The organism is Enterobacter cloacae complex sp. P38RS (assembly GCF_014930775.1).
GTDB lineage: Bacteria > Pseudomonadota > Gammaproteobacteria > Enterobacterales > Enterobacteriaceae > Enterobacter > Enterobacter bugandensis.
On the sequence record NZ_JADBRS010000016.1, the window covers coordinates 1 to 56486 of the forward strand.

The following is a 56486-nucleotide window of genomic DNA, read 5'->3' on the forward strand; positions in this document are numbered from 1 at the left end:
GGTTCTTATGCCTCAGTTGTAAGTGTCTACCATGTCCCCGAACAAGTGTTCACTATGTCCCCGGACCGTACACCCACAGGGAGAGGGAGAAAAACGGGCTACTTTTTGCGTGAGAGCTTAAACGCGATAAACAGGAACACCACCCATACCGGCAGCAGCATTGCTGAAAGTCGCATCTCATCCATGGTGCACATCAGCACCAGAATCAACGCCAGGAACGCGATACAGAGGTAGTTCCCCGCCGGATAGAGCAGCGCTTTGAACTGCGTCTCGCGCCCCTTGCGGCGCATCGCCGCGCGGAAACGCAGGTGCGCCAGGCAGATCATGATCCAGTTCAGCAGCAGCGTGGCGACAACCAGCGCCATCAGCAGGCCGAAGGCCTGTTTCGGCAGCAGGTAGTTAATTAGCACTACCAGAGACGTAATCGCGCCGGAAAGGAACAGCGAATTGACCGGCACGCCGCGGCGGCTGACGCGGGTAAGGAACTTCGGTGCGTTGCCCTGTACGGAGAGGCCAAACAGCATACGGCTGTTGGAGTAGACCCCGCTGTTGTACACCGACAAAGAGGCCACCAGAATGACGAAGTTCAGTGCCGAAGCGACCACGTTGCTGTTGAGATCGTGGAAAATCATCACGAACGGGCTGCTGTTGGACTTCACTTCCACCCACGGGTAAAGCGCCAGCAGCACCACCAGCGAGCCGATATAGAACAGCAGAATACGGTACACCACCTGGTTGACCGCTTTCGGAATGCTTTTGTGCGGATCGCGCGCTTCGGCCGCGGTAATGCCAATCAGCTCCAGACCGCCGAAGGAGAACATAATCACCGCCAGCGAGAGGATGAGCCCTTTCCAGCCGGTCGCCAGGAAGCCGCCGTGCTGCCAAAGGTTGTCCATAGTGGCACGCTCGCCGCCGTGGCCGGAGAACAGCAGCCACAGGCCAAAGCCGATCATGCCGATAATTGCCAGCACCTTAATCAGCGCAAACCAGAACTCGGTTTCACCATACAGACGCACGTTGACGAGGTTAACGGCGTTAATAATGATGAAGAAGGCCGCCGCCCAGATCCACGTGGGCACGTCCGGCAGCCAGTACTGCATGTAGATGCCTGCAGCGGTCAGCTCCGCCATCCCCACCAGCACGAACATCACCCAGTAGTTCCAGCCGGAGAGGAAGCCTGCGAACGGGCCCCAGTATTTATAGGCAAAGTGCGCGAAGGAGCCTGACACCGGCTCTTCAACGACCATCTCGCCGAGCTGGCGCATGATCAGGAAGGCAATAATCCCGGCGATAGCGTAACCCAGCAGAACCGCCGGGCCGGCCATCTGAATGGCGGGGCCGATGCCGAGAAACAGCCCGGTACCGATTGCGCCGCCGAGGGCAATTAACTGAATATGTCGATTTTGCAAACCACGTTGCAGCGTCGGATTCTGATCCGACGAGGCTTCAGCGCGACCATGGCCTGAAGCGGATGACGCGTCTTTCACGCCCTACCCCTGTCTCTTTTTTAGAAGGGGCACGTTTTAACACTTCATGCTGGTGGTAGCAAGCTTAACGCCGGGCCAGCGCGTGCGCCCGGCGGATAAACGTCACGACCCGATAATTCCGCCGTCCGCTTTCACGATCACCACCGTGGACGATCGCGGGCGTCCGTTCGGGCTGGCGTCCGGCCAGTTAGAGACGGCGCGCGGATTGGCCGGGTCGGTAATATCATCCCCGCCCTCCCCTGGGTGCTGAATGTTTATAAACAGCGTGCGGTTGTCCGGCGTAAACGCAATGCCGGTGATCTCACACCCGCGCGGCCCGGTCAGGAAACGGCGATACTCGTTGGTGCCCGGAATGGTCGCCACCATCTGGTTATTGCCCATTCCCTCGTACGCTTTCTTATTGATGGTGCTGGAGGAGACGTCGGTCTGGATCCACAGGACGCCCTGATGATCGAAAGAGAGTCCGTCCGGACTGCCGAATGCCGCGCCCTGCATGGAGCCTTTGGCCTTCGGATCGTCGCCGTCGGTGCGTCCGGCCATGACCAGAATATCCCACTTAAAGCGCGCGGCAGCAGGATCGGCCCCGTCTTCGTGCCAGTGCATAATATGCCCAAACACGTTGTTGGCGCGCGGGTTGGCGGCATCCACCGGCGCTTTCCCCTCTTTCCCGCGATCGCTGTTGTTGGTGAGCGTACAGTAGACGCTGCCGCTGGCGTGCGGATCGACGGCTATCCATTCGGGGCGATCCATTTTGGTCGCCCCCACCGCGTCGGCCGCCAGGCGAGTTTTAATCAGCAGATCCCCCTGGCTTTCAAACCCTTTACTCTTATCCAGGCCGTTTTGCCCGTAGATCAGCGGCAGCCAGTCGCCGCTACCGTCCTCGTTGAACCTGGCGACGTACAGCGTGCCGGAGGTCAGCAGCTGCATATTGGCTTCACGGTTCGCGGGATCGTATTTTTTGTCCGAGACAAACTTATAGATGTACTCAAACTTCTGATCGTCCCCCATGTAGACCACCACGCGGTTATCGGCGGCGAGCGTGACGGCAGCCCCCTCATGCTTGAAGCGGCCCAGGGCGGTGTGCTTGCGCGGTGTGGAGGTGGGGTCGTAGGGATCGATCTCCACGACCCAGCCGAAACGGTTGGGTTCGTTAGGGGTTTTATCGACGCTGAACCGCTCGTCCACCTCGTTCCAGCGGTAGGATTCATCGCTGTCGCTGATGCCGTAGCGTTTTTCCAGCGGATTGAGATCAGCTTTTTTGACAAAAATATCCGACCAGTTTTCCTCGCAGGTGAGATAGGTGCCCCACGGCGTGTGGCCGTTAGCGCAGTTTTGCATGGTACCCAGCACGCGCTCCCCCTGCGGGTCGGCGGCGGTTTTCATTAAGTCCTGATGCCGCGCCGGGCCGGTAAGCTGCATCGGCGTATTGACGGTGATGCGGCGGGCATATGAAGACGGGCGTACCACCTGCCAGTCGCTGCCCGCTTTTTTCACTTCCACCACCGAGACGCCCATCGCGTTCTGCCCCTTGCGGGCCTTGTCGAGGCTCCAGTTCGCCGTACCGTCGGTAAACAGCATCCCGTTGTCGATGTATTCATGGTTCATCGCCAGCAGGCCATGCTCCGGGTTTTGCTCCCCCTGCGGCAGGCTAAACCACGCCATGCCGTCGTGGTGCATGCCCGCCTGCACGGCCTGTTCGTCCGTGGTGTTGCTGGCGTCCGGCTTAAAGGCCGGCATGTTGTTTTTGATCCCCGTCGGGTCACCCCAGCGATAGAACGGGCGGGCAATATAGCCTTCCGGCACCCTGACCGTATCTTCGGTGGAGACGTCGATGCTGGTAAAGCCCAGGGAAACCGCTTTTGCCAGCGCGGAAGGCTTCGATACCGCGGCAATGGCGATCTCAGGTTTGATCAGAAACGGGAATGATACGGCGGCCCCCGCAACGGCCCCCATCTGGAGAAAACGGCGGCGGGAGAGGAACACCTCTGCCACCTCGGAGAATACCGGGTTTGCGCTGCGGTTAGCGATGTCGTCGCGATGATCTTTTTTAAAAACGGATTTGAGGGGTCTGCCCATAGCGGCTTCCTGTCATTGGCCAAGAGGTAAAGAGTTGGCGACCAGTGTAAGAAGCTTTTATTACAATTTTATAACACGATGACGGAAGGATGGGGGCATCCGTGCCCCGGATAACGAGGTGGAACGCTTAGAACTCGTAGCCAACCGAGACCTTAAAGGTACGCGGTTCGCCCTGAGTGATGTAGGTACCGGAATCGTCCACGCTGGACCAGTAGTTCTCATTGGTCACGTTGTCGATGCCCGCGCGCACGGTCATCTGGTTTGCGTTGTGGTTCACCGAGAAGCGATAGCGCATGCCCAGATCCAGCGTGGTGTAGCTATCCAGCTTTTTGCTGTTCGCGAGGTCGGCATACTGCGTGCCGGAGTGGTTCACGCGCGCGGTCGCTGTCAGGCCGTCAACCGGCTTGATGTCGTACTCCGCGCCCAGCACGGCGTAGAAGTTCGGAATACCAATTGCATCGTTGCCCTGGTTCACGCCGTTTTTGGTTTTGGTTAGCTCCGCCTGCAGCCAGGTGGCGCTGGCGTTCAGACGCATCCCGAGCATCGGCTCGCCGAAGACGTTCAGCTCCACGCCACGGTTGCGCTGTTCAGCGTCCAGGCCGTAGTGATTGTTAGCATCGAGGATCGCCGAGGGCATTTTAATCTCAAACAGCGCCAGAGAGCCGCCCACGCGCCCGAAGTCCGCCTTCACGCCCACTTCGTTCTGCTTAGAGTGAACGATGCCGGTGCTCTGGCCGTAGTTGGTGGCGGTGTTAGGTGCGGTTTTGCCCGGCTGCAGCGCTTCGGTGTGGTTGGCGTAGAGGGAAATTTCTTCCCACGGTTTGTAAACCACGCCGTAGGTTGGCATCCAGCGGCTGCCGTCGAAGCCGTCCGCGTCGTTCTCTGCGCCGGTAATTTTGTTATACCCGCGAACGACCACTTTCTGATGGCGCGCGCCTGCGGTGAACAGCAGCTTGTCATCAAGCACGCCCAGGGTATCGCTCAGCAGCCAGCCCTGGGTGCGGGTGCGCCCGCTGGTCAGCGGATCGCTGTATTTACCGCCGGAGCCGTTGAAGTTGGTGCTGTCCGGCATATCCACGCCGGTGTTGTGGTAGATGTTGGTGGTCGGGTTATCCGCCGTCGCCGACATTTTCCACGCGATTTTTTCGTTTTTGGTCATTGCGGAATACCCGACGTTGACCTTGTGCGAGACGAAGCCGGTGTTGAAGTTGCCGCGAATGCCCGCCATGCCGCTGACGGAATCGCTGATGCGGTTGGTATCCAGTCGGCTGGCCGTCGCCTTGCCGCTCTTGTCCACCAGCTTCGGTGCGCTGTAGATCCCTTCTTCATGCGCGTGCTGCGCGCCCAGGCCGGTATAGGCCGTCCAGGTGTCGGTGATGTCGTACTCGCTGCGCCACATCCCGAACTCGTTTTCGATATCGCTGTAGGCCCACTTCTGCGAGAAGTTGCGATCGTTTTTCGGCGGTTCAGGCACGAAGTCCACCGCTGAGATGTTGACGCTGGTCGGGCTGCCGTGGAAGGTTTTTTTCTGATAGCCCAGATCCAGCGAGGTGCGGAAGCGGTCGCCTTTGTAGTCCAGGCCGGTGGAGAGCAGCGTGGTGCGGCGGCGGTCGTTCGGTACGCCGGTTTCCCCTTCACGATGCACGAGGTTCACGCGCGCGCCGAACTGGTCGTTATCGCCAAAGCGACGCCCCGCATCCAGCGTGGTGCCAATCTGGGAATCCGAGGTGTAGTCCACGCCCACTTTCGCCTGCGGCGTTTCCCCGGCATGCTTTGGCTCAAGGTTAATCATCCCGCCCACGCCCGAGCTTGCCGCGCCGTTCATCAGGGAGTTGGCCCCTTTGAAGATCTCAATGCGGTCAACCATCTGGGCATCCACCACCTGACGCGGCAGCACGCCGGAGAGGCCACCGAAGGTCATGTCGTCGCCGTCAAACTTCAGGCCGCGAATGCGGAAGGTTTCCGCGCTGTTGCCGTAACCCTGCACAAACTGCACGCCCGCGTCGTTCGCGACTACGTCAGCAATGGTTTTTGCCTGCTGATCTTCCACCAGCTTCGAGGTGTAGCTGATGATGTTGAACGGCACGTCCATGGCGTTCTGCTGGCCGAGCATCCCCATACGTCCGCCGTTGGCCACCTGCCCGTCAAGGAAGGCCGGCACCAGCTGGTCGCCACCGGGTTTAAAGTCGCCGGCAGGTGCAGACTGCACAACGATGGTGTCTTCTTTTTTATCCTCTGCCGCCCAGGCGGAATGTGTAACCGCGCCAATGGCGAGCGCCAGCAGCGTTTTGTGCATTTTGGTGTTGTTCATCGTTAACTCGTTTGAAAGTGCGCGCAAAAATAGCCCGTGGACGGGCCTTAGAATATATTGGTTGCAATGCAAATGAGAACTATACGCATTATCTATGCTTTGGCAAGCGCAAATCTCTGCAGGATCCTGCTCAAATTAATGCGTGATAAAAGGGGATGCTCACCTTGCGCTGAACCCTTTGAGCTCACACGCACGGAAAATTGAGGCCATTTTGGCAACCATGACGCAAATACGACACAGGGAGAAAATCAGGCTGGTTTGAAACTGGCGTAAGTGCCTGTTTCTAAATGGCACGCCCTGTAGGATTCGAACCTACGACCTACGGCTTAGAAGGCCGTTGCTCTATCCAACTGAGCTAAGGGCGCACTGAGAAGAGTGAACTTCGCGGTGGTGAAACGCGAAGAATTATACGGTCAATGTCAGGTGAGTCAATGCCTTTTCCGTTTTCGGGGGCAATTACCGCTAGCCGATTGTAAATACGGCTATTTTCTCAACATTTCTCGCTGTTTCACCGTAAAATTTAGCGCTGCGAAAAGGCTTAGTTGCATTTAAGTAACGCCTGCTGTTTTCCTGCTCGTCGGCTCGTCACACTAGAGCGAGGTTTCCCGGCCGCCTGGAGGCTGACAGACAACAGGACAATGGAGTGACAGCGCACAACCCGTTCGATACGCCCCCCCGGTTACAGTTTATTTCTCAGGACATCGTCGGCATCAAACTGGAGCCTGTCGTCGCCCTCACCTCTCAGCGTCAGGTTGGCGTGGAGGTGCTTAGCATTCTGTCCGAAACGCAGCTCAGCGAGGATTTTTTTCGCCATCAGTCGGCAGGCTGGTCAATGACGCTGCTTGAAGCGCAGCTTGCCGCACTAAAAAAGACGCCGCACGGTAATAACCTTTTTATTAATCTGCCGATAACCGTTCTGACAGAGCCAGCGTCCTTTCAGCGGCTCATCAATCTGAAAAACACGCCGCTGAATATCGAGATTGTTGACCTCTCTGCCTTTCTGGCGTTCTCTGCCGCACAGAAGCAGCGCGTCATTCAAAACCTGTCGAAACTCCGGGAACAGGGGCACAGTATATGGCTGGATGACATCGACGAAACGGTCATTCAGCCGTTTTTATTTTGTCGATTACCGTTGAACGGCATCAAAATTGATAAGGGCGCATTCTGGCGTTTACGCGCCACACCCGCGCTGAGGCAGCTGGTTTCACGTTGCTTTCAGCTGGCCGGGAGCGTGCTCATCGAAGGTATTGAGACTGAACGCGATCGCACCTGGGCACTGCAGGCAGGCGCAGATCTCGGCCAGGGATATTACTGGCCGTCCTGGACATGGCCGGAGGATTAAAGAGCCATTTCCAGGAGGGAGACCATGCGAATGACAGTGCGCCGTTACCGGCGGCGGCGTACAGGAAGTGATGCACTGGGATTTACGCACTCACCTTTTGCACCCCCCTTTTTCGACCGGCTCGAGTTTTTGAGCCAGTCCATCAGCCAGCCCCGAAAAACCGACGCTCCGTTTATCATTCTGGTCACGGAGGATCATTTTCTGCGCACCGGTTTTCTCAATGGACAGTTTCCCCTGAGCAGCTGTTGCGACTATATCTCACTGGATGATGCGCTCGGCGCTCAGGCACAATGGCCTTCAGCGCGTCTGGTGGTGGATGTAGAAAGCCGTTCCACCGGGCTGATTGATCAACTGGATCAGTTAAGAAGGCATAGCCTGTATCCCCCCTTCCTGACGCCGTGGCTACTGGTCCGGGCAGATAATTATGATACCCGCCTCTTCTGCAAAGCGGCGGGGCCTTTTCACGTGCTGGAACGTCAGATGAACGCGGCAGGGCTTCAACACAGCCTGATGGATGCCCGCCCGCCGCAGGGGTCCGATAAAGACTGGTTTTCCCGCAATGAATGGCCCATTTTGCAGGAGCTTGCCCGCGGTAAGACGCTGCGTCAGATTGCCCTTCTGCAGAATCGCCCCTATAGCCGCATTATCTATCGTCTCAGCTGCATCCTGCTTAAGCTGGGGCTGAGCCATCGCCAGGAATTGTTACACCTTCTTAATAACCTCTCTGACTGCACGTTTTAACTTACGCACTAACTTCTTATTTCCTAAAGCGCTTTAGGAATTTACTTACCACGCATGTTATGAAATGGTTAAATTTTAACAATGTATTCGATTTTATAACTATTCCTAATTTATGGTTCGGAACCATGTGAAATGTCACAGAATGAACCAAAGGCAGCACTTTCCTCCATCCGTTAAGTGAATGCAGAAGGCGTTAATAAGATGATAATGATGTAAAAACAAGCAGCTTCGCTTCACTCTCCAGGAGCGGAAAGCAAAGTGAATAGCATGTTCTCCTGCGCGATGATGGCGTGACGTTGATGCGCCTTAAGCACTTTCAGATGAAGGTTTGACACCTTGCGAGGGCACTTTTTCGCCTCTTTGACCCTGGGTCGCCCGCCGAATCGACGGTCTTTTTTATTAACAATTACGCAACATAAAGTGACATCTGTTATTTTTTGTTATTACATAAAGATGAAAAGATGCGGTAAATGGGATAACAGGATATTTCCGCTAAATTTAAAAACATAGCCATTAAGATCCAGAAGATAATACAAACCAATAAGCGGAGACTAATTTACAGGGTTTTCGGAAAAAACTTACTCTGTATAATAAGATGCGTACCAAATCTGAATAAGAAAAATCTTTTTGCCAACACCAGCCAAATGAGATGACCGCGCTGAGGCACTGTTCTTTTCATTACGTAAACAAGGATGCTTTCGCTCTTTCCAGGGAAATACTACGGTATAGGGATCTGCACTTTATATCCTTCCGGCATTTCGAGAGTTTTACAAAACTCTGCATAACGCTTTTAACAATCTGAGGCATTAAAAATGAAACCGGCATCCGTTATCATTATGGACGAACATCCTATCGTCAGAATGTCGATAGAGGTCCTGCTACAGAAAAATAAAAATATCACAGTCAAGCTTAAGTCTGGCGATAGCCATGAAGTTCTTGACTGTATTCGCAATCATCCTATCGATTTGGTGATCCTTGACATCGAACTTACGGGCACAGACGCCTTCGCTTTACTGAAGAGAATCAGAAACTTAAACAAAGACATCAAGATTCTGTTCCTCTCCTCTAAATCAGAGTTATTTTACGCGGGTCGTGCGATTCGCGCCGGGGCCAACGGCTTCGTCAGTAAACGAAAAGATTTGGGTGAGATCTACAACGCCGTAGAGATGATTTTGATGGGCTATTCTTTTTTCCCGTCGGAAACGCTGAATTTTATAAACCATATGGGTTCGGGAAAAGGGATGGCAGCGGATATGCCATTATCGAATCGCGAGGTCACGGTATTACGTTATCTGGCGAATGGATTATCCAATAAGGAGATTGCTGAACAGTTACTGTTGAGCAATAAGACCATCAGTGCGCACAAATCCAATATTTATTCCAAGCTTGGCGTACAAAGCATCGTGGAATTAATAGATTACGCCAAAGCGCACGAGCTGCTATAACCTGAATTCACTCCCTGCAGTTTATCCGAGCTGCAGGGAGTGCGGTCAGTGCTAATTATAATTAATCATGAAGGTAGCATCCGCATCAGCCCGTCCGGGCTGAGGGTTATCGGCCGTAGCAATATAATTGGCATAAAATGACAGGGTCGCATTCCCCTGTGCATCAACCGTGACCGGCTGGCTGGCCTGCTGAAGCGCCAGACGCGTTTTATCCGCATCCCTGATCTCGACGGCGACGTGGCTCGCTGTACTGGCATCATTCAGCGCCAGCAACCCGCTATTGCTCCCGTCGGCCTTGCCCGAGAACGTAATGGACGCCGCCCCGGGCGGACAGCCGGTCAGCTTCAGCGTGAAGGGCATAGGCTGCGTGCGGCTCCCCGTGGTGTTGAGCTGCTTCGTGGGCCAGGTGCCCAGCGTGACCGTTTTGTCGCTATCGTTACCCTCTGCCACGCAGGTGAAATCGACAATATTGCCGTAGAGCCGAATATTAATTTCGCCCAATGCGGTTTCCGCCTGAGCTTGGGTGCAAAGCGCAAAGAGCGCCACGGTGATAAAACGGATCCCGTTTCGCATGTCTGCTCCTTAGTCGTAATCCACACGCAAATATCCGCGCGAGGTAAAGCGCCCTTCCGCTGGCTTGTTGCCCGTCACGCTCACCGGCCAGACCCGGATCCCCACCTGCGCCTGCGCGCTGTCGTCCAGGCGGAACGGAATTTTGCTCGTCAGGTTGTTAGGCGTGAGCGGCGCACCGCTCTCGTTGGCAATGATAAACCCCACATCCGGGTTATCCGACACCACCACATTATTGGAGACCTTTTCAGCCTCGACGCGCATCGTCAGCATAGCGTTTGCCTCCACGTTGGTGCATTTAATCGCGATGGTTTTGCTTTGCGATGAGACGCCCTCCGGCTTGTTACCCACGCCCGCCTTGCTGAACAGGGAGGCGCCAATGTCGCCGAAATCAAATTCAACCACATTGCCGGCGTTGATGGCGCAGCTCTGCGGCACCTGAATGGTTCCGCTGTAGCTGATGGTGTAGACCGGCGTGGTCAACGGATCGGAGGAGGTGGTAGTGACGTAAACGCGGAACATGGTGGCACGCGGGATCACCACCATATTGATAAAGCGTCGGGTCACCTTAAGACGGAAAATAAGGCTGGAATCCTGCACGCCAAACGGTTTGTTTTTTGAAACGTTCGGATGGCTCCCCATCTGGATATAGCTTTTGGGTGGATAAAACGCGCCAGCATAGCTGTCCGTGATCTTCATCGCCCCGTCCAGATAGTCGTTAAGCTTCAGATACTGATAGCCATCGCTGGTCCCGGTGATCGGGTAATCCGTCACGTAGCTGCGCTTGGTGGTATTCCCGACGGTGCCCTTCGGGCAGACGGCGTTTACCCCCACCCACTGCGATTTCTCGCTGAGGGTGACAACCTGCCCAACCTGGTTATTCGAGCTGTTGAATTTATCCGTCAGGTCGTAATGCACCTCCGTCGGCACGCCCTTTTCATTGACGCACACGGTGGCTAACGCGTTTGTCGCGGGCAGGAGTGCCAGAAGCGACAAGGCAAAGATATGGATTTTAATCACAGCGGATCCCCTTAAGTGTGATCGCCTGTTGCAGGCTCTTTTCAGGCAAGCTGTAAGGCGCACGGCACTGGGACTGCGCCCCGTTACCCCACTGGACCAGCAGTTCGCCTTCCAGCGGCAGCCCACTCAGGTAAATTTGCCCGTCATCCCCCACCATGCTGGTCACGCCGCTCTGGGTTTCGCGCACCACGGCGCCGAACGGCACCGGCTGGTTGCCGCGCGTTACCGTCAGCAGGGCGCGCACGCCAATGCGGGTATCAAAGCTGGCGCGGACCAGCGCGCCTTTGGTCGGCACCACGCTGCTCACGTTGTTTTCGATGTCGGTATTGTTGCTCATGGTATTGGTATCCAGCGCCACGCGGTTATAGCGGTAGACGGTGGCATACGGCATGACCGCGTAGCCTCGCCAGTCGGTCTTCACGCCGGTCTGGTTTTCCACGCTGACGCCTGATGCCCCCGGCGCCTTAATCAGCACGTTGGTATCGCCCAGCGGCTGGCTGAAGGTCACGCCGTCTGAATGGCCAACCACCCCGCCGGAGAGCTGCCAGTTGAGATCGTGCTGATCGCGGGAATAGTTGTAGCCCACGCCCAGCGTGCCGTAGGTTGCCTGCCAGTTGGCGCTGGCGCTTCCGCTTGAGCCGTTGGTGCTGGCGTGTCCCTGGGTCACGCTGTAGTTCAGGTTGCGGTCCTCAAGCAGCGTGCCGCTGACGCCGGTTTGCCAGCTCGTGTCGCCATCGCTGTTTCGGCTGGCGGATGCGGTGGCATAGGCGCGATCGATCGCGCTGTCCCGGCGATAGCCCTGGCGGGTAAAGAGGCTAAACGGCACGGAGACGTTAAACGACGCGATCCGGTCGGTACCGTCGATCCCGACGGATTTGTTCCACGACCATGACAGGGAGTAGTTGATCCCCTTCACGCCCCCCGCGTAGCCCAGCTGATACCAGAGGTTCGTTTCGTCCGTCCCCCAGTAGGTTTGCTCGCTCCCGGAGATATAGACCGAGCCGTAATCCCCCAGCGACTGGGAAATGTTGAGCTGGAAGCGGCCTTTTTTATTCCACGTCAGGTTGTGATAGCTCTGCACGTCCGGCACATCGTTATCGTCCTGGCTATCGGCATACTGGTAGCCCTCCATTGAGCGCCAGGCCACGTCGTCCAGGGTGTAAAACCCCTTCGTTGAGTAGCGGTAGCCCAGCAGCTGGAAGTTGGTGCCAAACCCGTTCAGCGATTTTGCATACAGAAAACGCAGCGATTGCCCTTCATGTTTGCTGTCGTCCGCGAGCTGGCTGCGGGCGTGGGTGATATCGACGGAGACTGCGCCCCAGTCACCGAGGTTTTTCCCGGCACCGACGGCCACTGCGGTATAGCGTGACGCCAGCTGGGTGCCGCCATAGAGCGTAAAGCCGTTGGCAAGGCCGGTAATCAGGGTGCCCTGGGCGAAGAACGGTGTATCCTGGTCGCTGTTACCGCTGCGGTAATCCCCCGCCACGAGGTCATATTTCCAGCGCCCTTCACGCTGCAGGAGCGGCACGGTGGAGTACGGCACGGTGTAGCGCTGCTGGCTGCCGTCTTTCTCTTCCACCGTGACGTCAAGGTCACCGCTGGAGGAGGTCGGGTTAAGATCGGTAATGGCGAACGCGCCGGGCTGGACGTAGCTTTGATAGATAACGTAGCCGTTCTGGCGAACCACCACTTTGGCAGGCGTACGGGCAATACCGCGCACGGTCGGCGCGTAACCCTGCAGGCTGTCGGGGTACATGCTGTCAGACGAATAGAGCCGCCCGCCGCGAAAACCGACGCTGTCGAAAACGTCATTCCCGGTGTTGCTGTCGCCCAGCACCAGCTCACTTTTCAGTGGGATAACGGTGCGCTGCGCCCAGGTGCCAATATTCTGCCACTCGCTGCGCCGCTTCCCGTTATTTTGCGTGTAGCGCCATGCGCCGTTGTTGCGTAAACGCCAGGCACCATAGTTCAGCCCGCTCTGCAGGTTCAGGTAATAGCTGTCGTCTTCGCTTCCCCGGTTGCCCGTAAAGCTGTAGTTCACCAGCGCGGCGGGAATGCCTTCATCCCACTGTTCAGGCGGAATATAGCCGCGCGCGCTGTTTTGCATTGCCACCTGCGGCAGGCTGACGTTCAGGCGCTGTGAAGCAAAGTTAAATACCGTTTCGCTGCCGGGAATGGCCGTGGTCAATGGAACGCACGTTTCACCCTGCACCTTCGCCAGCTCGGGAAATGCGGCAACGTTGACGCCAAAGCGATCGAGCATCGCGCGCGTAATGCACGGCGACAGGCCGCCCGCCACCGGCGGCGTGTTCTCGGCCTGTTCAAAACGCACGTCCTGGGTGCCGATAAACTCATCGTTACGCCAGATATCCACGCGATAGATGCCGGGTGCCTGCTGGTGCCCCTGTTCAAAACGTGACAAATCCGCCACGCTGGCGGTGTCGTCGGATAAGAAGGCCGGGTTGAAGTAGCTTTCGCTCCAGCCAGCCTGCGGCCAGAGCGCGGCCATCAGCGCCAGTGCAACCGGGCAGTAACGTCCCTGGTGGTTTTTCATCGCCCTGACTCTGCTCACAGGTTGACGCTGCGCGCCGGTGTAATGGCACCGTAGTCATTCACGCTCTGCCAGGAGAGCGTACCGCCAGCCCCGGCAGGCAGCACCTGCTGAGCCGAGTTTTTCGGCGCGACCATCAGGTTTTCCAGCGTCTGACCGCCCAGCTTCAGGTTGACCAGAGTGATGTAATACGGCGAGGCGTTGCTGACTTTGAGATGGTTCCCCACGCGCTCAAAGCGCAGCTGGGAAAGCGCCTCATCCGGCTGCATCGCCAGGTTATTCGGGCGCACAAACAGCTTGATGCGCGAAAGGATCGCCAGCTGCAGCACGTTATTGTTTTCCGTTTTCGCTTTGTTCACTGACGGGATCGCCTTCACGTTCATGTAAAAGAGCGATTCGCGATCGGCGGGCAGTGCGGGCCCGGCGTAAATAATACGCAGCGTGTTTTCGCTGTCCGGCTCGCTAACGAACAGCGGCGGCGTGACGGCAAAGGTTTTTTCCTTTTGCCCGCTGGCATTTTCGATCCACGCGTTAATTAAGTAGCGTTCTTGTTTATTGCTGTTGGTGATCGCCAGCGACGTTTGCTTCGCATCCGCCGGATAAATAACGCGCGTGGCCCCCAGCGCAATACCGCCGGAAGCATTCGCGCAAGCAGAAACCATCATTAAAATAAACGATAAAAGCAGTCCTGGTTTAATTAGCATATTCATCAAAACCGTACCTTTAATAATGTGTTCGCAGGTGTTATGGATAAATCAACGTAAACCAGACATCCGACTGAATATTGCCTGGCACGAGGTGTTCGGAAATAGCGCGATAGCGGGCGCTAAAATGAAATGCGAGCTCGCTGGTATTCACGGGCAACCAGCTGACGGCCGTCGCATTCGGGATAATCTGACGCTGCTGCTCATCAAAAAGCGCCAGCCCTACGCCGCTGCTGACAGGCGTTTCACCTGGCCGCGATGTCGCCAGAAAAACCTGCGGATCTTCCGCGGGCGTCACGCCCTGAAACTGGATCCCCACGATGCGGGAGACATCCACGCTGCAGTCCAGCAGCCGCACGGTGAACGGCACATTAACCGTTGAAAAGCTGCCCACACCGGAAAATGAATTGGTTCGGTACTGCCCCATGTCGATGCGCATATTCTGGCTGTCGGGCGCCACGGCGCAGCCGCCGTTTACCAGCTCCCCACGAAGATGCACCTTGCCGCCTTCGATCACCACGGTATGCGCCGATGCCGGGCAGGCCATCGCAAGGGTTAACAGCAGTAGTGTTCCAGTCCTTGTCATCCTTCGTTCCTGGCAGTAGCGTATGACGGGCCTCGTCCCTGAGGCCTGAACATCCCTGTGCGAGGGTATTATTCGTATTTCATTACGAAGGTGGCGTCAGCGTTCGCCTGGCCTGGCTCGGTGGTTGCAGCCGTTGATTTGTAGCGCGCGGTGAATTGCAGGGTGTTAGTCCCTTTAATCAGGTCTTTCGCGGCAGAGAAGGTGGCACCGTCTGGGGTCAGCACGCTGGATTTGCTGTCGAGGATCTCGATACCCACGCCTTTCGCGGTGTTGTCGTTGTTACCGGACGTCACGGCCAGCAGGGTTTTGTCGGTCGCGTCAATCTGGCCGGTGAAAGCAACGGCAGCGGTTTTCGCAACCAGCGGATCGCAGTCATTCAGTTCAATGTTGAACGGAATATTAGAGGTGGTGTCGCCCACTTTGGTGAATTTCGCGGTACGATACTGACCGAGATTAACCGTCTGCTCGGAAGAATCGGTATTTACTGAACAAGCAGCATTAACCAGTTCACCTTTAAAATGCACGGTACCGCCATTTACGGTAACCGGCGTAACGGGATCGGCTGCATTAGCGGCACCCGCGACCAGGGCCAGTGTTGCAATAACAGAAGAAGCAATGTTGCTGAGTTTCATGTCTATTCCTTTAAAATGTAAATAACCCTTCCCGCGAAAAATCGGGAATAAGAAATACGTTCAATTGCATAATTGAAAACTTATTTCGGAGGAGACAAAGTAGCTCAGGATGTAATTTTTAAATATGTCAAAACACTGCCATTTCGCCAGGTCACATCCTAATCCCGTCTAAGAAATTGACCATCCCTTAAGAAGGGTTTTTGCGCCTCACGGATGAAAACTCGTAAAGGGTGACTGACAGCGGCGCTCGCTTCTGACAAAATACAGGCAATCCCCCCCTTTCAAACGTTACAGACGGAATCTTCTCTCTGATGGCAGCAAAGATTATTGACGGTAAAACGATTGCGCAGCAGGTGCGCTCTGAGGTCGCGGAAAAAGTGAAGGCGCGTAAAGCCGCCGGAAAACGCGCTCCCGGGCTGGCCGTTGTGCTGGTTGGCAGCAACCCGGCATCACAGATTTATGTCGGCAGCAAACGCAAAGCGTGTGAAGAGGTGGGGTTCGTCTCCCGCTCTTACGATTTGCCGGAAACCACCAGCGAAGCGGAACTGCTGGAACTTATTGACACCCTGAATGCCGATAAAGAGATCGACGGCATTCTGGTTCAGCTGCCGCTGCCTGCGGGCATCGACAACGTGAAGGTGCTGGAGCGTATCGCGCCAGATAAAGACGTCGACGGTTTCCATCCGTACAACGTAGGCCGCCTGTGCCAGCGCGCGCCGCGTCTGCGCCCGTGCACCCCGCGCGGCATCGTGACGCTGCTGGAGCGTTATAACATCGACACCTACGGCCTGAACGCCGTGGTCATCGGCGCATCCAATATCGTGGGCCGTCCGATGAGCATGGAGCTGCTGCTGGCCGGCTGCACCACCACCGTGACCCACCGCTTTACCAAAAACCTGCGTCACCACGTTGAAAACGCCGATCTGCTGATCGTCGCGGTCGGCAAGCCGGGCTTTATTCCGGGCGAGTGGATCAAAGAGGGCGCGATTGTCGTGGACGTCGGGATTAACCGTCTGGAAAACGGCAAAGTGGTCGGCGACGTGGTGTACGAAGATGCGGCGGCTCGCGCCTCTTACATTACGCCAGTGCCGGGCGGCGTTGGCCCGATGACTGTAGCAACGCTGATTCAGAATACTTTGCAGGCATGCGAAGAGTACCACGATGTAGAGGAAGCATAAGATGGCCACATTTTCATTAGGCAAACACCCGCACGTTGAGCTGTGCGATCTGCTCAAGCTGGAAGGCTGGAGCGAAAGCGGCGCGCAGGCGAAAATCGTTATCGCCGACGGGCGGGTTTTAGTCGACGGCGTGGTGGAAACCCGCAAGCGCTGCAAGATTGTCGCCGGCCAGACCGTGAGCTTTGAAGGGCAGAGCGTGACCGTGACGGCCTGAGTCCTCCTCACCCTCTCCCCAAAGGGGAGAGGGGATCAAAAATCCCCCCATATCCATCACGGTTAATTATCGATCAACTTCAAATAATCACTATTTCATCTGTTGAAAGGTGAGATTTCAGTTGCGCGTTTTTCACTCTTTCCCCACGATAAGTAGAACGTTCTACTAAAACGTTCTACTTACAATAACAGCGCTTAAAAAGCGCTACTCGGGGGAAATCAGCATGAGTCTGATATCAGGGTTTGTTAAATCGCTGTCTAAGTTATCGATGATTGGTCGCGCCTTAATGCTGCCAATTTCACTGCTTCCCGCTGCGGGCCTCCTGCTGGCCTTCGGCGATAAGTTCCACCTGCCGCTGATGATGAACGCCGGCGGGGTTATCTTTGATAACCTGCCGATGCTGTTTGCCATCGGCTCTGCTGTCGGTCTGGCCTCGGAATCCGGCATTGCAGCACTCTCGGCGGCGGTGTCGGTGTTTGTCACCAACATCACCATCAGTACCGTATTAAGCATTACGCCGGAAATGGCCTCGCAGGGCGGAAAATATGCCATGGTGGTCGGCATCCCGACGCTGCAGATGGGCGTCTTCGGCGGGCTTATCTGCGGCATTCTCGCAGCCTGGTGCTACAACCGCTTCCACACCATGCAGCTGCCGGAGTTCCTCGGCTTCTTCTCCGGGAAGCGCTTTGTGGCGATCGCCACGGCGTTCCTCTCTTTCCTGATGGGGCTGCTGCTGCCGTACGTCTGGCAGCATATTCAGGCCGGTATCGACGCGCTCTCCGTGATCGTAAACGGCGATAACCAGGCGGCATCGACCTTTATCTTCGGGCTGGTGGAGCGCGCGCTGATCCCGCTCGGCCTGCACCATATCTGGTATCCGTCCTTTTGGTATTCGTTCGGGGATTACACCACCCAGGCGGGCCAGGTGATCCATGGCGACCAGACCATCTGGTTCAAGATGCTCGAAGAGGGGGTGAAATCCTTCAGCAGCGACACCTACCAGAACGCCGGTAAGTTCATGCAGGGCGAGTTCCCGCTGATGCTGTTCGCGCTGCCTGCTGCATGCCTGGCGATGTACCACGAAGCGCATACGAAGAATAAGAAAATCGCGGCCGGTATTCTCTTCTCCGCTGCCCTCACCTGCTTCCTGACGGGGATCACCGAGCCGGTAGAGTTCACCTTTATCTTCGTGGCGCCGATTCTGTACGTCTTCAACGCCATCATGGCGGGCCTGGCGTACATGACTATGTACCTGCTGCACGCGCATATCGCCAAATCGTTCTCGGCGGGCTTTATCGACTACCTGTCGTTCGGGATCCTGCCGTCGTTTAACGGCTATCAGACCAACTTCCTGAGTGCCATTATCATCGGCATTCCGATGGCGCTGATTTACTACTTCACGTTCCGCTTCGTGATCCGTCGTTTCGACGTGAAAACGCCGGGCCGTACGGAGGTGACCGCCAGCGCGAATGACAAGTCCGATTCCGAACTTGCCACCGAAATCATCGGCCTGCTGGGCGGCGCGCAGAACATTGACTCCGTCGGCTCCTGCATCACCCGCCTGCGTCTGGAAGTGGCGAAGAGCGATGCGGTGGACAGGGACGGACTGAACGGGCTTGGCGCGCGCGGCGTGGTCTTCGTCGGCGACAACGGGATCCAGGTGATTTTCGGTGCCAGAGCACAGTTTATCGCCCAGACCATGTCCACCATGATCGGCAAATAATAAGATGCCTGAACGACACGTCTCCTGTACGCTGGGAGACGTGTCTTATCCGGCTGATAATCGGTAAATTTCAGGGAGCGGTTTTGAAGAAAGTCAGCATCATTGATGTCGCAAAGCACGCGGGCGTCTCGGTCTCTACCGTGTCGCTGGTGCTACGTCAGAAAGGGAAAATCTCAGAGGCGACGATCGAGAAGGTCAATGCCGCCATCACGACGCTGGGCTATGTTCATAACGTTGCCGCTGCCAACCTCCGCGCCAACACCTCCAATCTTATCGGCCTGATCCTGCGCGACTTCAGCGACAGCTTTTCCATCAAGGTGATGGCGAGCATCGTTCAGGAGCTGGAGAAGCAGGGTTATATGGTGTTTCTCGGCCAGCCGCTGAACGACCAGGAACATCTGGAACGGACCCTGCTGTCCTTTAAGCAGCAGGGCGTCGCGGGCGTTATTTATCTGGCGTCTGACACCCGTAACGCCGCTTTACCGGAGCAGATCCGCCAGTGCCCGCTGCCGCTGGTGGCGGTCTCGCAGTCTCTGCTGGACGAAAAATGCAATCTGGTCATGCGCGATAATCGCCAGGCGGCGAACCTGGCCGCACGCTATCTTATCGAACGCGGACACCGCACGATCGCCTACATTGGGGGGCGCGAGGGCTGTCTTATCCGCGAGCAGCGCCTGCTCGGCTTTCGCAGCGCGATGACGCAAAACGGGCTGGTCTGGCGCGATGATTATTCACCGGCCTGCAGCGACGACACCCAGGCCGCCGCGATGGCAACGCGCCAGCTGCTGGAGAAAAACAGCTCTATCACCGCCCTGCTTTGCCACTCCCCGGATGCGATGATCGGCTCCATTTCCGGCATTCATCAGGTGGGCCGCACCGTGGGGAAAGACGTGTTCCTGACCCAGCAGGTGGCGCTGATCGGTTTTGAAGATATGCTCCACGTCAACCTCACCTCCCCTTCCTTCACCTACGTCTCCTCGGCCAGCGATGAAACCGGACGACAGGCGGCGGGGCTGATTATCCGCAAGCTGAAGGAGCCGGATCTGCAAACCCAGCGCATTACGCTGTCCGGGCAGCTTATCGCCCGCGAGTCGGCGTAAAATCAGAATTTGACACAGGTTTGCTGCAGCGAATTCGCTGCTATATTGCTGTGATTTGCCATGGATAATTGCAATGCCTACCGTTATCACTCACGCTGCTGTTCCCCTTTGCCTGGGCTTAGGTCTGGGAACGAAAGTCATCCCTCCCCGCCTGCTGTTTGCCGGGATCGTGCTCGCCATGCTGCCGGACGCCGACGTGCTGGCGTTCAAATTCGGCGTCGCCTACGGGAATATTTTCGGCCACCGCGGCTTTACCCATTCGCTGCTGTTTGCCTTTGCGGTACCGATACTCTGCGTGCTGATTGGCCGACGATGGTTCCGGGCCAGCCTGACGCGCTGCTGGCTGTTCTTAACCGTTTCACTGCTGTCGCACAGCCTGCTGGATTCCGTTACCACCGGCGGAAAAGGCGTCGGCTGGCTGTGGCCGTGGTCAGACGAGCGCTTCTTTGCGCCGTGGCAGGTGATCAAGGTCGCGCCGTTTGCGCTGTCGCGCTACGCCACGCCGTACGGGCATGAGGTCATTATCTCGGAACTGCTGTGGGTGTGGCTACCGGGGGTGGTGCTGATGGGGATGTTGTGGTGGAAAAGAAGGTAAAAGTAGGCCCGGTAAGCGTTAGCGCCACCGGGCGTTACAGACTTACTTACGACGCCAGGTCGTCCCCTGCGGGCCGTCTTCCAGAATGATGCCCATCTCGGTCAGACGGTTACGCGCCGCATCTGCCGCCGCCCAGTCTTTGGCCTGACGCGCTTCCAGACGCGCTTTAATCAGCGCTTCAATTTCCGCCACTTCACCGTCGTCCGCCTGCGCACCGCTCTGCAGGAACGCGTCCGGCTCCTGCTCCAGCAGGCCAAGCACGGAAGAGAGCTTGCGCAGATGGGACGCCAGCGCATTCGCCGCCGCCATATCTTCTGACTTCAGGCGGTTGACCTCACGCGCCATGTCGAACAGCACGGAGTAGGCTTCCGGCGTGTTGAAGTCGTCGTTCATCACCTCAACGAAGCGCGCTTCGAATGCCTCGCCGCCCGCCGCAGGCACAGATTTGTCGGTGCCGCGCAGCGCGGTGTACAGACGCTCCAGCGCCGAGCGCGCCTGCTTCAGGTTCTCTTCGCTGTAGTTCAGCTGGCTACGATAGTGGCCAGACATCAGGAAGTAGCGCACGGTTTCCGCATCGTAATACTTCAGCACGTCGCGCACGGTGAAGAAATTGCCCAGCGATTTCGACATCTTCTCGCGGTCAACCATCACCATCCCGGAGTGCATCCAGTAGTTAACGTACTCGCCGCCGTGGGCGCAGGTGGACTGCGCAATTTCGTTTTCGTGGTGCGGGAACATCAGATCCGAACCGCCGCCGTGAATGTCGAAGTGATTGCCCAGCTGCTTGCAGTTCATCGCGGAACATTCAATGTGCCAGCCCGGACGGCCTTCGCCCCACGGGGATGGCCAGCTCGGCTCGCCCTCTTTGGACATCTTCCATAGCACGAAGTCCATCGGGTTACGCTTCACGTCAACCACGTCCACGCGCGCGCCGGCCTGCAGCTGGTCCAGGTCCTGACGGGAAAGCGCGCCGTAGGTTGGGTCCGTCGGGACGGAGAACATCACGTCGCCGTTTTCCGCTACGTACGCATGACCGCGTTCGATCAGCTTTTCGGTGATCTCAATAATTTCGTGGATATGGTGGGTCGCACGCGGCTCGCTGTCCGGACGCAGAATATTGAGGGCATCAAAATCTTTGTGCATCTCAACAATCATGCGATCCACCAGCGCAACAAAGCTTTCGCCGTTTTCATTAGCGCGCTTGATGATTTTGTCGTCGATGTCGGTGATGTTACGCACGTACTTCAGGTTATAGCCCAGGAAGCGCAGGTAGCGAGAGACCACGTCGAACGCGACAAAGGTACGGCCATGGCCGATATGACAGAGATCGTAAACCGTAATACCACACACGTACATGCCGACTTCCCCGGCATGGATAGGTTTAAATTCCTCTTTCTGGCGCGTCATTGTATTAAAGATTTTTAACATCGAAGATTCCATGTAAACACGTGTGTGAGTTGTTTGTTCCATATAATACCCATAATTCGGAATAGGATCAGCACACAATGCAAGGTGATCGCGTCCTGTGGTTATGCTATAACAAGCCCCTATATATGACCCGAAGGCGGGTCGACGTACCACAATAACGGAACAGGATGCAAAAATGGTTACTTTCCACACTAATCATGGCGATATCGTAATCAAGACCTTTGATGACAAAGCGCCTGAAACAGTTAAAAACTTCCTGGACTACTGCCGCGAAGGTTTCTACAACAACACTATTTTCCACCGCGTGATCAACGGCTTTATGATCCAGGGCGGCGGTTTCGAGCCTGGCATGCGCCAGAAAGAGACCAAAGAGGCGATCAAAAACGAAGCGAACAACGGCCTGAAAAACACCCGCGGTACGCTGGCAATGGCCCGTACTCAGGCGCCTCACTCTGCCACCGCGCAGTTCTTCATCAACGTAGCGGACAACGACTTCCTGAACTTCTCCGGCGAAAGCCTGCAGGGTTGGGGCTACTGCGTGTTCGCAGAAGTGGTTGAAGGTATGGACGTGGTCGATAAGATCAAAGCCGTCTCTACCGGCCGCAGCGGCATGCACCAGGACGTTCCTAAAGAAGACGTTGTGATTACAAGCGTGACCGTCAGCGAGTAATTCGTGGCGACACTCTTTATTGCGGATCTGCATCTGCAAACAGAAGAACCGGCGATAACCGCCGGTTTTCTGCGTTTTTTACGCGGTGAAGCGAAAGGCGCCGACGCGCTGTACATCCTGGGCGATCTCTTTGAAGCCTGGATTGGCGACGACGATCCTAACCCGCTGCACCGTGAAATGGCTGCAGCCATTAAAACGCTGGTAGATTCCGGCGTCCCCTGCTACTTCATTCACGGCAACCGTGATTTCCTGCTCGGCAAGCGCTATGCCCGCGAAAGCGGTATGACGCTGCTGCCGGAAGAACAGGTGCTCGATCTCTATGGCCGCAAGGTGCTGATCATGCACGGCGACACGCTCTGCACCGACGATACCGGCTACCTGGCGTTTCGCGCCAAGGTCCACACCCCGTGGATCCAGAAGGTGTTCCTTGCCCTGCCGCTGTTTATCCGCAACCGCATCGCCGCCAGAATGCGTGCGGGCAGCAAAGCCGCCAACAGCAGCAAATCCCTGACCATCATGGACGTCAACCCGCAAGCTGTGGTGAGCGTGATGGAAAAGCATGGCGTTCAGTGGCTGATCCACGGTCATACCCATCGCCCTGACGTGCATTCTCTGAGCGCCAACGGTGAACCGGCCCATCGCGTGGTATTGGGCGCATGGCATACTGAGGGTTCGATGGTCAAAGTCACTCCCGACGGTGTCGAACTGATCGCTTTTCCGTTTTAACGTTTTCTCGTCGTTTCGCTTGTTTCTCAGCCACGCAACCGTTTTCCTTGCCCGTATAACATGCTATTCTCTGTGCCCTCGAAAGCAGTGTGTTTCGCACCACAGGAGTTTTAAGACGCATGTCTTCCCGCAATAATCCGGCGCGTGTCGCCATCGTGATGGGGTCCAAAAGCGACTGGGCTACCATGCAGTTCGCCGCCGAAATCTTTGAAATCCTGAATGTTCCGCACCACGTTGAAGTGGTTTCCGCACACCGTACGCCGGACAAACTGTTCAGCTTCGCCGAAAGCGCCGAAGAGAACGGGTATGAGGTGATTATTGCCGGTGCGGGCGGCGCAGCACATCTGCCGGGCATGATTGCCGCCAAAACGCTGGTGCCGGTTCTGGGCGTCCCTGTTCAAAGCGCCGCGTTAAGCGGTGTCGATAGCCTCTACTCCATCGTCCAGATGCCGCGCGGTATTCCTGTCGGTACGCTGGCAATTGGCAAAGCGGGCGCGGCGAACGCCGCCCTGCTGGCCGCGCAAATTCTTGCAACGCACGACAAAGATTTACACCAGCGCCTGGCGGAGTGGCGTAAAGCCCAGACCGACGAGGTGCTGGATAACCCGGACCCGCGGGGTGCGGCATGAAGCAGGTTTGCGTCCTCGGCAACGGCCAGCTGGGCCGCATGCTGCATCAGGCCGGCGAACCGTTGGGGATTGCCGTCTGGCCCGTCGGGCTGGACGCCGAGCCGGAAGCGGTGCCGTTCCATCAGAGCGTAATCACCGCCGAAATTGAACGCTGGCCGGAAACCGCCCTGACCCGCGAGCTGGCGCGCCATAACGCCTTTGTGAACCGCGACGTGTTCCCGATCATTGCCGACCGTCTGACGCAGAAGCAGCTGTTCGACAAGCTGGGCCTCGCAACCGCCCCGTGGCAGCTGTTGTCTGATAAAAGCGAGTGGAATGACGTCTTCGCCATGCTGGGCGAGCTGGCGATTGTGAAGCGCCGCGTGGGTGGCTACGACGGTCGCGGCCAGTGGCGCCTGCGCGCAGGCGACACCGCCGAGCTGCCGGACGACTGCTACGGCGAGTGCATCGTTGAGCAGGGCATCAACTTCAGCGGCGAAGTGTCGCTGGTTGGCGCACGCGGGCACGATGGCCGCACGGTGTTTTACCCGCTGACGCATAACCTGCATCAGGACGGCATTCTGCGCACCAGCGTCGCCTTCCCGCAGGCCAATGCCGACCAGCAGGCGCAGGCGGAAGAGATGCTTTCTGCCATCATGCACGAGCTGGGCTACGTGGGCGTGATGGCGATGGAGTGCTTCGTCACGCCGTCGGGCCTGCTGATCAACGAGCTGGCGCCGCGCGTGCACAACAGCGGCCACTGGACGCAAAACGGCGCCTCTATCAGCCAGTTCGAACTGCACCTGCGTGCCATCACCGACCTGCCGCTGCCACAGCCCGTCGTTAACAGCCCGTCGGTGATGATCAACCTGATCGGGACCGATCTGAACTACGACTGGCTGAAGCTGCCGCTGGTGCATCTGCACTGGTATGACAAAGAGGTTCGCGCGGGTCGTAAAGTGGGTCATCTCAACCTGAACGACAGCGATACCGACCGCCTTAGCGCCACCCTGGAGGCGATCGTTCCTCTCCTGCCGCCAGAATACGCGAGCGGAATTGTCTGGGCACAGTCAAAGCTCAAGTAAGACATCTGCGCCGGGGAGTTGACCTTCCCCTTCCCCGGCGTACAATCCCCGCCCATTGCTGCTGAGTTTTCTTCTGGAATCACCATGAACGATGGAACGGACTATCGCGCGATCCTCGCGTCTGATACCCCTTTAATCGACGTTCGCGCGCCGATCGAATTTGCCCAGGGTGCGATGCCCGCCGCACTCAACCTGCCCTTAATGAACGACGACGAGCGTGCCGCCGTCGGTACCTGCTATAAGCGCCAGGGACCCGACGCCGCGCTGGCGCTCGGCCATAGCCTGGTGAGCGGCGAGACGCGGGAGGCGCGCATTAACGCCTGGCGCGAAGCCAGCCTTGCGCACCCCGAAGGCTATCTCTGCTGTGCGCGCGGCGGTCAGCGTTCACATATCTCTCAGGCCTGGCTGAAAGAGGCTGGCATCGACTACCCGCTGATCCGCGGCGGCTATAAGGCCCTGCGCCAGACGGCGATTCAGGTCACCATTGAGCAGTCGCAAAAGCCGATGGTGCTTATCGGCGGCTGTACCGGCAACGGTAAAACGCTGCTGGTGAAGCAGCACGCGCAGGGCATCGATCTGGAAGGGCTGGCGCACCATCGCGGCTCGTCGTTTGGCCGTACGCTTACGCCGCAGCTTTCCCAGGCGAGCTTCGAGAACCACCTTGCGGTTGAGCTATTGAAAAAAGACGCCGCGCGCTGGGTGCTGGAGGACGAGGGCCGGATGATTGGCTCCAACCACCTGCCGGAGTGCCTGCGCGACCGCATGGTTGACGCCCCTATCGTTGTCGTCGAAGACCCGTTTGAAACCCGACTTGAGCGCCTGCGCGAAGAGTATTTTGACCACATGTGGGCGGATTTTTCTGCCGCGTACGGTGAGGAGGCGGGCTGGAAGGAGTACAGCGAGTACCTGCACCACGGCCTGTTTGCCATTCGCCGTCGGCTTGGGCTACAGCGTTTTGCGGAATTTACGGCGCTGCTGGACGCGGCTCTTGCCGAACAACAGCGAACGGGCAGCACCGACGCGCACTTCAGCTGGCTTGTACCGCTGCTGAAGGACTATTACGACCCGATGTACGGCTATCAGCTGGAGAAGAAAGCGGAGAAGATTGTCTATCGCGGGACGTTCGCAGAAATTGCCGAGTGGCTTAATCGCTAAAAAAAGCCGGGTGGCGAGGTAAAAGCAAAACGGCAACCTGGGTTGCCGTTTATAATGTTTTTTCCCTCTCCCCGTGGGAGAGGGTCAGGGTGAGGGCATCAGGCCGCACCCTACATGACACCTTAGAAGTCGTAACGCAGACGCACCAGGTTCATGTCGCCCAGGTTGTCGGTGCTGGAGGTGAACACGTGTTCGTAATCCACGCGGAAACCGTAATCCAGCTGGAAGCTGATACCCACGCCGTTGTCGATGCGCTGGTAGTTACGGCCGTTCACGTACTCGATGCGGTCACCCATGAAGTAAGGCTGGATGGATTTCACCGCGTACTGACCGATTGGGAATTTGTACCCTGCGAAGTATTCAATACCCCACGCGTCGCCCGCAAAGTAGTCGTTAACAGACACTTTTTTGGTGGTCAGGAAGTTCTGGTACCAGCCGCCGCCAGCGGAGAAGGTCCAGTTGTCCGGCGTCCAGCTCAGCGCGGTACCAACAATATTCTGGTCGTAGGATTTGCTGTCGCCGTTGTCCGGGTTACGCATGTCGGCGCGTGTGTAGTTCCACGCAGCGCCCCAGGTCAGATCGGTGGTCAGGTGGTAATCGATACCCAGTGAGCCGCCGCCTTTACGCTTGTAGCGCAGGCCGTTGCCCGGCAGGTATTCGCTGTCTTCAAACAGGTAGGATGCATAGATGTCCGCATCGCCCACGGTTTTCTTATATTTCAGCATCTGGCGTGAACGGTAAGAGCCGTCGTAGTCGCCGTTGATCCCGTTACCCGGCGCCTGGCCGATCATGTCGTAGTCCCAGATATCGGTTTTCGCGCCCACCACATCATAGTACACGCTGTTCTGCTGGCCGAAGGTCAGCGTACCCCAGGTATCGCTCTTCAGGCCGGTGTAGAGCATACGGCGTGAGGTGTCGTGCGCGCCGTCGGCGTAGTGGTTATCCCAGTTAAACTGCGCCGGAACGTTCACCCCCAGCTCGTAGTAGCTGATCCAGCTGATGTCATCGAACAGGTAGTAGTCTGCCGCGAAACGGAAGCGGGTACCGCCGTCAAAGCCGTTACGCTTGTAGCCGTTTTTGCCGTCATCGCCGGTCATGTTCTGGAACTGAGGACGAATGCTGCCGCCAACGGTGAAGTTCAGGCGGCTCAGCGGGTTACCCGCCTGAGGATCCTGCTTAAGTACGGTGATTTCTGCCTGAGATGCAAAAGTAGTCAATGCCACTGCCGCGCCGATCGTTGCCGCCAGCGCTGATTTTTTTATAGTCATTATTTTTCCTTAATAGACACGCTGCTAAATATTTAGCTGGTGAATATTAACCGGAAATTTTCGGGCTGTGTGGGCGGGTTTTTAATGTTTTGTGCTACTAAATGCGTTGGCATTATCACTTTGTGCTATTTAAGCATTACGCACCGGCATAAAAACCGGTGCGTAATTATTACCATGCCAAATCAATTCACAAACTGCCGGAACAGGGCCTTGCCCTTTAACAATCGCGCCCCGAGCCAGCCCCCGCAGAGGGAGAGCAGCACCGCGCCGCAGAGAGGGAGTACTAGCCAGAGACGCCAGTCAGGCTCCCACGGGAAGTCGAAGACCTTTGTCTGCAGCACCGCCAGCGCCGTCTCCGCGCCAATCGCCGCGACCAGACCCGCCACCAGCCCAAGCAGCGCAAACTCGCTCCAGAGCGTCGCCCGCAGCAGCCGCTTACCCGCACCGAGCGTGCGGTAGACTATCAGTTCCTGATGACGCTGGCGCATGCCCACCTGCACCTGCGCCAGCAGCAGCAATATGCCGCAGATTGTTACCAGCACCACCATCACCTCCAGCGCGCGGCTCACCTGCTCCAGCACCTGCCCGACCTGTTTGAGGATCGCGCCAATATCCAGCAGGCTCACCGTCGGGAACTCCCGGTTAAGCTGCGTCAGCATGCCGTTGCCGTTTTCCCAGCGGAAGCTGGTCAGCCAGCTCTGCGGCTGCCCGTCCAGCGCGCCCGGCGGGAAGATGAAGAAGAAGTTTGGCCGCAGGCTTTCCCAGTCCACTTTACGGAGGCTGGTGACTTTGGCGGTAAAATCCTGGGTATCACCGGTGAAGGTCACGCTGTCCCCGAGCTTCACGTTCAGGCGCGTCGCCAGCCCCTCTTCCATCGACACCTCTCCCGCTTTCGGCGGCCAGGTACCGGCGGTAATCGGGTTATGGTCGGGACGTTTCTCCTGCCAGGTCAGGTTGAGTTCGCGGTTAAGCGACTCGTCCTTGTTCCCCTCGGTTGACTGGCCGTTGATCTGCGTCAGACGCGCGCGGACGATGGGATAGAACGACTCGGGGATAATGTGATGCTCCGACAGGAAACCCTTCAGCGGCGTCACCTGTTCCGGTGCGATGTTGATCAGGAAATAGTTCGGGCTTTCCGGCGGAAGCTGCTGCTGCCAGCGATCCAGCAGATCCCCGCGAAGCACGAGAAGCAGCGCCAGCAGCATAAACGACAGCGAAAAGGCTGACAGCTGGCTGAGCGTTGACCAGGGCTGATGCAGCAGGCGGTTGACCGCCAGCCGCACCGGCAGGGATTTTACCGTCAGCCTTTTCAGGACGTTGAGCAGTATCCAGCCCAGCACGCCGCACAGCAGCGCCAGTACCACCGCGCCGGCCAGCACGGCCCACAGCAGGGTGCTGCCGCCCATCAGCCAGGCCAGCAGCCCGACCGCAACAGCAATAATCGCCGGAAGATAGAACTTCAGCGGCCAGACGTTCGCCACCACATCATTGCGCAGCACCCGCAGCGGCTGCGTCGCGAGCAGCAGGCGGTACGGGCGCAGCCCCACCAGCACCGAGATCACCGTCATCGCGCCCATCGCCCACAGCCACGGCCAGAGGCTTGCCGGGGGCAAAGCGGCCGGCAGCACCGGTTTCAGCATCACCATCAGCAGTTTTTCAAACAGCAGGCCTATTATTCCGCCGGTGAGCGCAGAGAGGGCCAGCAGCATCAGCCACTGGCCGACGATCAGCTTGCGCAGCTGCGCCCGCCCCGCGCCGAGGGTTTTAAGGATCGCCACCAGGTCGTAGCGGCTGCGGCAGTAGTGCCCCATCGCCACGGCAACCGCCGCCACCGCCAGCAGCAGGGTTAACAGCGCCGACAGCAGCAGGAACTGTTGGGAACGTTCGAGGGATTTGCCGAGCGCCCCTTCGTCCTGCTCCAGCCCGTACCAGCGGTGTTCCGGCTTGAGCTGCGGCAGAAGCCATTTTTCATACGCCTCCAGCTGCGTGGGCGTGCCGCCAAACTTGTAGCGCCAGGTGACGCGGCTTCCCGGCTGGACGGCGTTGGTTTTCGAGACATCGGCGGTGTTCATCAGCAGGCGCGGCGCGAGCTGGAACGGGTTAAAGCCGGAGTCGGGCTCCTGCACCACTTCCCCGGCGATTTTCAGCGTGGCATCGCCAACGTCAATACTGTCGCCGGGTTTCAGGTTGAGAAGTGCCATCAGGCGCGATGCCAGCAGCACCGTGCCGGGCGTCGGCTTTAGCCCCGGCGGGCTGGTTTGTAATTCCCCGTACATCGGGTAAATGTCGTCCACGGCCTTCACGCTGGCGAGCTGCGGGGTGTCCCCCGCGAAGGTCATGGTCTGGAAGGTGAGCTGCTCCCCCACCTTTAGCCCTTCCTTGCGCGCTTCCTCAATCCAGCCAGGCGGCACAGGACGCGAGCTTTGCAGCGCCCGGTCCCCGGCCATAAATTCGCGGCTCTGCTGGCTGAGCCCTTTTTCCATACGGTCGCTGACGCTGCCGAGCGCCAGCACGCAGGCCACCGCCAGGCTTAATGCCAGCCAGACAATCAGCAGCGAGGGCGAGCGCCATTCGCGCCAGAACCAGCGGGCGATCATGCTTCCTCCTGAAGAATACCGTTCACCAGCCGCAGGCGGCGGTCGCAGCGGGCGGCCAGCTGCGGATCGTGGGTCACGAGGATCAGCGTGGTGCCATGTTCGCGGTTAAGCGAAAACAGCAGATCAGCAATTTTATCCCCGGTTTTACGGTCAAGGTTGCCGGTGGGTTCATCGGCAAACAGCACTTCCGGGCGGCCGTTAAACGCCCGCGCCAGCGCCACGCGCTGCTGCTCGCCGCCGGAAAGCTGTGCCGGAAGATGGTCGAGGCGCTTGCCCAGGCCGAGCTGTTCCAGCAGCGCCTTCGCATGCGTGCGGCTTTCGCGGCTCTTTTCGCCGCGCAGCAGCGACGGGAGCTCGACGTTTTCCAGCGCGTTCAGGGTCGGGATCAGCATAAAAGACTGAAAGACAAAACCGATATGCCGCGCGCGCAGCGCGGCTCGCGCCTCTTCATCAAGCTGGTGCAGCGGTTGCCCGACCAGGTGGACTTCGCCGCTGCTGCCGTCGTCCAGACCGGCCAGAATCGCCAGCAGCGTAGACTTGCCGGAACCGGATTCGCCAATCAGCGCGATGGTTTCGGCGCGTTTGACAACGAGTTCAACTCCGGTAAGGATTGAAAGCTCCTGCTCCCCCTGACCGACGGACTTCTTAAGACGATGAACTTCAACACTGTTTTCCGCTGGCATTTGCCCTTCCTGTTTTTGATGCTGATGACCTTCCGCGCGGCGGCAACGGACACGTTACTGATTCTTGGCGACAGCCTGAGCGCGGGCTACCGCATGGCGGCCAGCGCGGCCTGGCCGGCTCTGCTCAATGACAAATGGCAAAGCAAGACGACCGTTATCAACGGCAGCATCAGCGGCGATACCTCGCAGCAGGGTCTGTCGCGCCTGCCTGCGCTGCTCAAGCAGCATCAGCCGCGCTGGGTGCTGGTTGAGCTTGGCGGTAATGACGGCCTGCGTGGCTTCCAGCCTCAGCAAACCGAGCAAACGCTGCGCACCATTTTACGGGACATCAAGGCGGCAAACGCCCAGCCGCTGCTGATGCAAATTCGCCTGCCCGCCAACTACGGTCGTCGGTATAATGAGGCCTTTAGCGCGATCTACCCTAAGCTTGCCAAAGAGTTTGATATTCCGCTCCTGCCATTTTTCATGGAAGAGGTCTATCTCAAACCCCAGTGGATGCAGGACGACGGTATCCACCCCAATCGCGATGCGCAGCCGTTTATTGCCGACTGGATGGCAACGCGGCTGGCTCCTTTAGTTAAACATGACTCGTAATTCAGCGGAGTTCCTGACAGGTAAAGTTATGCAAAAATCGGTCTTAATTACAGGATGTTCCAGCGGAATCGGCCTTGAAAGCGCGCTTGAACTAAAGCGCCAGGGATTCAGGGTGCTGGCAGCGTGCCGCAAGCCTGACGATGTCGAGCGCATGAACGGGCTGGGCTTTACCGGCATACAGCTGGATATGGACTCGCCGGAGAGCGTTGAACGCGCCGCCGACGAGGTGATAGCCCTGACCGAAGGCCGTCTGTACGGTCTCTTTAATAATGCCGGTTACGGCGTGTATGGCCCGCTGGATACGCTCTCGCGCAAAACGCTGGAGAAGCAGTTTTCAACCAATTTCTTTGGCGTCCATCAGCTCACCATGCGTCTGCTCCCGGCCATGCTGCCGCACGGCGAAGGGCGCATCGTGATGACATCGTCAGTGATGGGGCTGATTTCCACCCCGGGCCGCGGCGCCTACGCCGCCAGCAAATATGCGCTGGAAGCCTGGTCCGATGCCCTGCGCATGGAGCTGCGCCACAGCGGCATCAAGGTCAGCCTGATTGAACCCGGCCCGATCCGCACCCGCTTTACCGAAAACGTGAACCAGACCCAGGCGGACAAGCCGGTCGAAAACCCCGGCATCGCCGCACGTTTTACCCTCGGGCCAGAGGCGGTGGTTGCCAAAGTGCGCCATGCTTTTGAGAGCGAGCATCCCAAAATGCGCTATCCGGTGACGCTGGTCACCCATGCCGTCGGCTGGTTAAAGCGCCTGCTGCCGGGCAGGATAATGGACAAAATTTTGCACGGCTGAGTTGAAGCGACGACGCTCATCCCCATGTAAAGAGTAAACCGACAAAAGAGAAAGCCGCATGTCCGTACAGAATATCGTCAATATTACAGAAGCAAACCTGCAACAGGTCCTCGAACAGTCGATGGCTAAACCAGTGCTGTTCTACTTCTGGTCTGAGCGCAGCCAGCACTGTCTGCAGCTGACGCCGGTGCTGGAAAGCCTTGCCGCGCAGTACAACGGTCAGTTCACTCTGGCGAAACTGGACTGTGACGCCGAGCCGATGGTGGCGTCGCAGTTTGGTCTGCGCGCCATTCCAACCGTTTATCTGTTCCAGAACGGCCAGCCTGTCGATGGCTTCCAGGGCCCCCAGCCGGAAGAGGCGATTCGCGCCTTGCTGGATAAAGTGCTGCCGCGCGAAGAAGAGCTGAAAGCGCAGGAAGCGATGGCGCTGATGCAGGAAGGCAAATACGACGAGGCGCTGCCGCTGCTGAAAGAGGCGTGGCAGCTGTCGAACCAGAACAGCCAGATCGGCCTGCTGCTGGCGGAAACGCAGATCGCCCTGCACCGTTCAGAAGACGCGGAAGCCGTGCTCAAGACGGTTCCAATGCAGGATCAGGACACCCGCTATCAGGGGCTGGTGGCGCAGATTGAGCTGCTGAAGCAGGCGGCGGACACTCCGGAAATTCAGCAGCTGCAGCAGCAGGTGGCCGACAACCCGGCGGATGCCGCGCTGGCAAGCCAGCTGGCGCTCCAGCTGCATCAGGTGGGACGTAACGAAGAGGCGCTGGAGCTGCTGTTCAGCCACCTGCAGAAAGATCTGGCTGCCGCAGACGGTCAGGCGCGCAAGATGTTCCAGGAGATCCTGGCCGCGCTGGGCACCGGAGACGCGCTGGCGTCGAAGTATCGTCGTCAGTTGTACGCGCTGCTCTACTAACAAAAAATGCCCGGTGGCGCTAACGCTTACCGGGCCTACAAAAACCGATATTACCCCGTCTTTTTCAACTGCGTCACCACCAGCTGGTGGCGCGGGTTGTAGAACTTCCGATAGGTCAGGTAGCAGGCAATGATAGTGGACAGGCTCGCCGTGGAAAGCAGCATAAACGTCACCATGATCTGATACTTAATCGCTTTTACCGGATCGATACCGGCAAAGATCAGCCCCGACATCATGCCCGGCAGGCTCACCAGCCCCACCGTTTTGGCAGAATCCACGGTCGGGATCAGCGATGAGCGAATGCTCTCACGAATCAGCCGCGCTGAAGCCACTTTTGGCGTCGCCCCCAGGCTTAACTTCTCCTGCAGCTGCTGCTGTTCACTGCTGAAACGCTGGCCGAGGTTGTTGTAGCACAGGCCAACGGCCACCATGGCGTTTCCCGCAATCATCCCGGAGATAGGGATCACCTGCATCGGCGTAAACTCAATCGAGCCAGAGAGCACCAGCACCGCCAGGGTGAGCGCCGTCCCGGTGGTAATCGCGATAAATGACGAGATAAACGCCTTATCAATATATTTACTGCGTTTCTGCGCGTTCCACGCCGCGTTAAAGCAGATGAAGAGCACCATCAGCAGCGTCAGCACCGCGTGGTTGACGTTGAAAATATACTTCAGCACATAGCCGACGATGATGAGCTGAACCACCGCGCGGCAGATACTCCAGACAATATCTTTTTCCAGGCCCAGCTTTTCCCGGTAGCTGACGACGATAGCAATCAGCACCAGCACCATCGAAAACGCCAGAGATTCATTGGTAATGTTATGCTCACCCACGGTTGGCCTCCTGCATTTTCCCGCCGTGCGGCTGGAGCGTAATCACGTCATCCGCATGGGTAATTTCGTTTGAGTCGTGCGTCACCCACAGCACGGCAATATTCTGCTCGCGGGCGTAACGATGAATAATCTCGTTGACGTTGCGTTTGTTGGCATCATCGAGCGCGCTGGTGATCTCATCCAGCAGCAATACCTTCGGTAAGAACTGCAGATTACGGATCAGCGAGACGCGCTGCTTTTCGCCGCCCGAGAGCTCACTGATGGATTTGGTCAGCGTCTCCTTCGCCAGGCCAAAACGGGCCAGATCGTCGATGAATTTTTCCGGCTCCGGCGTTTTATTGCGGATTTGCCACGGAAAAATCAGGTTATCAAAAACCGTGTCGCCAAAAAGCACGGGCGTTTGGACGCAATAAGAGACCTGCTGGCGATAGCTTTCCGGGGAAAGTGACGCAATATCCTGCCCTTCAAACAGAATGGTTCCCTCCGTTGGGCTCAGCAGTGAGGCCACAATCTTCAGTAAGGTGCTTTTACCGCAGCCTGACGGTCCCGTTATCAGCTTGAACTCACCGGGAGAAAGGTTAAACCCGACATGCTGAAGGATCGTGTTATTTGCGACACGAAAGCCGACGTCCTTTATCTGCAAAACTGCATTTTCGTTGTTCATATTTTTTCCAGTAACTCCTGAGCGTAATTAGCATAATCCGTGCCGCACGTTCGTCACAACGCGTTTTAGCGCCCCCTTTCGCCACCAAGACTTCCGATTGTGTTTACCGTGCATTCATTAGACATGCTTTACACTTTCGCTTTACAGTTTACGCCGTGACCTTAGCGACACTTCCGTATCCCTGGTTTAGAACATTCGTTAAAGTGGTGTTAAGCTCTGCCCGCAACACAATAAGGAAGTACAAGAATGTCTAATATTCACACTTTTTATGAGTTTTCTGAACTTGAACCCGGCGTGAAAACCATCGATCAGCTTCTTGCTGCCATTGCTTCAGAATCCGTTACGGCTTATGTGTTCGGGGGAGAGCTTGTCCGGTTCGTTAAGGGCCTGCTGAAGATGAAGCCGGTCATTCAGCTGAAGAATTGCCGCTTTGCGTTTGATAACGGCACTCGCTTCGTTGAAATCGACGGCAGAGGGAATGTCAAAGAGTTCGAGCCGGGCAAGGTTCCGGCCTGGTTCCAGTCTCCCGGTGAGTTTGCCCGCGGCCAGTGGCTGGTCAACCATGATTTTGCGGACCTGATGACGCCGGAATTTATCCGCGCGTTTATTGAGCGTTTCCCGGACGTAAGCAAACGACGCGAACACGCGAACCTGCTGTTCGATCTGCAGCTCAATAAGCTGGCGCCCGCGCAGCCCGCGGCGAAAAAGACAGGCAACGTTCAGGGCAAAACGACCAAACCCAAAGTCACCGATCTGCAGTCTTTCGAACTCTTCAGCCAGTTTTATGCGCGTATGAAAACGGCAGTCTGTGCAGACCAGTTCCCGACGCTGCAAATTCTGACGGGACACGACGCCGTCAACGACGCGCCCACCTCTCTGAAGGGCGCGGTTCGCACCTGGTTCAAAGGGATCACCGGTCAGCTTCCGCCGAACAACAAGCGCGTGGGCGCGGGCAATGCGGAACTGTTCTGCGCGCCGATCCGCGAGCAGCTGCGCCAGGTCGAAGAGATTGGGCTGGAGACCTTCTATCACGGCCTGTCGAAAGCCATCGCCGATGCGGGTGACGATGCGCTGATCGCTGACTTTACCTACAGCTACCACTAACGCTCTGCCCCGCCCGTCGGACGGGGCGAATTTTAGCCCATTAGCCGATATACTTACGAATAGCAAACACGCGCTTTTTCTCATCAAAGCATGCAAAACAGGAGGTTTTTATGCTCATCGTTGTTCCCGTCCTTATATTCGTCGCGCTGGTTATCGTGGGCGCAGGTGTCAAAATTGTCCCTCAGGGTTACCAGTGGACCGTCGAGCGCTTCGGCCGCTATACCAACACGCTGCAGCCCGGCCTGAGCCTGATTGTTCCGTTCATGGACCGGATCGGCCGCAAGATCAACATGATGGAGCAGGTGCTGGATATCCCCTCTCAGGAAGTGATCTCCAAAGATAACGCCAACGTTACCATTGATGCCGTCTGCTTTATTCAGGTGATTGATGCGCCGAAAGCGGCCTATGAGGTGAGCAACCTGGAGCTGGCGATCGTCAACCTGACGATGACCAACATCCGTACCGTGCTCGGCTCGATGGAGCTGGACGAAATGCTCTCCCAGCGCGACAGCATCAATACCCGCCTGCTGCACATTGTTGACGAGGCAACGAACCCGTGGGGGATCAAAGTCACCCGTATTGAGATCCGCGACGTGCGCCCACCGGCAGAGCTGATCGCCTCCATGAACGCGCAGATGAAGGCCGAGCGTACCAAGCGTGCCTATATTCTGGAAGCCGAAGGGGTCCGTCAGGCGGAGATCCTCAAAGCGGAAGGGGAAAAACAGTCGCAGATTCTGAAAGCCGAAGGCGACCGTCAGTCCGCGTTCTTACAGGCGGAAGCGCGTGAACGTTCCGCAGAAGCGGAAGCCCGTGCGACACAGATGGTCTCCGAGGCGATTGCCGCCGGAGATATCCAGGCCGTGAACTACTTCGTGGCGCAAAAATATACCGATGCGCTGAAAGAGATCGGCTCCGCGAACAACAGCAAAGTGGTGATGATGCCCCTGGACGCCAGCAGCCTGATGGGCTCTATCGCGGGGATCGCCGAACTGATCAAAGACAACGGAAACGAGCGTAAAAAATGATTGAGCTCATCGTTGCACATCCTCATGCCTTCTGGCTAAGCCTCGGTGGCTTATTGCTGGCGGCGGAGATGCTTGGCGGCAACGGCTACCTGCTCTGGAGCGGTGTTGCCGCAGTCATTACGGGCCTGCTGGTCTGGATCCTTCCTCTGGGCTGGGCGTGGCAGGGCGCGCTGTTTGCCGTGTTGACGCTGGTTGCCGCCTGGCTGTGGTGGCGCTGGCTTAACCGTCAGGTCAAAGAGCAGAAACCGCTGGACGCGCATCTTAACCAGCGCGGACAGCAAATTGTCGGCAAGCGCTTTACGCTCGACGCCGCGCTGGTGAACGGGCGCGGGCACATGCGCGTGGGCGACAGCTCGTGGCCGGTGGTGGCCGACGACGACCTCAGTGCCGGAACGCAGGTTGAGGTCATTGCGGTGGAAGGGATTACGCTGCGGGTAAAAGCCTGCTAGACGTGGGTTTTGCGATGGCAGCAGCCGGCAAGATTATCAATAATCGGGCAGTCGGCGCTGTCATCACCCGGACAGGATTCCGCCAGCTGCAGCAGCTGTTCGCGCATCGCCTGTAGCTCGATAATGTGGCGCTCGATCTCCGCCACTTTTTCCAGCGTGCGTTTTTTCACGTCCGCGCTGTGGCGCTTCGGATCGTTAAACAGGTTAACCAGCTCGCCGCACTCTTCCAGGTTAAACCCCACCTGTCTTGCCTGGCGCAGCAGCGTCAGTTCATCGAGATGCAGCTGCGTGTAGCTGCGGTAGCCGTTTTCACTGCGCAGCGGTGGCGTTACCAGCCCCTTCTCTTCATAAAAGCGGATCGCCTTGCTGGTTAAGCCGGTTTTTTTTGCCACGTCACTGATATTCACATTTCCCCCTTGACCTTCCCCTTGATGGAAGGTTTAACCTTCATAACAGTTAGCGAAAAGCGTTACTCCGGTCAACAACTGACCAATATATTATACGGGAGTTTTGTTATGTCTCACACTATCGACCTGACGCTGGACGGCCTCTCCTGCGGCCACTGCGTCAAACGCGTTAAAGAAAGCCTGGAACAGCGTCCTGACGTTGAAAGCGCTGAAGTGACTATCGACCATGCCGCCGTGACCGGCAGCGCCAGCGCGGACGCGCTGATTGATACCATTAAACAGGCCGGTTATGGGGCGGAGTTAAGCCACCCAAAGGCTAACCCGCTGGCAGAGTCATCATCCCCGTCGGAAGCACTGACAGCGGCCACTCCTGAGCTTCCGGCAGCGGATGATATTGATGACAGCCAACAGCTGCTGATCAACGGCATGAGCTGCGCCAGCTGCGTCTCCCGCGTGCAGAACGCCCTGCAGGCGGTACCGGGCGTCGCACAGGCACGGGTCAACCTTGCGGAGCGTACTGCGCTGGTGATGGGCAGTGCCTCCGCCGCAGATTTAGTGCAGGCCGTGGAAAAAGCGGGCTACGGGGCGGAGGCCATCGAAGATGATGCCGAGCGCCGCGAGCGCCAACAGGAAACGGCTATTGCCACCATGAAGCGCTTCCGCTGGCAGGCGATCGTCGCCCTGCTGGTCGGTATTCCGGTGATGGTGTGGGGCATGATGGGTGACAACATGATGGTCACCGCAGACAACCGCACGCTGTGGCTGGTGATTGGTTTAATTACCCTTGCGGTCATGGTCTTTGCAGGTGGGCATTTTTATACCAGCGCCTGGAAGAGCCTGAAAAACCGCACGGCGACGATGGATACGCTGGTTGCGCTCGGTACCGGCGCGGCGTGGCTTTACTCCATGAGCGTGAACGTCTGGCCCCAGTGGTTCCCAATGGAAGCCCGCCATCTCTATTATGAAGCCAGCGCCATGATTATCGGCCTGATTAACCTGGGCCACATGCTGGAAGCGCGCGCCCGTCAGCGCTCCTCGAAAGCGCTGGAACGCTTGCTCGATTTAACCCCGCCGACGGCCCGCGTGGTCACGGACGATGGGGAAAAAAGCGTCCCGCTGGCGGAGGTACAGCCGGGCATGACGCTGCGCCTGACCACCGGCGACCGGGTGCCCGTCGACGGTGAAATCACCCAGGGCGACGCCTGGCTGGATGAAGCGATGTTGACCGGGGAGCCCATCCCCCAGCAAAAATCACAGGGCGATGCGGTTCATGCCGGTACGGTAGTGCAGGACGGCAGCGTGCTGTTCCGCGCCAGTGCCGTCGGTAGCCACACCACGCTGTCGCGTATTATCCGCATGGTCCGCCAGGCCCAGAGCAGCAAGCCGGAGATTGGCCAGCTTGCTGACAAAATCTCAGCCATTTTTGTGCCGGTAGTGGTCGGCATTGCTCTGCTGAGCGCGGCGATCTGGTATGTCTTCGGCCCGGCACCGCAGATTGTCTACACCCTGGTCATCGCCACCACGGTGTTGATCATCGCCTGTCCGTGCGCTCTTGGTCTGGCGACGCCGATGTCAATTATCTCCGGCGTGGGCCGTGCCGCCGAGTTTGGCGTGCTGGTCCGTGATGCGGATGCCCTGCAGCGGGCGAGCACCCTGGATACGATTGTCTTTGATAAAACCGGCACGCTGACCGAGGGCAAACCGCAGGTAGTGGCCGTGAGCACCGCTGGCATTGCGCAAGAGGACGCGCTGCGCCTTGCCGCCGCGCTGGAGCAGGGCTCCAGCCACCCGCTGGCCCGTGCCATTCTCGATAAGGCGAATGCTTCTGCCCTGCCGCAGGTCAGCAATTTCCGTACCCTACGCGGGCTTGGCGTCAGCGGTGAAGCCGACGGCCACGCGCTGTTGCTGGGTAACCAGGCATTGCTGAATGAAAACGGTGTTGATACGTCCGCGCTGGAAGAAGAGCTGAAAGCACAGGCGTCTCGGGGCACCACCCCGGTTCTGCTGGCGGTGGATGGCAAAGCCGCCGCGCTGCTGGCCGTGCGCGATCCGCTTCGCCAGGACAGCGTGGATGCCTTACAGCGCCTGCACCGCGCGGGCTATCGCCTGGTGATGCTGACCGGGGATAACCCGACCACCGCCAACGCCATCGCGAAAGAGGCCGGTATTGATGAGGTGATTGCGGGCGTGCTGCCGGACGGCAAAGCGGACGCCATCAAGAACCTGCAAAGTCAGGGTCGCCAGGTGGCGATGGTGGGCGACGGCATCAACGACGCCCCGGCGCTGGCCCAGGCGGACGTAGGGATAGCCATGGGTGGCGGGAGCGATGTCGCCATCGAAACCGCGGCCATCACGCTGATGCGCCACAGCCTGATGGGCGTTGCCGACGCCCTGGCCATTTCGAAAGCCACGTTGCGCAACATGAAGCAGAACCTGCTGGGGGCGTTCGTCTATAACTCGCTCGGTATTCCGGTTGCTGCCGGCATTTTGTGGCCGCTGACCGGCACCCTGCTGAACCCAGTGGTTGCGGGTGCGGCGATGGCACTTTCTTCCATTACCGTGGTGAGCAACGCCAACCGTCTGCTGCGGTTTAAACCGAAGGATTGAACCTTGTTCTCGTACGCGCTAGCATGACCCTTTCCGGTCATGGAGCGCGTATGAGTCTGTTTAATCGTATAAAAGCATCGTTTCGCGCCCTCTTTCCCCGCCGCTATGCCTGGCCCGGCCTGGATATCTCGCTTCCCGGCGGGCAACACCTGCACCTGGTCGGCAGCATCCATATGGGCACGCAGGGAATGTCTCCTCTGCCATCCGGTCTGATAAAACGCCTGAAGCGCGCCGACGCGCTGGTCGTCGAGGCGGACATTTCCGGCCACGAGTCGCCGTTTGCCGGGCTTGAAAGCGATCTCCCGCTGGCGGAGCGCCTGAACGACGACCAGCTCGCGGAGCTGAGGCGCGTGGCGGCAGAAACCGGCGTGTCGCTCTCCATGATTGACAACCTGCCGCTGTGGCAAATTGCGATGGTGCTGCAGGCCACGCAGGCGCAGCGTCTGGGCCTGCGCGGTGACTACGGCATTGATTACCAGCTGCTGAACGTGGCGCGGGCGCGCCGTATGCCCATCATCGAGCTGGAAGGGACGGACAGCCAGATTGCGCTCCTGCGCCAGCTTCCTGACGACGGTCTGATGCTGCTGGATGATACCCTGACCCACTGGCACACCAACGCGCGTCTGCTGCAAACCATGATTGGCTGGTGGCTGGATGCGCCGCCCGCGGACGGTAAGCTGGCGCTACCGTCGACGTTCAGTGAATCGCTTTATGATGTGCTGATGAATGCGCGCAACAAAGCCTGGCGAGAGACGCTGCATGCTTTACCTGCGGGGGAGTACGTGGTCGCGGTCGGGGCGCTGCATTTATACGGCGAAGGGAATTTGCCGTCGCTGTTGAAATAAAAAAATGGCCAATATCTCTATTGGCCCGTCAAAGAGGAATTTCATCGTTTTTATTATACCGAAGTGACCTTCGGCTGAGCCGATTGTCGCTCAAAGTGACCATCACTGCCAACACTATTGCGCAAGATGGTGCTATTTTTTAGACAAACGTCAGGCGTATGCTGGCTGCATGAATTGTCTGACGTAAGAAGGATAGCTATGACTCCCGCCGTTAAATTACTCGAAAAAAACAATATTTCTTTCCGGATCCATACTTACGATCACGATCCGAACGAAACCAACTTTGGTGATGAAGTGGTGCGCAAGCTGGGGCTGAACGCTGATCAGGTCTATAAAACGCTGCTGGTGGCGGTGAATGGCGATATGAAGCACCTCGCCGTGGCGGTAACGCCCGTTGCCGGACAGCTCGATCTCAAAAAGGTAGCGAAAGCGCTGGGGGCGAAAAAGGTGGATATGGCGGACCCGATGGTTGCGCAACGCACCACGGGCTATCTGGTGGGCGGGATCAGCCCGCTCGGACAGAAAAAGCGCCTGCCGACGCTGATCGATGCGCCTTCGCAGGAATTTGAGACGATCTATATTTCGGGCGGTAAACGCGGGCTGGATATTGAACTGGCCGCGGGCGATCTGGCGAAAATGCTGGACGCGAAGTTTGCGGATATTGCCCGCCGGGAGTAAAAAAAGCCGGGTGGCGGCTACGAGGTAAAAGCAAAACGGTAACAGGCGTTACCGTTTTTTGTGTTCGCGCCCTCTCCCTGTGGGAGAGGGTTGGAATGAGGGCATCAGGCCGCACAACACTACTGCCAGCTCACTTCACCTTTCGGCTCATAGGCATTCACGTCAATCGGCGAGTTCTGCTCGATGTACTGCTTCAGCACTTCCGCATCAATAAAACCGGTGTTTACGTAGCCCGGTTTATTATCGATGTGCGGATAGCCGTCGCCGCCGGTGGCGTTAAAGCTTAACGTCGCCAGACGGTAGGTTTTCGCAGGGTCTACCGGCTCGCCTTTGATTTTGAGATCGTTGAGCTTGCCGTCCTTCGCCACAAAGCTGACGTTGGCAAACTGCGGATAGGCACCCGAGTCCGGCTTCATCTGCGCCACGGCGGTCAGGTAGTCAACGACCTCTTTCCCGCTCATATCCGCATACACCACCACGTTGCCGAACGGCTGCACCTTCAGCACGTCTTTATAGGTGATGTTTCCGCCTTCGATGGAGTCACGAATGCCGCCGCCGCTCATCACGCCGAAGTCCGCATTCGTGCGCGCCATCTGCGCCGCCAGCACCAGATGGCCCATGTTGGTCTGCACGAAGCGGACTTTACTGCGGTCCCCTTCCAGACGACCGTTCAGCGTGCCGATTTTCACGTCCAGCTGCGCCTTGCCTTTGTTCTGGAACGGCGTCAGCAGGGAGAGCATCTGCTGGTTTTCAGCAATCTCTGGCGTGTAAAGTACGCGCTCGCTTTTCCCGTCCGGGTAGGTGACTTTCTTCTTCAGGTTCACCGGGATAAGCTGATAGCGCACCAGCTTCATCTCACCGTTACGAAACTCAAAGTCCGCCCGACCCACGTATTTACCCCACTCGTGGGCCTGCACAATCCAGATCCCGTTCTGACGATCTGGCGCACACGGCGTGCCCGGCACGTAGTCCACCTGCTTTTTGTTCTCCGACGCCATGCACACCGGATCCTGCGAGTGACCGCCCACAATCATCGCCAGCGAGCCCGCTGGCAGGCTGCGCGCCATCTCCACGTCGCCGGGCGCATTGGAGCCGTGCTCGCCGTTATCGTAGTGTCCCATGTGGGTAGTGGCGATAATCACGTCCGGCTTTTCGTTCTGCTGCAGCTCCTGAATCACCAGCTTCGCTTCGTCTGCCGGTTTGCGGAATTCGATATCGGTGAAGAACTCAGGGTTACCGATTTTTGCCGTATCGTCGGTGGTTAAGCCGATGACCGCGATTTTGAGATCCTGACGCTTAAACAGCGCCCACGGTTTAAACAGACGTTCGCCGGTGCTTTTCTGGTAAATATTGGCGGAGAGGAACGGGAATTTGGACCATTTCTCCTGCTGGCGCAGCACGCTCAGCGGATTGTCAAACTCGTGGTTGCCAACGGCCATCGCGTCGTAACCGATTAAATTCATGCCGCGGAAATCGGGTTCAGCATCCTGTAAATCCGATTCCGGCACGCCGGTATTAATATCCCCGCCTGAGAGCAACAGCACGCTGCCGCCCTGGGCCGCCACCTCTTTGCGAATGCCGTCCACCAGTGTTTTTTGCGCCGACAGACCATACTCGCCGTATTCACTGCGCCAGAAATGACCGTGATGATCGTTGGTATGCAGAATGGTGATTTTATAGGTTTTATCTTTTTCATACGCCTGCGCGGGCAGGCTTGCCAGGCCCCATGCGGCAATAAGCGCCAGCGCGACGCCCCGCTTCATTAACTTCATCTTCTCTCTCCCTGACCAATAGACAAAGGCAAAAATTACAGTGACTAACAAGAATAGACAAATAAGTTTTCAGAATTGCGACTTTCTTCAAATGTCACGGACGAGTATGTTAGTCGGATAATAATTACTCCCTGCATCTCTAATAACAAATTGACGTGGTATTTATGGCAATCAGTGAATCAACCCAGCCCGCTCCGGGCGCGCCGGCGTCGCGCACCTCTTTTAAAGTTTTAGGCGCAATCAGCCTCTCGCACCTGCTCAACGACATGATCCAGTCGTTAATTCTGGCGATCTACCCGCTGCTGCAGTCCGAATTTTCGTTAACCTTCGTACAGATCGGGATGATCACCCTGACCTTCCAGCTGGCCTCGTCGCTGCTGCAGCCGGTGGTGGGTTACTGGACGGATAAATACCCGATGCCGTGGTCGCTGCCGATAGGCATGTGCTTTACCTTAAGCGGGCTGGTGCTGCTGGCTATGGCAGGCAGTTTTGAAGCGGTTCTGCTCGCCGCCGCGCTGGTGGGGACCGGCTCGTCCGTCTTCCATCCGGAGTCCTCACGCGTGGCGCGTATGGCCTCCGGTGGCCGTCACGGGCTGGCGCAGTCACTCTTCCAGGTAGGGGGCAACTTCGGTAGCTCCCTCGGCCCGCTGCTGGCGGCGGTGATTATCGCCCCGTATGGCAAAGGCAATGTGGCCTGGTTTGTGCTGGCCGCCCTGCTCGCCATTGTCGTGCTGGCACAGATCAGCCGCTGGTACGCCGCCCAGCATCGCGTGAACAAAGGGAAACCTAAAGCGAAGGTTATCAATCCCCTGCCTCGTAATAAGGTCATTCTTGCGGTCTCCGTGCTGCTGGTGCTGATTTTCTCGAAATACTTCTATATGGCGAGCATTAGCAGCTATTACACCTTTTATCTGATGCAAAAATTCGGATTATCGGTACAAAACGCGCAGTTTCACCTGTTTGCTTTCCTCTTCGCGGTGGCCGCAGGAACGGTCATTGGCGGGCCGGTGGGGGATAAAATTGGCCGTAAATATGTCATTTGGGGCTCTATCCTCGGGGTGGCGCCGTTTACCCTTATTTTGCCGTACGCAAGCCTGGAATGGACCGGGATTTTAACCGTGATAATCGGTTTTATCCTCGCCTCCGCGTTTTCCGCTATCCTGGTCTATGCTCAGGAGCTGCTGCCGGGCCGTATTGGTATGGTTTCCGGGCTCTTTTTCGGTTTCGCCTTTGGGATGGGCGGCCTTGGCGCAGCCGTATTAGGGATGGTTGCGGATCACACCAGCATCTTCCTGGTTTACAAAATCTGCGCTTTCCTGCCGCTTCTTGGGATGTTGACCATATTTCTGCCTGATAATCGCCACAAAGCGTAAATTACGGGCAGCCAAAGTTTGACTTTGGCTGCCTGACAGCCTGATGCCATAAGGGTTTCTTCTTTCTCCTCTTGCGTAATTTATCAAAATGCGCTTTTTTACGCGCATATTGCTGTTTTATTCAAACTTCAACAATTATTCATAAACATAAGGGTAAAAATTGTCATAAACTATTACCTGGCTTTTTGGTATTCACGCCAAAAATGGAACACTCACCACGAAAGGAGACGGAATGCACCACGCCACACCGCTTATTACCACCATTGTTGGTGGACTTGTGCTCGCTTTTATCCTTGGCATGATTGCCAATAAGCTGCGTATTTCTCCTCTTGTCGGCTATCTGCTGGCAGGTGTGCTGGCGGGACCGTTTACGCCAGGTTTTGTTGCGGATACCAAACTGGCTCCTGAACTGGCGGAATTGGGCGTGATTCTGCTGATGTTTGGCGTCGGTCTGCATTTTTCGCTGAAGGACCTGATGGCGGTAAAGTCGATCGCCATACCCGGAGCGATCGCCCAGATAGGGGTGGCGACGCTGCTGGGCATGGCGCTTTCGGCAGTGCTGGGCTGGTCGCTGATGACCGGCATCGTCTTTGGGCTGTGCCTCTCCACCGCCAGTACCGTGGTGCTGCTGCGCGCGCTTGAAGAGAGGCAGTTGATAGACAGCCAGCGCGGGCAAATCGCGATTGGCTGGCTGATTGTGGAAGATCTGGTGATGGTGTTGACGCTGGTGCTGCTCCCCGCCGTCGCCGGGATGATGGAAAAAGAGAACATCGGTTTCGCCTCGCTGGCGCTGGATATGAGCATCACCATCGGTAAGGTGGTGGCCTTTATCGCCATCATGATGCTGGTGGGTCGCCGTCTGGTGCCGTGGATCATGTCCCGCAGCGCGGCAACCGGCTCCCGCGAGCTGTTTACCCTCTCCGTGCTGGCGCTGGCGCTGGGCATCGCCTTCGGTGCCGTTGAGCTGTTTGATGTCTCCTTTGCCCTGGGGGCGTTCTTCGCCGGGATGGTGCTGAACGAATCCGAGCTGAGCCACCGTGCGGCGCACGACACGCTGCCGCTGCGCGATGCGTTTGCCGTGCTGTTCTTCGTCTCCGTCGGGATGCTGTTCGACCCGCTGGTGCTGATCCAGCAGCCGCTGGCCGTGCTGGGCACGCTGGCGATCATTATTTTTGGTAAGTCGCTCGCGGCTTTCTTCCTGGTGCGAATGTTCGGCCACTCCCCGCGCACGGCGCTGACCATTGCCGCCAGCCTGGCGCAGATCGGTGAGTTCGCCTTTATTCTGGCCGGTCTGGGCATGGCATTGAACCTGCTGCCACAGGCGGGGCAAAATCTGGTGCTGGCAGGGGCAATCCTCTCCATCATGCTAAACCCGGTATTGTTTGCCCTGCTGGAAAAATACCTCGAGAAGACCGAAACCCTCGAAGAGCAGACGCTGGAAGAGGCAACGGAAGAAGAGAAGCAGATCCCGGTGGATATTTGTAATCACGCCCTGCTGGTGGGCTTTGGCCGCGTCGGCAGCCTGCTCGGCGAGAAGCTGATGGCGCAGGGGATCCCGCTGGTGGTGATTGAGACGTCACGCACCCGCGTGGATGAGCTTCGCGAGCGCGGGATTCGTGCGGTGCTGGGCAATGCGGCGAACGAAGAGATCATGGAGCTGGCACATCTGGACTGTGCCCGCTGGCTGCTGCTGACCATTCCAAACGGTTATGAAGCGGGTGAGATTGTGGCCTCCGCGCGTGAGAAGTGCCCCGGTATTGAGATCATTGCCCGAGCGCACTATGACGACGAGGTGGAATACATTACCGAGCGCGGCGCGAATCAGGTGGTGATGGGCGAGCGTGAGATTGCGAACACCATGCTGACGCTGCTGACGAAGCCGCCAGTTGAAGAGGCGGTTACGGGGTAAGTTTGCTGCGGCCTGATGCCCTCACCCTGGCCCTCTCCCACAGGGAGAGGGAACAAATACTAAAAACGGCAACCACAGGTTGCCGTTTTGCTTTTACCTATCCCAGTACGCCTCTTCGAGGCTGTCTTCTCGTTCCGGCAGACCGCGCGTTAAGCGCGGTGAATGCTGGTTCAGCACCTGATAGCTCACGCGGTTGGCATACTTGCACACCTGCGCCAGCGACGAATAGGTCAGCCAGCTGAACTTGTGCTTGCTGGAGTTCGGCACATTAGTTTTGTGATAGGCGTTCGCGGTAATGTCATGCAGCAGCGCGGCCAGCGCGCCGTCGCCCGCGCCGTTAGTGTTCATGATCTTCTCCGGCCCGCCCATATACGGCGCAATGTGGGAGTAGATACGCAGCGGATTCACGCAGTCTTTGTGGCGCATGCCGCGGCTGAACTCGTACTGGTTGAACTCCGCAATCGCCCCCGGCAGCAGCGGGTGCTGGGTTTTGCGCTTGCTCTCTTCTTCCGTGAACCCCGCCATATACAGCCCAACCGGACCCGCGGTGCAGAGCACCAGATCCACCCAGTCCAGCGCTTTGTCGGACGCCAGCAGCGGATCGCTTTCACCGGTCAGCGCCTCGGCCTCTTCTTCGTTCATCGCCAGAATCGAGACGTGCTCTTTCAGGAAGGTCTGCCACCACTCCGGGTTATCGGCAATCACGAATTTGGTGCCCAGCGTCAGAACGACGGGCACGTCGTACTTTTTGGCGTACTCAATCGCCTTCATGGTCGCTTCCGGCATCGGCTCGCCCGGCTTGCAGCGCACCAGGTAGGAGGTCAGCACCAGCGCAGACGCGCCCGCGATCACCTCTTCGGGAATGCTTTCCGCGCGCAGCTTGTTCATGTGGCCCGGGCTGATGGCAAAGGTACGCTCGCCGGATTCGCCGATCAGCGTAAAGCAGCGGCCAATCGGCCCGTCTACGCCCTGGAGATAGTTCAGATCGGTGCGGCTGGAGGTGTTGCACAGGTAGCGGTAGGCGTAGCCACCGATTTCGATATTGCTGCACATCACGCCGAGCAGCACCGAGCGGTCATCTGCCAGCACCGAGTAATTATGCATGGTGTTGCCGATGGTGCCGCCAGCGAACTGATGGGTAATCAGATTTTCGCGCACCAGCTCCTGATACAGCGCTTCGGCAACGTCGTCCTCAATCACCAGCGAGTGACCGGCGCTCAGACCGTAACGGGCGACAAACTCATCATCCACTTTCGCTTCAATGTCCACCAGCGTCTGGTCGATACCGACAACCCAGGCCGCGCTGGTTTCATTTTCAGGCTGGATTTGCTGCAGGAGCGGATCGCGGGCATCGACGGGAAAGTAGTGTTTGGATTTGCGTTTACCGGGAAATTTCATGGTCTGAACTGTACGAAGAATATGGGCCGGGAATGGTAGCACAAACCCGGCCCGGAGTGCGATCAGCGGCTGTTCGTCACCAGCGAGACCATCATGTCGATATGCTCAGGTGAGTCGTTAAGCGCCGGAATGTACTCATACTTTTCGCCGCCGGCCTCAAGGAAAAATTCCCGGTTTTGCACCGCGACCTCCTCCAGCGTTTCAAGGCAGTCCGCCGAGAAGCCCGGCGACATCACCTGAATGTGCTTCACGCCCTTCTCGCCAAGCATTTTGAGGGTTTCATCGGTGTACGGCGTCAGCCACGGCTCGCGGCCAAAGCGCGACTGGAAGGTCATCATCACCTTCTCCGGCGGCAGGCCAAGGGCGGAGACCAGCTCGCGGGTGGTATCGCGGCAGCGCTGGGGGTAATCATCCCCTTCATTGGCGAAACGCTGCGGAATACCGTGATAGGAGAGCAGCAGCAGATCCGGTTCGCCGTGCTTTTCAAACGACGCACGAGCGCTGTTGGCAAGGGCCTTGATGTAGAGGTCGTTATCGGCGTAATCGCGAATAAAGGTCACGCCTGGAATGCGGCGACGCGTCTTCAGAATACGCGCCAGCTCGTCCCAGACGGCGGCCACCGTCGAGCAGGAGTACTGCGGATACAAGGCCAGCACGACGATATGATCCACGCCCTGTGCCAGCAGCGCGTCGACGGCGCTTTCCAGCGAAGGTTTACCGTAGCTCATGCCGAGTGCGACGGGCATATCCGGCAGACGGGCGGCCAGCGCTTTTTCCTGACGACGGCTGTACACCATCAGCGGCGAGCCCTCTTCCATCCAGACGGACTGATAAAGTTTGGCGACGCGCGGAGAGCGAATCGGCAGAATGACGCCACGCAGCAGCGGCCACCACAGCAGTCTCGGAAAATCCACGACGCGCGTGTCGCTTAAAAATTGTCGCAGGTAGCGTTTTACCGCCGCTGGAGTGGGTGCTTCTGGGGTGCCCAGATTGGCAAGCAGGATGCCGGTTTTCGCCTGACTCATTCACGCCTCTTAACCATTTGATAGGTTGTCAATTGTAGCGGAAATGCGTTTAAACGAAACCCATTGCTGTAATAGGTAAGATGAGAATATTTCTCACCCGGGAGCCCGGGTGAGAGGCGCGCGATTAGCCGAGGATTTTTTCCAGCTCTGCACGTACGTCAGCCACGGCTTTGGTGCCGTCAACTTTGGCGTATTTGGTGTTACCCGCCTGCGCTTCTTTGGTGTAGTAGCCAATCAGCGGCGCGGTCATCTGATGGTATTCAACCAGGCGTTTACGCACGGTCTCTTCCTGATCGTCTTTACGGGTGGTCAGCTCTTCGCCGGTCACGTCGTCTTTGCCTTCAACCTTAGGCGGGTTGAATTTGATGTGGTAAACGCGGCCAGAGGCAGCGTGCACGCGACGGCCAACGATACGGTCAACGATCAGCTCGTCCGGTACGTCGAACTCCAGAACGTAGTCCACGTTGATGCCCGCTTCTTTCATGGCGTCAGCCTGAGGAATGGTGCGCGGGAAGCCGTCCAGCAGGAAACCGTTACGGCAGTCTTCCTGCGCAATGCGCTCTTTAACCAGCGCGATAACCAGCTCGTCGGTTACCAGCTTGCCTGCGTCCATGATGTCTTTCGCTTGTTTACCCAGCTCGGAGCCAGATTTTACAGCGGCGCGCAGCATGTCACCGGTGGAGATTTGCGGAATACCGTATTTCTCCATGATGAACTGAGCCTGAGTTCCTTTACCCGCGCCCGGAGCGCCAAGCAGAATAATACGCATTGCGAAAATCCCCTCAAATGTCGTTTCAATTTTTCAAAAGCGCTAAACAATACCACCAGAACGGGCGTGGCTCAAGGAAGGCGGGAAGGCTGAAACGGTTAATGGGGGGAGATAATTTGGGAGAGTGCGGTCTGGTGCCCTCACCCCGGCCCTCACCCACGGGGAGAGGGAGAAGACCAGGGAGACATGGTCAGTTACGCCAGCAGCAGCGCATTCACACGTTTAATGAACAGGTTAGGATCTTCCAGGGTGCCGCGCTCGGCCAGCAGGGACTGATCCAGCAGGAGTTCAACCCACTCGGCAAAGCGAGCTTCGTCCTGGGTATCCGCCGCGCGTTTCACCAGCGGATGATCCGGATTAAGCTCAAAGATATATTTCACTTCCGGCACGGCCTGGCCCGCCGCGGCGAACAGCTTCGCCATCTGGGTGCTCATTTCGTCCGCATCGGTGGTGACAATAGCCGGAGTATCGGTCAGACGGTGCGTAAAGCGCACCTCTTTCACGCGGTCGCCCAGCAGGGTTTTGACACGCTCAACGAACGGCTCCAGCGCCTTCTCGGCTTCTTTCGCGCTTTCGTCCACTTCATCCGCCAGCTTGTCGATGGACTCGTCGGCTTTGGCAACGGACTGGAACGCCTTACCGTCGAACTCGGTCAGGTAGTTCATCATCCACTCGTCGATGCGGTCAGAAAGCAGCAGCACTTCAATGCCTTTCTTACGCAGCAGCTCCAGGTGCGGGCTGCTCTTCGCTGCCGCATAGCTGTCGGCAGTGATGTAGTAGATCTTCTCCTGCCCTTCCTTCATGCGGGAGACGTACTCTTCCAGCGACACGGTCTGGGCGGAGGAGTCGGTATGCGTAGAGGCGAAGCGCAGCAGTTTGGCGATAGTTTCAACGTTCGCCATGTCTTCAGCCGGGCCTTCTTTCAGCACCAGGCCGAACTGTTTCCAGAAGGTCTGGTATTTTTCCGCGTCGTCTTTCGCCAGTTTTTCCAGCATCTGCAACGCACGTTTGGTCAGAGCGTTACGCAGATTACGGGTAACGGTGCTGTCCTGGAGGATTTCACGGGAGACGTTCAGCGGCAGATCGTTGGAGTCTATCAGGCCACGAACAAAGCGCAGGTAGTTCGGCATGAACTGCTCGGCGTCGTCCATGATGAAGACGCGCTGCACGTACAGCTTCAGGCCGTGCTTGTGATCGCGGTTCCACATGTCCCACGGTGCCTGTGCCGGAATGTACAGCAGGCTGGTGTACTCCTGCTTCCCTTCCACGCGGTTGTGGCTCCAGGTCAGCGGGTCGGTAAAGTCGTGAGCGATGTGCTTATAAAACTCGTTGTACTCGTCGTCTTTGATTTCAGCCTTGTTACGCGTCCACAGCGCCTGCGCCTTGTTGATTTTCTCCCAGGAAACAACGGTTTCACCGTCTTTCTCTTCCTGTTTTTCAATCTCTACTGGCAGCGCGATGTGGTCGGAATATTTGCTGATGATGGAGCGTACGCGCCAGTCGTTCAGGAAATCATCTTCGCCTTCGCGCAGGTGGAGGGTGATTTCGGTGCCGCGATCCGCTTTGGTGATGTCATCAACGGTGTATTCGCCTTCCCCTTTGGATTCCCACAGCACGCCGTTCTCGGCGCTGTCGCCCGCCGCGCGGGTGCGCACGGTGACTTTGTCCGCCACGATGAACGCCGAGTAGAAGCCTACGCCGAACTGGCCAATCAGCTGGCTGTCTTTCGCCTGGTCAGAGCCCATGGACTCCAGGAACGCTTTGGTGCCGGATTTCGCGATGGTCCCGAGGTGGTCGATGACCTCGTCGCGGTTCATCCCGATGCCGTTATCGGCAATCGTCAGGGTGCGGTTCTCTTTGTTGAAAGAGACGCGCACGCGCAGCTCGCCGTCGCCTTCGTACAGATCCGGGTTAGACAGCGCGCGGAAGCGCAGCTTGTCCGCCGCATCGGAGGCGTTGGAAATCAGCTCACGCAGGAAAATTTCTTTGTTGGAATACAGGGAATGGATCATCAGGTGCAGAAGCTGTTTTACTTCTGACTGGAAACCACGGGTTTCTTGTCCTTTCATCTATGTCGACCTCAACAATGCCATTTAATGGGGTTTTAAAACGTTGAGTGAGAGATGGGGATACGGGGGGAAATTTTCAAGCGGAGGCCGCGCGCGCGGCCTCCGTTTGGTCAGAAAATAATCTTGTGACGTCCGGCCAGAGAGTGCGACAGCGTGGTGCCGTCGACCATTTCCAGCTCGCCGCCGACCGGCACGCCGTGGGCGATGCGGCTGGCGTCAACGCCGTACTGCGCGCACAGCTCGGCGATGTAGTTGGCGGTTGCCTCCCCTTCCACCGTGGGGTTGGTGGCGAGGATCACCTCTTTGATCATTTCGGATTCAAGACGCTGTTCAAGGCGGTCAAGACCGATATCGTCCGGGCCAATGCCGTCCAGCGGGGAGAGATGCCCCATCAGCACGAAATAGCGGCCGGAAAACTGCCCGGTTTGTTCGATGGCGTAGATGTCCGCCGGACTCTCCACCACGCAAATCTGGCCGTTCTCCTGACGACGCGGGTTCGTACAGATGTTACACACGTCCTGCTCGGTAAAGGTCCGGCAATCCGCACAGTGACCAATTTCTGACATGGCGCGGGTCAGAGCCTGCGCCAGGCGCATCCCGCCGCTGCGGTCGCGCTGCAATAGCGTAAACGCCATGCGCTGCGCCGACTTCGGGCCAACGCCCGGCAGGCAGCGCAGTGCTTCCATTAACTGCGTGAGCAGCGGACTGGTTTGCATCAGAATGGCATCTTAAAGCCCGGCGGCAGCTGCATACCGCTGGAAACAGAGGCCATTTTCTCTTTCTGGGTTTCGTCGATACGGCGAGCGGCATCGTTAAACGCGGCTGCTACCAGATCTTCCAGCATCTCTTTGTCGTCTTCGAGCAGGCTCGGGTCGATTTCAACGCGACGGCAGTTGTGCGCACCGTTGATGGTCACCTTGACCAGACCGGCACCGGATTCACCCGTGACTTCCAGCTGAGCGATCTCTTCCTGCATCTTCTGCATTTTTTCCTGCATCTGCTGAGCCTGCTTCATCAGGCCACCCAGACCGCCTTTTCCACCAAACATAGGCTTCTCTCTTCTTTCACGTTAAGGATTACAACCGTAAGTCAGACTCACGATCAAATGGGGCGAATACTCTCTTCATCCAGATCGGCGTCGAAGAACCGGCGCAGGGTCTGAATGTTGTTATCCGCAATAATTGCCTCGCGCGCCTGCGCGAGCTTCTCTTCATAAATGGCCTGGCGCCACTCGAGCGGCGTTTTCACTGCCGGATTATCATCTTCAATGATAGTCAATTCAACCGGTGAACCCTGTAAAGCAGCAAGCGCCTCGGCCAGCGCCTTTTGCGCGCCAGGGGAATTGAGGTGCCGCTGGCCCGGACGCAGGTGCAGACGCACCTGATTGCCGTCCTGCTCTTTCCAGGCGTTTAGCGCGACCTGCTCCACCAGCTTCGGCAACTGGAGTTGGCTGACCTCAGCGGCCCAGGCGTCGCGCGCGATGGACTCTTCGGCGAGCTTAGCGGAAAGCTCCGGCGTTTTTTCATGCTCCAGCGCCTTTTTCAGCGCTTTCGGCGTGGCGACCACTTCCTTGACCGTTTCAACAACGGTGGTCGCCTTCCAGCGGTAAGCCTCTTCTTTCACCGGGGCTTTCTGCTCGAGCGCGGACGGTGCCGGACGCGACTGTACGCGCTCCGTTACCGAGGCCAGTCGTTCAAGCGCGGCGTTGTTCACCGGCCGCGCTCTTCCTGGCGCTGCCGGTTCACTCTTTTTTGGTTTGGTTACTCCCTGCGCACGCTGCAGCTGGCTGCGTGCGGCAAGCACCGAACTGGTGGCATCCGACAGCGGCACATTTTGCTGTGGCGGCGGCGTCGGCTGCGGTGGCACCTGCTGCGGTGACATTACCGCGGTCGGAGCAACCGGCGCAAAGGACTGTCGGGGCGCTTCCGGTTCCGGCAACGGCATGCGCGGGTGGAACGCCAGCGCGCGCAGCAGCGTCATTTCGACGCCCATCCTGGGGTCCGGCGCGAACGGTAGCTCTTTGCGGCCAATCAGCAGCGTCTGGTAATACAGCTGCACGTCGGCAGGCGGCACGGTGCGGGCAAGTTCACGCATCCGCTGTTCAATAGCGGCCATATCCGCACCGATGGCCGACGGAGACAGCTGCAGCATCGCCACGCGGTGCAGCAGGCTGAGCATCTCAACCAGCAGCGCTTCCCACTCAATACCGCGGGCAGCGGCCGCGTTCACCAGCGACATCACGCGCTCGCCGTTGGCGGCAATCATCGCTTCGATGAGCGACAGCGCCTGATCGTCATCCAGCGTGCCGAGCATGGTGCTGACCGCTTCGGTCGAGAGCTTGCCGTCACCGCTGGCGATCGCCTGGTCGGTCAGGCTTAGCGCATCACGCAGGCTGCCGTCAGCCGCGCGGGCCAGCAGCTGCAGGGCGCGCGGCTCGTGAACGATCTTCTCTTCATCAAGGATGTGCTCAAGCTGCGCGCGGATCTGTTCGACGTCCAGCGCCTTCAGGTGGAACTGCAGGCAGCGCGACAGGATGGTGACCGGCAACTTTTGCGGATCGGTGGTCGCCAGCAGGAATTTAACGTGCGCGGGCGGCTCTTCCAGCGTTTTCAGCAGGGCGTTAAAGCTGTGGCGCGACAGCATGTGCACTTCATCGATCAGGTAGACCTTGAAGCGGCCGCGCGCCGGGGCGTACTGCACGTTGTCGAGCAGATCGCGGGTGTCTTCCACCTTGGTACGCGAGGCGGCGTCGATCTCGATCAGATCGACAAAACGCCCCTGCTCGATCTCGCGGCAGTTGTCACATACGCCGCACGGGGTGGCGGTGATCCCGGTTTCGCAGTTCAGACCTTTCGCCAGCAGACGGGCAATAGAAGTCTTACCGACGCCGCGGGTGCCGGAAAAAAGATAGGCATGATGGATGCGACCTAGCGACAAGCCGTTCGCCAGGGCCGTCAGCACATGTTCCTGACCGACAACGTCAGCAAAGGTTTGTGGTCGCCATTTACGGGCTAACACCTGATAACTCATGGGCAGGCTCTGCAACGCTGGAAGGTGAATTTATGGAGGGGAATGCTATCACAACCTCACCCATTGAGCGAGGTTGTGAAAACCGGGATTAATGACCCGGGAAAGGCACCAGGCTGTAGCTGGTAATGCCCTGTTTTTCCAGGCGCTGTTCACCGCCAAGATCGAACAGGTTGATGATGAAGGCCGCGTCGGTCACTTCACCACCCAGACGGCGGATCAGCTTGACGGTCGCTTCAATGGTGCCGCCGGTTGCCAGCAGATCGTCAACCACCAGCACTTTGTCGCCGGGCTTGATCGCGTCAACGTGGATCTCCAGCTGATCGGTGCCGTACTCCAGCTCGTAGCTCTCCGCGATGGTTTCACGCGGCAGTTTGCGCGGCTTACGCACCGGCACAAAACCCACGCCCATCGCCAGCGCAACCGGTGCGCCAAACAGGAAGCCGCGGGCTTCGGTACCTACTACTTTGGTGATCCCGGCGTTTTTATAACGTTCGACCAGCAGTTCAATGCTGAGCGCGTACGCTTTCGGGTCTTCCAGCAAGCTGGTGACATCACGGAAAAGAATGCCAGGCTTTGGATAGTCCTGGATGCTTTTGATGCTATTTTTCAGATATTCAAGCTGCTGTGCAGTTGCGGTCATCGGTTTGTGCCTAAATGAAACAGTGTTACTCACGGCGCGCGACGAGTCGGTCAAAGTAACAGTTGTTTAACCTTTGACCAGGCGCACCTGTGCTCGAAAACGGTCGAATTTACTGGCTGCGCGCCATAATTGCAACCGCCATGATGAGGCTTCAGTGCTTTTGTTGCTTTTCATCAACCACGGGGATCCGCCACATGAAGATCAGCAGGCAGGCCAGGATCGCCAGCAGCAGAATACGCACCCACATCATGTTCACCAGCCATAACGAAATGGCGAAGGTGATCAGGATAAAGGCAATGGCGCGCGGCTTGGCCCCGGGCGGCATGGCCCGGTGTTTTTGCCAGTGCCGCAGGTAGCCGCCAAACCACGAGCGGTACAGCAGCCAGTGGTGAAAACGCGGCGACGAGCGGGCGAAGCACCAGGCGGCCAGCAGGATAAACGGGGTGGTCGGCAGCAAGGGCAATACGATGCCCAGCGTACCCAGCACTACCGCGAGCCAGCCAATGATGATTAAAATAGTACGCTGCATAATGCGAATCGTTATCAAACTGAACGGCTACTTTACCACTGGAGAGCGCATTGAAAACAGCACTGCTTCTTGAGAAGCTGCAAAATCAGCTGATCGCTCTGCGGGCGCAGGCCACGCCGCTGATGGGACACGCCACGCTGAAACCGCGCTTTGACCGGCAGCTTTTCCGCACCCGCAGCACCGTCATTCAGGATTACCTTGCTGAGATGCAGACCAACCTCGATGAGCTTCGCCACGCGGTTGAGAGTGAACAGCAGGAACAGGTGGTGTGGCTTGCTGAGCATCTTACCGAGCAGATCGCCGCCCTGCACCGCGAAATCGCCGCCTGGCCGCTACGGGTGTGGGACAGCGCCTCGCCTGGGCTGGGAAAATGGCAGCGCAAGCGGCTGGAGAACCAGGAGTTTGAGCGGCGTCTGTTTGAGATGAAGCGCGAGCGCGAAGCCCGCCTGAACACCAGCGAAACGCTGGAAGAGCAGCAGCTATTGATGCGCGAGATTAGCGCGCTGGAAGGCCGCATCGTCCGCTGCCGTCAGGCGCTGGATGATATTGAACGCGTGAT

At 57.7% G+C, this 56486-nt stretch carries 51 protein-coding genes, 1 tRNA gene, 1 pseudogene and 1 other annotated feature (1 of these 54 running past the window's edge); of the genes and pseudogenes, 26 read left to right on the forward strand and 27 right to left on the reverse strand.

The window, feature by feature from the left end; translation table 11 throughout:
• Positions 1 to 98: 98 nt before the first annotated feature.
• From pheP to IM303_RS17280, 3 genes are all read right to left on the reverse strand, one after another.
• Entirely contained in the window at positions 99 to 1487 is a 1389-nt protein-coding gene (gene pheP, locus IM303_RS17270) for a phenylalanine transporter (protein WP_193052449.1), read from the reverse strand.
• A 102-nt stretch (positions 1488 to 1589) separates the two neighbouring features.
• Positions 1590 to 3563, reverse strand: coding sequence for a PhoX family phosphatase (locus tag IM303_RS17275; protein ID WP_193360130.1), 1974 nt, complete (start codon positions 3561 to 3563; stop codon positions 1590 to 1592).
• A 127-nt stretch (positions 3564 to 3690) separates the two neighbouring features.
• On the reverse strand, positions 3691 to 5874 hold the full coding sequence (locus tag IM303_RS17280) for a TonB-dependent siderophore receptor (protein WP_193360131.1): 2184 nt from the start codon (positions 5872 to 5874) through the stop codon (positions 3691 to 3693).
• Between the two features lie 154 nt (positions 5875 to 6028).
• On the opposite strand from IM303_RS17280, the pseudogene IM303_RS22280 reads away from it, so the two are divergent.
• Positions 6029 to 6147 (forward strand): annotated as a pseudogene (locus IM303_RS22280) (hypothetical protein); the annotation flags it as partial.
• 15 nt (positions 6148 to 6162) lie between these two features.
• On the opposite strand, the gene IM303_RS17285 reads toward IM303_RS22280, so the two are convergent.
• Positions 6163 to 6239: transfer RNA gene (locus IM303_RS17285), tRNA-Arg, on the reverse strand.
• A gap of 278 nt (positions 6240 to 6517) precedes the next feature.
• Here IM303_RS17285 and IM303_RS17290 point away from each other — a divergent pair.
• The 3 genes from IM303_RS17290 (at position 6518) to fimZ (ending at position 9402) form a co-directional block, all read left to right on the forward strand.
• Positions 6518 to 7216 carry an EAL domain-containing protein gene (locus IM303_RS17290; RefSeq protein WP_192971454.1) on the forward strand — a complete coding sequence of 233 codons (699 nt, stop codon included), beginning with the start codon at positions 6518 to 6520 and terminating at the stop codon, positions 7214 to 7216.
• 24 nt (positions 7217 to 7240) lie between these two features.
• Positions 7241 to 7957, forward strand: coding sequence for a response regulator transcription factor (locus IM303_RS17295; protein ID WP_041911031.1), 717 nt, complete (start codon positions 7241 to 7243; stop codon positions 7955 to 7957).
• An 812-nt stretch (positions 7958 to 8769) separates the two neighbouring features.
• Positions 8770 to 9402 (forward strand): fimbria biosynthesis transcriptional regulator FimZ, encoded by a 633-nt coding sequence (gene fimZ / locus IM303_RS17300; RefSeq protein ID WP_028012232.1) that lies wholly within the window; start codon positions 8770 to 8772, stop codon positions 9400 to 9402.
• A 51-nt stretch (positions 9403 to 9453) separates the two neighbouring features.
• Here the strand turns inward: fimZ and sfmF are convergent, their stop codons facing one another.
• The 6 genes from sfmF to fimA form a co-directional block, all read right to left on the reverse strand.
• Complete coding sequence (gene sfmF / locus IM303_RS22285; RefSeq protein WP_028012231.1) at positions 9454 to 9975, reverse strand: fimbria assembly protein; 522 nt, start codon at positions 9973 to 9975, stop codon at positions 9454 to 9456.
• A gap of 9 nt (positions 9976 to 9984) precedes the next feature.
• Positions 9985 to 10992 (reverse strand): type 1 fimbria D-mannose specific adhesin FimH, encoded by a 1008-nt coding sequence (gene fimH, locus IM303_RS22290; protein ID WP_059355415.1) that lies wholly within the window; start codon positions 10990 to 10992, stop codon positions 9985 to 9987.
• Entirely contained in the window at positions 10985 to 13546 is a 2562-nt protein-coding gene (locus IM303_RS17310) for a fimbrial biogenesis usher protein (RefSeq protein ID WP_041911034.1), read from the reverse strand. The genes fimH and IM303_RS17310 overlap by 8 nt, the downstream gene beginning before the upstream one ends.
• 14 nt (positions 13547 to 13560) lie before the next feature.
• Positions 13561 to 14253 (reverse strand): type 1 fimbria chaperone FimC, encoded by a 693-nt coding sequence (gene fimC / locus IM303_RS17315; protein WP_028012228.1) that lies wholly within the window; start codon positions 14251 to 14253, stop codon positions 13561 to 13563.
• A gap of 34 nt (positions 14254 to 14287) precedes the next feature.
• Positions 14288 to 14833: a type 1 fimbrial protein subunit FimI gene (fimI, locus tag IM303_RS17320; RefSeq protein ID WP_028012227.1), complete on the reverse strand. Its 546-nt coding sequence runs from the start codon at positions 14831 to 14833 to the stop codon at positions 14288 to 14290.
• A gap of 68 nt (positions 14834 to 14901) precedes the next feature.
• Positions 14902 to 15465 (reverse strand): type 1 fimbrial major subunit FimA, encoded by a 564-nt coding sequence (gene fimA, locus IM303_RS17325; RefSeq protein WP_028012226.1) that lies wholly within the window; start codon positions 15463 to 15465, stop codon positions 14902 to 14904.
• A gap of 311 nt (positions 15466 to 15776) precedes the next feature.
• Between fimA and folD the strand changes: the two genes are divergently transcribed.
• The 5 genes from folD to IM303_RS17350 all read left to right on the forward strand — a co-directional run bounded on the left by folD (position 15777) and on the right by IM303_RS17350 (position 20275).
• Positions 15777 to 16643: a bifunctional methylenetetrahydrofolate dehydrogenase/methenyltetrahydrofolate cyclohydrolase FolD gene (folD, locus tag IM303_RS17330; RefSeq protein ID WP_028012225.1), complete on the forward strand. Its 867-nt coding sequence runs from the start codon at positions 15777 to 15779 to the stop codon at positions 16641 to 16643.
• 1 nt (position 16644) lies between these two features.
• Positions 16645 to 16857, forward strand: coding sequence for a ribosome-associated protein YbcJ (gene ybcJ / locus IM303_RS17335; protein WP_045356450.1), 213 nt, complete (start codon positions 16645 to 16647; stop codon positions 16855 to 16857).
• Between the two features lie 223 nt (positions 16858 to 17080).
• A complete protein-coding gene (locus tag IM303_RS17340; RefSeq protein WP_028012223.1) occupies positions 17081 to 18580 on the forward strand; it encodes a PTS transporter subunit EIIC in 1500 nt (499 codons plus the stop codon).
• Between the two features lie 83 nt (positions 18581 to 18663).
• A complete protein-coding gene (gene malI, locus IM303_RS17345; RefSeq protein WP_028012222.1) occupies positions 18664 to 19680 on the forward strand; it encodes a Mal regulon transcriptional regulator MalI in 1017 nt (338 codons plus the stop codon).
• A 73-nt stretch (positions 19681 to 19753) separates the two neighbouring features.
• Entirely contained in the window at positions 19754 to 20275 is a 522-nt protein-coding gene (locus IM303_RS17350; protein ID WP_028012221.1) for a metal-dependent hydrolase, read from the forward strand.
• 42 nt (positions 20276 to 20317) lie between these two features.
• Here the strand turns inward: IM303_RS17350 and cysS are convergent, their stop codons facing one another.
• Positions 20318 to 21703, reverse strand: a complete 1386-nt coding sequence (gene cysS, locus IM303_RS17355) for a cysteine--tRNA ligase (protein WP_041911037.1) — start codon at positions 21701 to 21703, stop codon at positions 20318 to 20320.
• A gap of 175 nt (positions 21704 to 21878) precedes the next feature.
• Between cysS and ppiB the strand changes: the two genes are divergently transcribed.
• The 5 genes from ppiB (at position 21879) to mnmH (ending at position 25947) form a co-directional block, all read left to right on the forward strand.
• A complete protein-coding gene (gene ppiB / locus IM303_RS17360; protein ID WP_000256009.1) occupies positions 21879 to 22373 on the forward strand; it encodes a peptidylprolyl isomerase B in 495 nt (164 codons plus the stop codon).
• A gap of 3 nt (positions 22374 to 22376) precedes the next feature.
• Positions 22377 to 23099 carry a UDP-2,3-diacylglucosamine diphosphatase gene (gene lpxH / locus IM303_RS17365; RefSeq protein WP_047362413.1) on the forward strand — a complete coding sequence of 241 codons (723 nt, stop codon included), beginning with the start codon at positions 22377 to 22379 and terminating at the stop codon, positions 23097 to 23099.
• A 119-nt stretch (positions 23100 to 23218) separates the two neighbouring features.
• Positions 23219 to 23728: a 5-(carboxyamino)imidazole ribonucleotide mutase gene (purE, locus tag IM303_RS17370; RefSeq protein WP_006809824.1), complete on the forward strand. Its 510-nt coding sequence runs from the start codon at positions 23219 to 23221 to the stop codon at positions 23726 to 23728.
• A complete protein-coding gene (gene purK / locus IM303_RS17375) occupies positions 23725 to 24792 on the forward strand; it encodes a 5-(carboxyamino)imidazole ribonucleotide synthase (RefSeq protein WP_192986278.1) in 1068 nt (355 codons plus the stop codon). The genes purE and purK overlap by 4 nt, the downstream gene beginning before the upstream one ends.
• Positions 24793 to 24876: 84 nt before the next feature.
• The gene (mnmH, locus tag IM303_RS17380; protein WP_045260707.1) at positions 24877 to 25947 is read left to right on the forward strand and encodes a tRNA 2-selenouridine(34) synthase MnmH; all 1071 of its coding nucleotides are present in this window, start codon (positions 24877 to 24879) and stop codon (positions 25945 to 25947) included.
• Between the two features lie 122 nt (positions 25948 to 26069).
• Here the strand turns inward: mnmH and IM303_RS17385 are convergent, their stop codons facing one another.
• From IM303_RS17385 to ybbA, 3 genes are all read right to left on the reverse strand, one after another.
• Positions 26070 to 27215 (reverse strand): porin, encoded by a 1146-nt coding sequence (locus IM303_RS17385; RefSeq protein WP_192971460.1) that lies wholly within the window; start codon positions 27213 to 27215, stop codon positions 26070 to 26072.
• Between the two features lie 182 nt (positions 27216 to 27397).
• Entirely contained in the window at positions 27398 to 29812 is a 2415-nt protein-coding gene (gene ybbP, locus IM303_RS17390) for a putative ABC transporter permease subunit YbbP (protein WP_193360132.1), read from the reverse strand.
• Positions 29809 to 30495: a putative ABC transporter ATP-binding protein YbbA gene (ybbA, locus tag IM303_RS17395; RefSeq protein ID WP_028012214.1), complete on the reverse strand. Its 687-nt coding sequence runs from the start codon at positions 30493 to 30495 to the stop codon at positions 29809 to 29811. The genes ybbP and ybbA overlap by 4 nt, the downstream gene beginning before the upstream one ends.
• Here ybbA and tesA point away from each other — a divergent pair.
• Genes tesA through IM303_RS17410 form a run of 3 tightly spaced genes read left to right on the forward strand, consistent with a single transcriptional unit; the run spans position 30466 to position 32801 of the window.
• Positions 30466 to 31089, forward strand: coding sequence for a multifunctional acyl-CoA thioesterase I/protease I/lysophospholipase L1 (gene tesA, locus IM303_RS17400; protein WP_192971462.1), 624 nt, complete (start codon positions 30466 to 30468; stop codon positions 31087 to 31089). The genes ybbA and tesA overlap by 30 nt on opposite strands.
• Positions 31079 to 31888 carry an SDR family oxidoreductase gene (locus tag IM303_RS17405; protein WP_193360133.1) on the forward strand — a complete coding sequence of 270 codons (810 nt, stop codon included), beginning with the start codon at positions 31079 to 31081 and terminating at the stop codon, positions 31886 to 31888. Before tesA ends, IM303_RS17405 begins: the two co-directional genes overlap by 11 nt.
• A gap of 58 nt (positions 31889 to 31946) precedes the next feature.
• Positions 31947 to 32801: a co-chaperone YbbN gene (locus IM303_RS17410; protein WP_126326930.1), complete on the forward strand. Its 855-nt coding sequence runs from the start codon at positions 31947 to 31949 to the stop codon at positions 32799 to 32801.
• A gap of 50 nt (positions 32802 to 32851) precedes the next feature.
• Here the strand turns inward: IM303_RS17410 and fetB are convergent, their stop codons facing one another.
• Both fetB and fetA read right to left on the reverse strand, forming a co-directional pair.
• A complete protein-coding gene (gene fetB / locus IM303_RS17415) occupies positions 32852 to 33634 on the reverse strand; it encodes an iron export ABC transporter permease subunit FetB (RefSeq protein WP_045260704.1) in 783 nt (260 codons plus the stop codon).
• Positions 33627 to 34298 (reverse strand): iron ABC transporter ATP-binding protein FetA, encoded by a 672-nt coding sequence (gene fetA / locus IM303_RS17420; protein ID WP_028012209.1) that lies wholly within the window; start codon positions 34296 to 34298, stop codon positions 33627 to 33629. The genes fetB and fetA overlap by 8 nt, the downstream gene beginning before the upstream one ends.
• Before the next feature lie 246 nt (positions 34299 to 34544).
• Here fetA and IM303_RS17425 point away from each other — a divergent pair, with 246 nt between their 5' ends.
• The 3 genes from IM303_RS17425 (at position 34545) to IM303_RS17435 (ending at position 36876) form a co-directional block, all read left to right on the forward strand.
• A complete protein-coding gene (locus tag IM303_RS17425) occupies positions 34545 to 35402 on the forward strand; it encodes a hypothetical protein (RefSeq protein WP_041911048.1) in 858 nt (285 codons plus the stop codon).
• Between the two features lie 110 nt (positions 35403 to 35512).
• Positions 35513 to 36427: an SPFH domain-containing protein gene (locus IM303_RS17430; protein ID WP_049000970.1), complete on the forward strand. Its 915-nt coding sequence runs from the start codon at positions 35513 to 35515 to the stop codon at positions 36425 to 36427.
• Positions 36424 to 36876 carry an NfeD family protein gene (locus tag IM303_RS17435; protein WP_028012207.1) on the forward strand — a complete coding sequence of 151 codons (453 nt, stop codon included), beginning with the start codon at positions 36424 to 36426 and terminating at the stop codon, positions 36874 to 36876. Before IM303_RS17430 ends, IM303_RS17435 begins: the two co-directional genes overlap by 4 nt.
• Here the strand turns inward: IM303_RS17435 and cueR are convergent.
• Positions 36873 to 37283, reverse strand: coding sequence for a Cu(I)-responsive transcriptional regulator (gene cueR / locus IM303_RS17440; protein WP_028012206.1), 411 nt, complete (start codon positions 37281 to 37283; stop codon positions 36873 to 36875). The genes IM303_RS17435 and cueR overlap by 4 nt on opposite strands.
• Positions 37284 to 37391: 108 nt before the next feature.
• Between cueR and copA the strand changes: the two genes are divergently transcribed.
• The 3 genes from copA (at position 37392) to ybaK (ending at position 41413) form a co-directional block, all read left to right on the forward strand.
• A complete protein-coding gene (gene copA / locus IM303_RS17445) occupies positions 37392 to 39890 on the forward strand; it encodes a copper-exporting P-type ATPase CopA (RefSeq protein ID WP_192971463.1) in 2499 nt (832 codons plus the stop codon).
• Positions 39891 to 39940: 50 nt separating this feature from the next.
• Positions 39941 to 40735 (forward strand): TraB/GumN family protein, encoded by a 795-nt coding sequence (locus IM303_RS17450; RefSeq protein ID WP_049000966.1) that lies wholly within the window; start codon positions 39941 to 39943, stop codon positions 40733 to 40735.
• 198 nt (positions 40736 to 40933) lie between these two features.
• Positions 40934 to 41413: a Cys-tRNA(Pro)/Cys-tRNA(Cys) deacylase YbaK gene (gene ybaK, locus IM303_RS17455; RefSeq protein WP_008499307.1), complete on the forward strand. Its 480-nt coding sequence runs from the start codon at positions 40934 to 40936 to the stop codon at positions 41411 to 41413.
• Positions 41414 to 41532: 119 nt separating this feature from the next.
• Here ybaK and ushA read toward each other — a convergent pair whose 3' ends face one another.
• On the reverse strand, positions 41533 to 43185 hold the full coding sequence (gene ushA / locus IM303_RS17460; RefSeq protein WP_028012202.1) for a bifunctional UDP-sugar hydrolase/5'-nucleotidase UshA: 1653 nt from the start codon (positions 43183 to 43185) through the stop codon (positions 41533 to 41535).
• Between the two features lie 164 nt (positions 43186 to 43349).
• Here ushA and IM303_RS17465 point away from each other — a divergent pair, with 164 nt between their 5' ends.
• Both IM303_RS17465 and ybaL read left to right on the forward strand, forming a co-directional pair.
• Positions 43350 to 44558, forward strand: a complete 1209-nt coding sequence (locus tag IM303_RS17465; RefSeq protein ID WP_028012201.1) for an MFS transporter — start codon at positions 43350 to 43352, stop codon at positions 44556 to 44558.
• A gap of 232 nt (positions 44559 to 44790) precedes the next feature.
• On the forward strand, positions 44791 to 46467 hold the full coding sequence (gene ybaL / locus IM303_RS17470; RefSeq protein ID WP_041911052.1) for a YbaL family putative K(+) efflux transporter: 1677 nt from the start codon (positions 44791 to 44793) through the stop codon (positions 46465 to 46467).
• A 93-nt stretch (positions 46468 to 46560) separates the two neighbouring features.
• Here the strand turns inward: ybaL and IM303_RS17475 are convergent, their stop codons facing one another.
• From IM303_RS17475 to IM303_RS17515, 9 genes are all read right to left on the reverse strand, one after another.
• Positions 46561 to 47865, reverse strand: coding sequence for an inosine/guanosine kinase (locus IM303_RS17475; RefSeq protein ID WP_045260696.1), 1305 nt, complete (start codon positions 47863 to 47865; stop codon positions 46561 to 46563).
• Between the two features lie 62 nt (positions 47866 to 47927).
• Entirely contained in the window at positions 47928 to 48890 is a 963-nt protein-coding gene (gene hemH, locus IM303_RS17480; RefSeq protein ID WP_192986284.1) for a ferrochelatase, read from the reverse strand.
• A 124-nt stretch (positions 48891 to 49014) separates the two neighbouring features.
• Entirely contained in the window at positions 49015 to 49659 is a 645-nt protein-coding gene (gene adk / locus IM303_RS17485) for an adenylate kinase (RefSeq protein ID WP_006809841.1), read from the reverse strand.
• Positions 49660 to 49853: 194 nt separating this feature from the next.
• Positions 49854 to 51728 (reverse strand): molecular chaperone HtpG, encoded by a 1875-nt coding sequence (gene htpG, locus IM303_RS17490; RefSeq protein ID WP_045259919.1) that lies wholly within the window; start codon positions 51726 to 51728, stop codon positions 49854 to 49856.
• Between the two features lie 110 nt (positions 51729 to 51838).
• Entirely contained in the window at positions 51839 to 52444 is a 606-nt protein-coding gene (recR, locus tag IM303_RS17495) for a recombination mediator RecR (RefSeq protein WP_048999083.1), read from the reverse strand.
• Entirely contained in the window at positions 52444 to 52776 is a 333-nt protein-coding gene (locus IM303_RS17500; protein WP_003858972.1) for a YbaB/EbfC family nucleoid-associated protein, read from the reverse strand. Before IM303_RS17500 ends, recR begins: the two co-directional genes overlap by 1 nt.
• A gap of 53 nt (positions 52777 to 52829) precedes the next feature.
• A complete protein-coding gene (gene dnaX, locus IM303_RS17505) occupies positions 52830 to 54758 on the reverse strand; it encodes a DNA polymerase III subunit gamma/tau (RefSeq protein ID WP_047367624.1) in 1929 nt (642 codons plus the stop codon).
• Positions 53436 to 53500 (reverse strand) — a sequence feature (DnaX frameshifting element). (Overlaps the previous gene by 65 nt.)
• Positions 54759 to 54846: 88 nt before the next feature.
• Positions 54847 to 55398: an adenine phosphoribosyltransferase gene (apt, locus tag IM303_RS17510; RefSeq protein ID WP_000127359.1), complete on the reverse strand. Its 552-nt coding sequence runs from the start codon at positions 55396 to 55398 to the stop codon at positions 54847 to 54849.
• Between the two features lie 151 nt (positions 55399 to 55549).
• The gene (locus IM303_RS17515; RefSeq protein ID WP_063155347.1) at positions 55550 to 55927 is read right to left on the reverse strand and encodes a DUF454 family protein; all 378 of its coding nucleotides are present in this window, start codon (positions 55925 to 55927) and stop codon (positions 55550 to 55552) included.
• 50 nt (positions 55928 to 55977) lie between these two features.
• Between IM303_RS17515 and priC the strand changes: the two genes are divergently transcribed.
• Positions 55978 to 56486, forward strand: the 5' portion of a protein-coding gene (priC, locus tag IM303_RS17520; protein WP_193360134.1) for a primosomal replication protein N''. It continues 19 nt past the right edge of the window; the window shows 509 of its 528 coding nt (coding positions 1-509); the start codon lies at positions 55978 to 55980; its stop codon lies beyond the right edge, outside the window.

What these genes read in the sequence shown, in the direction of transcription:
- IM303_RS17275 (WP_193360130.1), bottom strand. Translation starts at nt 3,563, where the DNA reads ATGGGCAGACCCCTCAAATCCGTTTTTAAAAAAGATCATCGCGACGAC.
- IM303_RS17280 (WP_193360131.1), bottom strand. Translation starts at nt 5,874, where the DNA reads ATGAACAACACCAAAATGCACAAAACGCTGCTGGCGCTCGCCATTGGC.
- IM303_RS17295 (WP_041911031.1), top strand. Translation starts at nt 7,241, where the DNA reads ATGCGAATGACAGTGCGCCGTTACCGGCGGCGGCGTACAGGAAGTGAT.
- fimZ (WP_028012232.1), top strand. Translation starts at nt 8,770, where the DNA reads ATGAAACCGGCATCCGTTATCATTATGGACGAACATCCTATCGTCAGA.
- sfmF (WP_028012231.1), bottom strand. Translation starts at nt 9,975, where the DNA reads ATGCGAAACGGGATCCGTTTTATCACCGTGGCGCTCTTTGCGCTTTGC.
- IM303_RS17310 (WP_041911034.1), bottom strand. Translation starts at nt 13,546, where the DNA reads ATGAAAAACCACCAGGGACGTTACTGCCCGGTTGCACTGGCGCTGATG.
- fimC (WP_028012228.1), bottom strand. Translation starts at nt 14,253, where the DNA reads ATGAATATGCTAATTAAACCAGGACTGCTTTTATCGTTTATTTTAATG.
- fimI (WP_028012227.1), bottom strand. Translation starts at nt 14,833, where the DNA reads ATGACAAGGACTGGAACACTACTGCTGTTAACCCTTGCGATGGCCTGC.
- fimA (WP_028012226.1), bottom strand. Translation starts at nt 15,465, where the DNA reads ATGAAACTCAGCAACATTGCTTCTTCTGTTATTGCAACACTGGCCCTG.
- folD (WP_028012225.1), top strand. Translation starts at nt 15,777, where the DNA reads ATGGCAGCAAAGATTATTGACGGTAAAACGATTGCGCAGCAGGTGCGC.
- ybcJ (WP_045356450.1), top strand. Translation starts at nt 16,645, where the DNA reads ATGGCCACATTTTCATTAGGCAAACACCCGCACGTTGAGCTGTGCGAT.
- IM303_RS17340 (WP_028012223.1), top strand. Translation starts at nt 17,081, where the DNA reads ATGAGTCTGATATCAGGGTTTGTTAAATCGCTGTCTAAGTTATCGATG.
- IM303_RS17350 (WP_028012221.1), top strand. Translation starts at nt 19,754, where the DNA reads ATGCCTACCGTTATCACTCACGCTGCTGTTCCCCTTTGCCTGGGCTTA.
- cysS (WP_041911037.1), bottom strand. Translation starts at nt 21,703, where the DNA reads ATGTTAAAAATCTTTAATACAATGACGCGCCAGAAAGAGGAATTTAAA.
- ppiB (WP_000256009.1), top strand. Translation starts at nt 21,879, where the DNA reads ATGGTTACTTTCCACACTAATCATGGCGATATCGTAATCAAGACCTTT.
- purE (WP_006809824.1), top strand. Translation starts at nt 23,219, where the DNA reads ATGTCTTCCCGCAATAATCCGGCGCGTGTCGCCATCGTGATGGGGTCC.
- purK (WP_192986278.1), top strand. Translation starts at nt 23,725, where the DNA reads ATGAAGCAGGTTTGCGTCCTCGGCAACGGCCAGCTGGGCCGCATGCTG.
- mnmH (WP_045260707.1), top strand. Translation starts at nt 24,877, where the DNA reads ATGAACGATGGAACGGACTATCGCGCGATCCTCGCGTCTGATACCCCT.
- IM303_RS17385 (WP_192971460.1), bottom strand. Translation starts at nt 27,215, where the DNA reads ATGACTATAAAAAAATCAGCGCTGGCGGCAACGATCGGCGCGGCAGTG.
- ybbP (WP_193360132.1), bottom strand. Translation starts at nt 29,812, where the DNA reads ATGATCGCCCGCTGGTTCTGGCGCGAATGGCGCTCGCCCTCGCTGCTG.
- tesA (WP_192971462.1), top strand. Translation starts at nt 30,466, where the DNA reads ATGAACTTCAACACTGTTTTCCGCTGGCATTTGCCCTTCCTGTTTTTG.
- ybbA (WP_028012214.1), bottom strand. Translation starts at nt 30,495, where the DNA reads ATGCCAGCGGAAAACAGTGTTGAAGTTCATCGTCTTAAGAAGTCCGTC.
- IM303_RS17405 (WP_193360133.1), top strand. Translation starts at nt 31,079, where the DNA reads ATGACTCGTAATTCAGCGGAGTTCCTGACAGGTAAAGTTATGCAAAAA.
- IM303_RS17410 (WP_126326930.1), top strand. Translation starts at nt 31,947, where the DNA reads ATGTCCGTACAGAATATCGTCAATATTACAGAAGCAAACCTGCAACAG.
- fetA (WP_028012209.1), bottom strand. Translation starts at nt 34,298, where the DNA reads ATGAACAACGAAAATGCAGTTTTGCAGATAAAGGACGTCGGCTTTCGT.
- IM303_RS17425 (WP_041911048.1), top strand. Translation starts at nt 34,545, where the DNA reads ATGTCTAATATTCACACTTTTTATGAGTTTTCTGAACTTGAACCCGGC.
- IM303_RS17430 (WP_049000970.1), top strand. Translation starts at nt 35,513, where the DNA reads ATGCTCATCGTTGTTCCCGTCCTTATATTCGTCGCGCTGGTTATCGTG.
- IM303_RS17435 (WP_028012207.1), top strand. Translation starts at nt 36,424, where the DNA reads ATGATTGAGCTCATCGTTGCACATCCTCATGCCTTCTGGCTAAGCCTC.
- copA (WP_192971463.1), top strand. Translation starts at nt 37,392, where the DNA reads ATGTCTCACACTATCGACCTGACGCTGGACGGCCTCTCCTGCGGCCAC.
- IM303_RS17450 (WP_049000966.1), top strand. Translation starts at nt 39,941, where the DNA reads ATGAGTCTGTTTAATCGTATAAAAGCATCGTTTCGCGCCCTCTTTCCC.
- ybaK (WP_008499307.1), top strand. Translation starts at nt 40,934, where the DNA reads ATGACTCCCGCCGTTAAATTACTCGAAAAAAACAATATTTCTTTCCGG.
- ushA (WP_028012202.1), bottom strand. Translation starts at nt 43,185, where the DNA reads ATGAAGTTAATGAAGCGGGGCGTCGCGCTGGCGCTTATTGCCGCATGG.
- IM303_RS17465 (WP_028012201.1), top strand. Translation starts at nt 43,350, where the DNA reads ATGGCAATCAGTGAATCAACCCAGCCCGCTCCGGGCGCGCCGGCGTCG.
- ybaL (WP_041911052.1), top strand. Translation starts at nt 44,791, where the DNA reads ATGCACCACGCCACACCGCTTATTACCACCATTGTTGGTGGACTTGTG.
- IM303_RS17475 (WP_045260696.1), bottom strand. Translation starts at nt 47,865, where the DNA reads ATGAAATTTCCCGGTAAACGCAAATCCAAACACTACTTTCCCGTCGAT.
- hemH (WP_192986284.1), bottom strand. Translation starts at nt 48,890, where the DNA reads ATGAGTCAGGCGAAAACCGGCATCCTGCTTGCCAATCTGGGCACCCCA.
- adk (WP_006809841.1), bottom strand. Translation starts at nt 49,659, where the DNA reads ATGCGTATTATTCTGCTTGGCGCTCCGGGCGCGGGTAAAGGAACTCAG.
- htpG (WP_045259919.1), bottom strand. Translation starts at nt 51,728, where the DNA reads ATGAAAGGACAAGAAACCCGTGGTTTCCAGTCAGAAGTAAAACAGCTT.
- recR (WP_048999083.1), bottom strand. Translation starts at nt 52,444, where the DNA reads ATGCAAACCAGTCCGCTGCTCACGCAGTTAATGGAAGCACTGCGCTGC.
- IM303_RS17500 (WP_003858972.1), bottom strand. Translation starts at nt 52,776, where the DNA reads ATGTTTGGTGGAAAAGGCGGTCTGGGTGGCCTGATGAAGCAGGCTCAG.
- dnaX (WP_047367624.1), bottom strand. Translation starts at nt 54,758, where the DNA reads ATGAGTTATCAGGTGTTAGCCCGTAAATGGCGACCACAAACCTTTGCT.
- apt (WP_000127359.1), bottom strand. Translation starts at nt 55,398, where the DNA reads ATGACCGCAACTGCACAGCAGCTTGAATATCTGAAAAATAGCATCAAA.
- IM303_RS17515 (WP_063155347.1), bottom strand. Translation starts at nt 55,927, where the DNA reads ATGCAGCGTACTATTTTAATCATCATTGGCTGGCTCGCGGTAGTGCTG.